56 protein-coding genes and 4 tRNA genes (1 of these 60 running past the window's edge) are annotated in these 57,005 nt (G+C 57.6%); 42 read left to right on the forward strand and 18 right to left on the reverse strand.

The genetic code is table 11. The features are described 5' to 3' along the window. Positions 1–49 precede the first annotated feature (49 nt). The 8 genes from ACZM22_RS06570 (at position 50) to ACZM22_RS06605 (ending at position 13,341) form a co-directional block, all read left to right on the forward strand. Positions 50–5,914 carry a hypothetical protein gene (locus ACZM22_RS06570; protein ID WP_489543495.1) on the forward strand — a complete coding sequence of 1,955 codons (5,865 nt, stop codon included), beginning with the start codon at positions 50–52 and terminating at the stop codon, positions 5,912–5,914. A gap of 132 nt (positions 5,915–6,046) precedes the next feature. Further along, positions 6,047–6,373: a hypothetical protein gene (locus ACZM22_RS06575; RefSeq protein ID WP_489543496.1), complete on the forward strand. Its 327-nt coding sequence runs from the start codon at positions 6,047–6,049 to the stop codon at positions 6,371–6,373. Between the two features lie 305 nt (positions 6,374–6,678). Next, entirely contained in the window at positions 6,679–7,254 is a 576-nt protein-coding gene (locus ACZM22_RS06580) for an RNA polymerase sigma factor (RefSeq protein WP_417306885.1), read from the forward strand. Next, a complete protein-coding gene (locus tag ACZM22_RS06585; protein WP_489543497.1) occupies positions 7,251–8,462 on the forward strand; it encodes an anti-sigma-I factor RsgI family protein in 1,212 nt (403 codons plus the stop codon). Before ACZM22_RS06580 ends, ACZM22_RS06585 begins: the two co-directional genes overlap by 4 nt. Before the next feature lie 679 nt (positions 8,463–9,141). After that, positions 9,142–9,804, forward strand: a complete 663-nt coding sequence (locus ACZM22_RS06590) for a TetR/AcrR family transcriptional regulator (RefSeq protein WP_484438234.1) — start codon at positions 9,142–9,144, stop codon at positions 9,802–9,804. Beyond that, positions 9,801–12,518, forward strand: coding sequence for an InlB B-repeat-containing protein (locus tag ACZM22_RS06595; protein WP_489543498.1), 2,718 nt, complete (start codon positions 9,801–9,803; stop codon positions 12,516–12,518). Before ACZM22_RS06590 ends, ACZM22_RS06595 begins: the two co-directional genes overlap by 4 nt. Positions 12,519–12,673: 155 nt before the next feature. Next, positions 12,674–13,111, forward strand: a complete 438-nt coding sequence (locus ACZM22_RS06600) for a helix-turn-helix domain-containing protein (RefSeq protein WP_483267960.1) — start codon at positions 12,674–12,676, stop codon at positions 13,109–13,111. A 14-nt stretch (positions 13,112–13,125) separates the two neighbouring features. Then, complete coding sequence (locus ACZM22_RS06605; RefSeq protein ID WP_483267959.1) at positions 13,126–13,341, forward strand: PF20097 family protein; 216 nt, start codon at positions 13,126–13,128, stop codon at positions 13,339–13,341. A gap of 108 nt (positions 13,342–13,449) precedes the next feature. Here ACZM22_RS06605 and ACZM22_RS06610 read toward each other — a convergent pair whose 3' ends face one another. Further along, a complete protein-coding gene (locus ACZM22_RS06610) occupies positions 13,450–13,989 on the reverse strand; it encodes a flavodoxin family protein (protein WP_489543499.1) in 540 nt (179 codons plus the stop codon). 400 nt (positions 13,990–14,389) lie between these two features. Here ACZM22_RS06610 and ACZM22_RS06615 point away from each other — a divergent pair, with 400 nt between their 5' ends. After that, positions 14,390–15,415: a magnesium transporter gene (locus ACZM22_RS06615; protein ID WP_484437190.1), complete on the forward strand. Its 1,026-nt coding sequence runs from the start codon at positions 14,390–14,392 to the stop codon at positions 15,413–15,415. A 45-nt stretch (positions 15,416–15,460) separates the two neighbouring features. Here ACZM22_RS06615 and ACZM22_RS06620 read toward each other — a convergent pair whose 3' ends face one another. Beyond that, positions 15,461–16,360 (reverse strand): DMT family transporter, encoded by a 900-nt coding sequence (locus tag ACZM22_RS06620; RefSeq protein WP_489543500.1) that lies wholly within the window; start codon positions 16,358–16,360, stop codon positions 15,461–15,463. 117 nt (positions 16,361–16,477) lie between these two features. On the opposite strand from ACZM22_RS06620, the gene ACZM22_RS06625 reads away from it, so the two are divergent. After that, positions 16,478–17,344 carry a LysR family transcriptional regulator gene (locus ACZM22_RS06625; protein ID WP_489543501.1) on the forward strand — a complete coding sequence of 289 codons (867 nt, stop codon included), beginning with the start codon at positions 16,478–16,480 and terminating at the stop codon, positions 17,342–17,344. A gap of 152 nt (positions 17,345–17,496) precedes the next feature. Here ACZM22_RS06625 and ACZM22_RS06630 read toward each other — a convergent pair whose 3' ends face one another. Continuing rightward, positions 17,497–18,030, reverse strand: coding sequence for a methylated-DNA--[protein]-cysteine S-methyltransferase (locus tag ACZM22_RS06630; RefSeq protein WP_489543502.1), 534 nt, complete (start codon positions 18,028–18,030; stop codon positions 17,497–17,499). After that, positions 18,027–18,680 carry a DNA-3-methyladenine glycosylase family protein gene (locus ACZM22_RS06635; RefSeq protein WP_489543503.1) on the reverse strand — a complete coding sequence of 218 codons (654 nt, stop codon included), beginning with the start codon at positions 18,678–18,680 and terminating at the stop codon, positions 18,027–18,029. Before ACZM22_RS06635 ends, ACZM22_RS06630 begins: the two co-directional genes overlap by 4 nt. Before the next feature lie 212 nt (positions 18,681–18,892). Between ACZM22_RS06635 and ACZM22_RS06640 the strand changes: the two genes are divergently transcribed. Both ACZM22_RS06640 and pyrG read left to right on the forward strand, forming a co-directional pair. Next, the gene (locus ACZM22_RS06640) at positions 18,893–19,108 is read left to right on the forward strand and encodes a hypothetical protein (RefSeq protein ID WP_489543504.1); all 216 of its coding nucleotides are present in this window, start codon (positions 18,893–18,895) and stop codon (positions 19,106–19,108) included. Between the two features lie 168 nt (positions 19,109–19,276). Further along, on the forward strand, positions 19,277–20,875 hold the full coding sequence (gene pyrG / locus ACZM22_RS06645) for a CTP synthase (RefSeq protein ID WP_489543505.1): 1,599 nt from the start codon (positions 19,277–19,279) through the stop codon (positions 20,873–20,875). A gap of 34 nt (positions 20,876–20,909) precedes the next feature. On the opposite strand, the gene ACZM22_RS06650 is transcribed toward pyrG, so the two are convergent. From ACZM22_RS06650 to rpe, 7 genes are read right to left on the reverse strand one after another with little or no spacing between them, the layout of a single operon-like run. Continuing rightward, positions 20,910–21,830 (reverse strand): carbon-nitrogen hydrolase family protein, encoded by a 921-nt coding sequence (locus tag ACZM22_RS06650; RefSeq protein ID WP_489543506.1) that lies wholly within the window; start codon positions 21,828–21,830, stop codon positions 20,910–20,912. A 28-nt stretch (positions 21,831–21,858) separates the two neighbouring features. Beyond that, positions 21,859–22,950: an AAA family ATPase gene (locus ACZM22_RS06655; RefSeq protein ID WP_489543507.1), complete on the reverse strand. Its 1,092-nt coding sequence runs from the start codon at positions 22,948–22,950 to the stop codon at positions 21,859–21,861. Between the two features lie 13 nt (positions 22,951–22,963). Beyond that, the gene (locus ACZM22_RS06660) at positions 22,964–23,476 is read right to left on the reverse strand and encodes a Gx transporter family protein (protein ID WP_489543508.1); all 513 of its coding nucleotides are present in this window, start codon (positions 23,474–23,476) and stop codon (positions 22,964–22,966) included. A 10-nt stretch (positions 23,477–23,486) separates the two neighbouring features. After that, complete coding sequence (locus ACZM22_RS06665) at positions 23,487–23,894, reverse strand: NusG domain II-containing protein (protein WP_489543509.1); 408 nt, start codon at positions 23,892–23,894, stop codon at positions 23,487–23,489. Next, complete coding sequence (locus tag ACZM22_RS06670; protein WP_489543510.1) at positions 23,857–24,879, reverse strand: FAD:protein FMN transferase; 1,023 nt, start codon at positions 24,877–24,879, stop codon at positions 23,857–23,859. Before ACZM22_RS06670 ends, ACZM22_RS06665 begins: the two co-directional genes overlap by 38 nt. Beyond that, a complete protein-coding gene (gene recR / locus ACZM22_RS06675; protein ID WP_483268889.1) occupies positions 24,876–25,475 on the reverse strand; it encodes a recombination mediator RecR in 600 nt (199 codons plus the stop codon). The genes ACZM22_RS06670 and recR overlap by 4 nt, the downstream gene beginning before the upstream one ends. Before the next feature lie 4 nt (positions 25,476–25,479). Next, on the reverse strand, positions 25,480–26,124 hold the full coding sequence (rpe, locus tag ACZM22_RS06680) for a ribulose-phosphate 3-epimerase (RefSeq protein WP_484437179.1): 645 nt from the start codon (positions 26,122–26,124) through the stop codon (positions 25,480–25,482). A gap of 343 nt (positions 26,125–26,467) precedes the next feature. Here rpe and ACZM22_RS06685 point away from each other — a divergent pair, with 343 nt between their 5' ends. After that, positions 26,468–26,893, forward strand: a complete 426-nt coding sequence (locus tag ACZM22_RS06685) for a ribonuclease P Rpr2/Rpp21/SNM1 subunit family protein (RefSeq protein ID WP_489543511.1) — start codon at positions 26,468–26,470, stop codon at positions 26,891–26,893. A 56-nt stretch (positions 26,894–26,949) separates the two neighbouring features. Here ACZM22_RS06685 and ACZM22_RS06690 read toward each other — a convergent pair whose 3' ends face one another. From ACZM22_RS06690 to ACZM22_RS06705, 4 genes are all read right to left on the reverse strand, one after another. Beyond that, entirely contained in the window at positions 26,950–27,678 is a 729-nt protein-coding gene (locus tag ACZM22_RS06690; protein WP_489543545.1) for an amino acid ABC transporter ATP-binding protein, read from the reverse strand. A gap of 4 nt (positions 27,679–27,682) precedes the next feature. After that, entirely contained in the window at positions 27,683–28,414 is a 732-nt protein-coding gene (locus tag ACZM22_RS06695) for an amino acid ABC transporter permease (RefSeq protein WP_484424163.1), read from the reverse strand. 95 nt (positions 28,415–28,509) lie between these two features. After that, positions 28,510–29,361: a transporter substrate-binding domain-containing protein gene (locus ACZM22_RS06700; RefSeq protein ID WP_489543512.1), complete on the reverse strand. Its 852-nt coding sequence runs from the start codon at positions 29,359–29,361 to the stop codon at positions 28,510–28,512. A 324-nt stretch (positions 29,362–29,685) separates the two neighbouring features. Beyond that, positions 29,686–30,612, reverse strand: coding sequence for a C40 family peptidase (locus ACZM22_RS06705; RefSeq protein ID WP_489543513.1), 927 nt, complete (start codon positions 30,610–30,612; stop codon positions 29,686–29,688). A 203-nt stretch (positions 30,613–30,815) separates the two neighbouring features. Between ACZM22_RS06705 and ACZM22_RS06710 the strand changes: the two genes are divergently transcribed. The 13 genes from ACZM22_RS06710 to ACZM22_RS06770 all read left to right on the forward strand — a co-directional run bounded on the left by ACZM22_RS06710 (position 30,816) and on the right by ACZM22_RS06770 (position 38,816). Continuing rightward, positions 30,816–31,694, forward strand: a complete 879-nt coding sequence (locus ACZM22_RS06710) for a helix-turn-helix domain-containing protein (protein WP_489543514.1) — start codon at positions 30,816–30,818, stop codon at positions 31,692–31,694. 61 nt (positions 31,695–31,755) lie between these two features. Continuing rightward, positions 31,756–32,997 carry a dicarboxylate/amino acid:cation symporter gene (locus tag ACZM22_RS06715; protein ID WP_484424160.1) on the forward strand — a complete coding sequence of 414 codons (1,242 nt, stop codon included), beginning with the start codon at positions 31,756–31,758 and terminating at the stop codon, positions 32,995–32,997. A 168-nt stretch (positions 32,998–33,165) separates the two neighbouring features. Beyond that, a complete protein-coding gene (locus ACZM22_RS06720) occupies positions 33,166–33,480 on the forward strand; it encodes a YerC/YecD family TrpR-related protein (protein ID WP_483269113.1) in 315 nt (104 codons plus the stop codon). Continuing rightward, on the forward strand, positions 33,477–34,217 hold the full coding sequence (locus tag ACZM22_RS06725) for a class I SAM-dependent DNA methyltransferase (protein WP_483269112.1): 741 nt from the start codon (positions 33,477–33,479) through the stop codon (positions 34,215–34,217). Before ACZM22_RS06720 ends, ACZM22_RS06725 begins: the two co-directional genes overlap by 4 nt. A 20-nt stretch (positions 34,218–34,237) precedes the next feature. Next, positions 34,238–35,128 (forward strand): Hsp33 family molecular chaperone HslO, encoded by an 891-nt coding sequence (gene hslO / locus ACZM22_RS06730; RefSeq protein ID WP_489543515.1) that lies wholly within the window; start codon positions 34,238–34,240, stop codon positions 35,126–35,128. Between the two features lie 79 nt (positions 35,129–35,207). Then, positions 35,208–35,284 (forward strand) — tRNA-Val (locus tag ACZM22_RS06735). Positions 35,285–35,291: 7 nt separating this feature from the next. Further along, positions 35,292–35,368, forward strand: a tRNA-Asp gene (locus ACZM22_RS06740). A gap of 3 nt (positions 35,369–35,371) precedes the next feature. Beyond that, positions 35,372–35,447 (forward strand) — tRNA-Phe (locus ACZM22_RS06745). A gap of 25 nt (positions 35,448–35,472) precedes the next feature. Continuing rightward, a tRNA-Gly gene (locus tag ACZM22_RS06750) sits at positions 35,473–35,548 on the forward strand. Between the two features lie 206 nt (positions 35,549–35,754). Continuing rightward, complete coding sequence (locus tag ACZM22_RS06755) at positions 35,755–35,982, forward strand: hypothetical protein (protein WP_489543516.1); 228 nt, start codon at positions 35,755–35,757, stop codon at positions 35,980–35,982. A 101-nt stretch (positions 35,983–36,083) separates the two neighbouring features. Then, positions 36,084–36,290: a hypothetical protein gene (locus ACZM22_RS06760; RefSeq protein WP_489543517.1), complete on the forward strand. Its 207-nt coding sequence runs from the start codon at positions 36,084–36,086 to the stop codon at positions 36,288–36,290. Positions 36,291–36,560: 270 nt separating this feature from the next. Further along, positions 36,561–37,775, forward strand: a complete 1,215-nt coding sequence (locus ACZM22_RS06765) for a MalY/PatB family protein (RefSeq protein WP_489543518.1) — start codon at positions 36,561–36,563, stop codon at positions 37,773–37,775. Between the two features lie 12 nt (positions 37,776–37,787). Next, positions 37,788–38,816 carry a YeiH family protein gene (locus tag ACZM22_RS06770; protein WP_489543519.1) on the forward strand — a complete coding sequence of 343 codons (1,029 nt, stop codon included), beginning with the start codon at positions 37,788–37,790 and terminating at the stop codon, positions 38,814–38,816. A gap of 88 nt (positions 38,817–38,904) precedes the next feature. Here the strand turns inward: ACZM22_RS06770 and ACZM22_RS06775 are convergent, their stop codons facing one another. Then, positions 38,905–39,543: a LysR family transcriptional regulator gene (locus ACZM22_RS06775; RefSeq protein WP_489543520.1), complete on the reverse strand. Its 639-nt coding sequence runs from the start codon at positions 39,541–39,543 to the stop codon at positions 38,905–38,907. Between the two features lie 361 nt (positions 39,544–39,904). Here ACZM22_RS06775 and ACZM22_RS06780 point away from each other — a divergent pair, with 361 nt between their 5' ends. The 13 genes from ACZM22_RS06780 (at position 39,905) to ACZM22_RS06840 (ending at position 53,125) form a co-directional block, all read left to right on the forward strand. Next, entirely contained in the window at positions 39,905–41,026 is a 1,122-nt protein-coding gene (locus ACZM22_RS06780; RefSeq protein ID WP_484424293.1) for a DegT/DnrJ/EryC1/StrS family aminotransferase, read from the forward strand. Further along, positions 41,026–41,673 carry a sugar transferase gene (locus ACZM22_RS06785; protein ID WP_489543521.1) on the forward strand — a complete coding sequence of 216 codons (648 nt, stop codon included), beginning with the start codon at positions 41,026–41,028 and terminating at the stop codon, positions 41,671–41,673. The genes ACZM22_RS06780 and ACZM22_RS06785 overlap by 1 nt, the downstream gene beginning before the upstream one ends. Positions 41,674–41,679: 6 nt before the next feature. Further along, entirely contained in the window at positions 41,680–42,654 is a 975-nt protein-coding gene (locus ACZM22_RS06790) for an ATP-grasp domain-containing protein (RefSeq protein WP_489543522.1), read from the forward strand. Next, complete coding sequence (locus tag ACZM22_RS06795; RefSeq protein WP_489543523.1) at positions 42,651–43,739, forward strand: glycosyltransferase family 4 protein; 1,089 nt, start codon at positions 42,651–42,653, stop codon at positions 43,737–43,739. The genes ACZM22_RS06790 and ACZM22_RS06795 overlap by 4 nt, the downstream gene beginning before the upstream one ends. 1 nt (position 43,740) lies before the next feature. Then, positions 43,741–44,850, forward strand: coding sequence for an EpsG family protein (locus tag ACZM22_RS06800; protein ID WP_489543524.1), 1,110 nt, complete (start codon positions 43,741–43,743; stop codon positions 44,848–44,850). Between the two features lie 6 nt (positions 44,851–44,856). After that, complete coding sequence (locus ACZM22_RS06805; protein WP_489543525.1) at positions 44,857–45,912, forward strand: glycosyltransferase family 2 protein; 1,056 nt, start codon at positions 44,857–44,859, stop codon at positions 45,910–45,912. 74 nt (positions 45,913–45,986) lie between these two features. Continuing rightward, a complete protein-coding gene (locus ACZM22_RS06810; RefSeq protein WP_489543526.1) occupies positions 45,987–46,814 on the forward strand; it encodes a glycosyltransferase family 2 protein in 828 nt (275 codons plus the stop codon). Further along, positions 46,811–48,007 (forward strand): glycosyltransferase, encoded by a 1,197-nt coding sequence (locus ACZM22_RS06815; protein ID WP_489543527.1) that lies wholly within the window; start codon positions 46,811–46,813, stop codon positions 48,005–48,007. Before ACZM22_RS06810 ends, ACZM22_RS06815 begins: the two co-directional genes overlap by 4 nt. Before the next feature lie 3 nt (positions 48,008–48,010). Beyond that, positions 48,011–48,706 carry a glycosyltransferase family 32 protein gene (locus ACZM22_RS06820; RefSeq protein ID WP_489543528.1) on the forward strand — a complete coding sequence of 232 codons (696 nt, stop codon included), beginning with the start codon at positions 48,011–48,013 and terminating at the stop codon, positions 48,704–48,706. Beyond that, positions 48,703–49,800, forward strand: a complete 1,098-nt coding sequence (locus ACZM22_RS06825) for a polysaccharide pyruvyl transferase family protein (RefSeq protein ID WP_489543529.1) — start codon at positions 48,703–48,705, stop codon at positions 49,798–49,800. Before ACZM22_RS06820 ends, ACZM22_RS06825 begins: the two co-directional genes overlap by 4 nt. Further along, positions 49,797–50,972 carry a Coenzyme F420 hydrogenase/dehydrogenase, beta subunit C-terminal domain gene (locus ACZM22_RS06830; protein ID WP_489543530.1) on the forward strand — a complete coding sequence of 392 codons (1,176 nt, stop codon included), beginning with the start codon at positions 49,797–49,799 and terminating at the stop codon, positions 50,970–50,972. Before ACZM22_RS06825 ends, ACZM22_RS06830 begins: the two co-directional genes overlap by 4 nt. A gap of 13 nt (positions 50,973–50,985) precedes the next feature. Continuing rightward, positions 50,986–51,585, forward strand: coding sequence for an acyltransferase (locus tag ACZM22_RS06835; protein WP_489543531.1), 600 nt, complete (start codon positions 50,986–50,988; stop codon positions 51,583–51,585). Next, the gene (locus tag ACZM22_RS06840) at positions 51,575–53,125 is read left to right on the forward strand and encodes a lipopolysaccharide biosynthesis protein (RefSeq protein WP_489543532.1); all 1,551 of its coding nucleotides are present in this window, start codon (positions 51,575–51,577) and stop codon (positions 53,123–53,125) included. Before ACZM22_RS06835 ends, ACZM22_RS06840 begins: the two co-directional genes overlap by 11 nt. Before the next feature lie 301 nt (positions 53,126–53,426). Here ACZM22_RS06840 and ACZM22_RS06845 read toward each other — a convergent pair whose 3' ends face one another. Then, positions 53,427–53,723 carry an ATP-binding cassette domain-containing protein gene (locus tag ACZM22_RS06845; protein WP_489543533.1) on the reverse strand — a complete coding sequence of 99 codons (297 nt, stop codon included), beginning with the start codon at positions 53,721–53,723 and terminating at the stop codon, positions 53,427–53,429. Between the two features lie 500 nt (positions 53,724–54,223). Then, entirely contained in the window at positions 54,224–54,646 is a 423-nt protein-coding gene (locus ACZM22_RS06850) for a flavodoxin (RefSeq protein ID WP_483267409.1), read from the reverse strand. A 495-nt stretch (positions 54,647–55,141) separates the two neighbouring features. On the opposite strand from ACZM22_RS06850, the gene ACZM22_RS06855 reads away from it, so the two are divergent. The 3 genes in view from ACZM22_RS06855 to ACZM22_RS06865 are tightly spaced (at most 21 nt apart) and all read left to right on the forward strand, a layout consistent with a single transcriptional unit that may run on beyond the window. Beyond that, on the forward strand, positions 55,142–55,909 hold the full coding sequence (locus tag ACZM22_RS06855) for an ABC transporter permease (protein ID WP_489543534.1): 768 nt from the start codon (positions 55,142–55,144) through the stop codon (positions 55,907–55,909). Positions 55,910–55,919: 10 nt separating this feature from the next. After that, positions 55,920–56,666 carry an ABC transporter ATP-binding protein gene (locus ACZM22_RS06860; protein WP_489543535.1) on the forward strand — a complete coding sequence of 249 codons (747 nt, stop codon included), beginning with the start codon at positions 55,920–55,922 and terminating at the stop codon, positions 56,664–56,666. A 21-nt stretch (positions 56,667–56,687) separates the two neighbouring features. Further along, positions 56,688–57,005: the 5' end (the start) of a glycosyltransferase gene (locus ACZM22_RS06865; protein ID WP_489543536.1), read on the forward strand. The gene runs 792 nt beyond the window's last position; the window shows 318 of its 1,110 coding nt (coding positions 1–318); it begins with the start codon at positions 56,688–56,690; its stop codon lies off the right edge, out of view.

Genomic DNA, 57,005 nt, shown 5'->3' on the forward strand with positions numbered 1-57,005 from the left:
CAACCTGACTGTTACAGGCGAGGGCGCTTACGGCAGAATTTCAAATCTCATGTTCATGGCCGGCGCACTGGACATCCGGAGCGGCGAGATCGGCGGTTCAGGATGCGCGGGACTTTTCTGCGACGCGAACAGTGGCTCTGTGACCGTCAGCAACGGCACGGTGTATGGCCTCACCGTATTTGAGGGTGCTTCCGTCACCGTCAATGGCGGCTCCAAACACGCGGGTGAATGGGTTGTCGCTTCCGGCGCTGCGCTGAACATTACGGACGGCACGTTTGGCGATGTGCAGTTCACGCGCAACGGAACCATCGCCATCAGCGGCGGCACGTTCAAAAGCATTAAGAGCTACATCGCAGAAGAGCTGCAGCCGCTCATGTCCCTGTTGGATACGCAGAAGGTGCACGCTTTCTACAAGGGCGATGACGTGCAGGACGGCAATGCAACGGAGCTGGCCGACGTAACCGTCAAGGAGCACACCCACACCATGGTGGACAGCAAGTGCGCCTGCGGCTTTTCCTGCACCCACAAGGATACAGACGGCACAAGCACCATCGACAAAGACGGCAAATGCGCGGTCTGCGGGACGCAGTTTGCGGCTGGCATCGGCGAAACCTATTATACCGATGTGCCGTCCGCGCTGGATGCGGCAGCTGACGGTCAGACCATCACCCTGCTGGCAAACGGGACGCTGCCTTACGGCATATATGCCAGCAAGACCCTCACGCTGGATCTGAACGGACATAGCCTGAGTGGGCACAGCTTGAATGTCGGCGGCTCTACGGCCACGGGTCAGGCTCTCACTGGTAATCTGACGGTCATTGACAGCAGCGGCGGCAACGGCGCGGTGGGAGTGACCGTGCGGGACGGCGGTACACTGGTATTTGATCCGGAGAATGACAGCACCACCCTGCTCCAGCTGGAGGTTTGGGGCGGCAAAGTCGAGCTGCACCGCGGAAAGATTTTGAGAAAAGATCTGCGGCTGAATAACAGCATCACATTGGGCGATCTGCTTCCCAGAAACGCGGGACTTGCTTACTACCGTGGTGACACACAGCTCACGCTGGAGGAAGCCGCTTCCCAGACCTGCGATCTGGTGATAAAGCCGTGCGGCCACGGCGGCAGGAACGGCTTTGACGGCACCAACTGTCCCTACTGCAACGCGCCCGCGGTGGCTGAAACAGCCTTGAACAATGGCGAGGGCAGCAGACTGCTGCGGAGATTTGCCAATTTGCAGACAGCCCTTGACGCAGACAGAGACGGCGGCGCGACCCTTCAGCTGCTGGCCGACGTGACCGGCAATTACACCATCGACGGCACGCGGGACACGGGACTTGACCTGAACGGCCACTGCATCAAGGGCACGGTGACGGTCAAGGCGGCTACGGGCAGCAACACCACCACCTTGAGCAACACAAAAAACACGACCACAGCCAGCATTGATAAGGTCGTTGCCTACAAGGGTGCAAAACTCGCCGGGTCGAAATATCCCGCCGTGATCGGCGAATTGACGTTGGCCGATACCACGAAGTGGAAGGATATCCTGCAGCAGCCTACCCGCCTTGGCTTCAAGGTCATGAACGCGGACGGCACTCACCAGTGGTACGCCCCGAATGATGTCAATGGCTCGCAGTTGAACAACGTTATTATCAATAGCCTGCCCATCACCTCCAAGACCCTGAATCTGAAGGTCGATGGTAAGAACCTGACCGGCAACTCGCCGAAGGTGGAGCGGGGCACGACCGTCCAGCTCTGCGCCAGCTGCAATGCGAAGGACGTGACGGTGGAATTCTCCATCCTGAAGAAGGGCGAAACAACGCCCATCACCTTGACGAAGCCGAGCTATGCCGATAGGAAGTATACAAAAGATTACTCCTTCGATACGATCGGAGAATACACCATCTATTTCACCGCCACCAAGGACGGCTATTCGGTGACGAGCAGTCACAAACAGCTGACCGTCACCAAGGCCGCCATCCCGGCCAGCGCGATCACCGCGCCCGCGGCGAACGCGCTGACCTACAACGGCAATGAGCAGCTACTCGTCACGAAGGGCAGCGTGGACGCGAAGTACGGCGAGATGCAGTACCGTCTGGGCACGAGCGGCGGCTTCAGCACTGCCACTCCCACCGCCGCCGATGCCGGAACGTACACGGTCTATTACAAAGTCGTAGGAGCTGAGGGCTACAATGACACCGCTGCTAAGTCCATAAAAGTAACCATCGGCCCGGTGAAGATCAAAGACATCGGCAACGTCGATTCCGTCTCCAAGACCTACGACGGCAGCGCAAGCGTTACGCTTCCCAAGGCCAATCTGGCGTTCCTCGACGCTGCGGGCAACATGATTTCCCTCCCCGAGAGCGCTTATACGATCACGGACGCCCGCTTTACCACGCGGCAGGATGACTTTACCTATGAGGATTCGCCGGACGCCGGCACGAAAGAGACCATTTCCTTCACTCTGACGCTCACAGATTCCAACTACGTGTTCGAGGGCGAGGCGGCGAACGTCAGATCGGACAACTTCAATTTCACCTCCAATGATGACCGCTTCAAGATCGATCAGGCCACTGTGACCCCGGCTGAGATCACGCTGTTTGTTTACAACGACGTGGCAAAGACCTATACGCTCGATCTGGCCACGCTCCTGCCGGAGCTGACTTCGGGCTGTGACTACGGCAAAATCAAGTATCGGGGGTGCGATTACCATTTTACGGATAGCACCTACCTCGACAGTAACAACGGTACGTTCGTGTCAAACGAGGGCGTTTTGACTCTGCCCATCGTGGCCGCGCACTCCGCAGATGTGAACAAGCAAATCGGCACGATAACCGCCCCGGTTGTAACCGCGAACTATCAGCAGTTTGAGCTGACCATCAAGGTCGTTATTGGCGAGAAGATCACGCCCGTAAAGTCAGATGACTTCAAAATCAGCGCGACGGGCATCACCTACCGCCAGACATTGGAAAACAGCACGCTCACAGTCAAGGGCACGATGAAGGACCCCACCACAGGAAAAGAGGTCCCGGGTACCTTCGCGTGGCTGAATAAATACGACAGACCCATTAACACCGGCGATGTGTACTTCGATTGGACATTCACCCCGGCGGAAGGCTACGAGGAATACGCAGCCGTAACCGACATCGTGAAAGTCCCCGTCGCCCCCAAGTCCATCAACGGTGCAGCCATCACGCTGGAAGCTACCAGCCTCGAGTACAACGCGGCGGAGCAATCGCCGAAGATCACCGGCGTGACGCTGGAGGACTGGGATGAAACAAGAATCACCTACATTATCAAAAGCGGCGGCTCGGCCACCGATGTCAGCGACAGCATCACCCTGACCATCGAAGGTACCGGCAACTACACCGGCACGGCCACGGTCGAGTGGAAGATCACGCCAAAAACCGTGACGCCCACGATGAAAGTCGCATCCTGCACCTACACCGGCGATGCGCTGGGGCCGGCCGTGACCCTCGAGGACGGAGATGCGGTCATTCCGGAGGGAGAATACACGGTAGAGTATTCCAACAACACCAACGCCGGTACCGGCCGGGTGACCATCAAGGACGTTGAAGGCGGCAACTACGTTATTCAGGGAAGCACCCAGGACTTCCCCATCAACAAGGCCGACGCGCCCACGAATATCCAAAACGGCACACTGAATGTGATCAACGGCACATATCTGACGTACACCTATGACTTCCAGCAGCTACTGCCCGCCGCGCCCCATGGAGATTACGGCACCGTGCGCTACGATTTGGGGAATCGGCAGACTGCTATCAACTTCACCGCTCATGGATATTATATCGACCCGGAGATAGCGGAATTTGAGGGGAGCAAGCTGACTTTGGTAGGTCTCTATGCGAAAGATGGAACAGCGACCGGCCAGATCGGCACCGCCACGGTGAAGGTCACCACCACCAACTACAAGGACTTTAGACTGACGCTCGTCCTCAACGCGGTGAACCGGATCACGCCCGTGGCGGATGGCAGCATCACCGCAAGCAAAATCACCTACGGTCAGACGTTGAGCGAGAGCCGGATTTCGGGCACGATGAAGGATCCCACCACCGACGCAGCCGTTGAAGGCACCTTCGCGTGGCAGCTGCCGGACGATACGATCCTGGATGCGAGTACGCTTGGCCATGATATCGGATGGAAGTTCACCCCGAAGGATGGAAATGCCTATACGGAAGCGACCGGCACCGCAACGGTCAAGGTCGACAAGGCCCAACAGTACGGCAAGGTCAGCATGAAATTCTACATTTACGGCGAGACGCCCAGCACGCCCAGCCTGACAGACCGGACGGGTGACGGAAGCGTGACCTACTACTATAACACCACCAATTCCAACAGCGGCGGCACAGAGTGGAAGAACATTCAGCCGGACACGCTGAGCGCCGGAACCTGCTACTATATGTACGCAGAGCTTGGCGAGACGGAGAACTACGAGTCGTTCACCACGGATTGTGTGAAGTTTTGGGTAATGAAGGCGATACCGACCTGCACGAAACCCACCGGCCTGACAGCCAAATACGGCCAGAAACTCAACCAGATCGCTCTGCCCAATCCGGAGGGAAATACACCCGGCACATGGCGCTGGCAAGAACCGGAGACGGTGCTGGATCAACTGGGCGCCCGAATCTTCTATGCTGATTTCAAGCCCGACAATGAGACCTATAGCGAAGTGCTCAACGTCGCCATTGACGTGACCGTCGGACCGGCGGATGGCGGCAGCCTCAAAACGGTCGAGCTGGCGCAGAAGTACACGGACACCTCGGAGCACACCTACAAACCAGACTGGTCAGGGCTTCCCGGCGGACAAACGTGGCGCTATAACAGCGAATACAGCGTCAGCACCGGCTCGAATGTCACACTTACCAAGCAAGATTTCGCAGCGGACGGCAGTTTGCTGACCTACGCGATTTCCGGCGGCAAGGCCGGTGACAAGATCACCATCACCCTCAAGGCGTCCTGTGACAATTATGGGGACTACACCATCACACTGACTATCACCCTGACAGAAAAGGACGATCAGAAGCCGTTGACCATCACCGGCAACACTTCCGTAATCTATGGTGAAAAGCTGACGCTGACCACCAGCGGCGGCAACGGCACAGGCGCTGTGACCTACCGCATTGACACTGCGCACAGCACCGGCGAAGCGGCCATTGATCCCAACACCGGCGTTCTGACTCCGGTCAAGGTCGGCTCTGTCAGTGTCATCGCTGCCAAGGCGGGCGACAACGACTACAACGACGTCACCAGCGCCCCCTTCGTGCTCATGATCAAACCGGCCACTCCCACCGGCGAGCCGAACTACACCAAGATCACCACCGGCGGCAAGACGCTGAAGGACGCGGCGCTGACCATCGAGGGCAGCACGCTGAAACCCAATGACGGCAAGCTGGAATGGGTGGATGACAAGGACAATGTCCTGCCTGATAATACCAGGGTCAAAGCCAACACGACCTACAAGTGGCGCTTTACGCCCACGGACACCAACTACACGACCCTGACCGGCGAGATCGAGCTGCTGTATCACAAGTCCAACGGTGGTGGCAGCAGCGGCTACAGCTACTACACCATCGAGGCAACCGCCGGGGCTGGCGGCTCTATCTCTCCCTCCGGCAGCGTCAGCGTCCGTGAGGGCGGAGATCAGACCTTCACCATCACCCCGGATAAGGGCTATGCTGTCTCCAATGTCAAGATCGACGGCAAGAGCATCGGCGCGGTAAAGTCCTACACCTTTGAGAATGTCAGCAGAACCCATACCATCGAGGTCATCTTCGTCAAGGGCACTGCCAGCGCCAGCACCGGAGACAGCAGCGATCTTCCGCTGTGGAGCGCCCTTCTGCTGGCAAGTACCCTTACGCTGGCCGGCGCTGTCCACTACAAGAGAAAACGCGCACGATAATCGCCTTATCATGCCTTAAAGGCCAACAAACAGCTCAGCTTCCGGGTATTTGGCTGGAAGCTGAGCTGTTCCTTTTTCGCTGCAAGAAGCAATCAATGGCATTTTATGGTAGACGGTTGCAACGGCTTCATCATGCTGGACAAGAACGACAGTCCGAAGGTCGCTTTGCACATCGAGAATGAAATGCGCTGGGCAAAGAAGTATCAAAAGCTGCATCCGGACAAGCATCTGCCGCACATCACGCCTTATGTGCTCCGGCATACCTGCTGCACGAACATGAATTTTATCCTTTTGGGAATTGCGGAATTCATGTTGGCGGGTATATTGGCCGCGGGAACATTTGCCCTGGCGTTGGGGTCAAAAGACACAGAAGAGTTTGTTGATAAGACAATCTCCAATCGTCATGAGAAACATGTAAATTCGATTTATCGGACGGACGGGATGCAGGAAACGGAATAAGAATAATGTGAAAGGAGTTGGCCTTATAACGAGGCTGCCTGTTTTCTTTTGTGCCTGCCGCAGCCAGTTCCATGTGGGGTTCAGTGGTGTGAGACGGAGAATTTGAAGCGGGAGACGGGGCAGCGCACAACGGCGCAGAGAACATGGTGGGAGGCGCGGGCGCTGGCAGATCGGTTTATTTGTGAAACGGCGGCACTTGTCCGCGTTTATGAGGTGCTCAGCGGACCCCAACCAAATTTTTTTAATTCCAAATGCAATAAAACGCCCTTTCCGTGCATTACACGGATGACAGGAGAAAAAAGCCCATGCTCAGTATGCTGATGACAACCGAATATGCGCCGGCGGAGGATCGACACGAGCTGCAGCAGTTGTTGCTCCACATTGCCGGCGGGGAGCGTGACGCGCTGGCGGCGCTGTATCAGCGCACGCGGACGGCGGTGTACGGCTTAGCGCTGTCCTACCTCAAAAACGCGCAGGATGCGCAGGATCTCACACAGGACGTCTATGTGCAGGTGTGGGACTGCGCGGCGCAGTACCGTCCCATCGGCTCGCCCATGGGTTGGCTGCTGACTGTGTGCCGCAGCCTGTGCCTGATGCGCCTGCGGCGGGAGGAACGTCATGCCGCCCTCAGCGAGGAGGAATGGGACGCCATTCCCGCGCGGGAGTGCGGACTGGACGCCGATGAGCGCGCACTGCTGCAAGGTGCGTTGGCTGTGCTTGGCGAGGAGGAGCGACGCATTGTGCTGCTCCACGCGGTCACGGGCATGAAGCACCGGGAGATCGCGGCGCTGCTGGAGCTGCCGCTTCCCACCGTCCTGTCGAAATATCACAGAGCATTGAAAAAGATGCGCAGCTGTCTGGAAGGAGATGACGCCCGATGACCAATAAAAAAATGGAGCAGAGGCTGGCTGCGGCGCTTGAAAAGACTACGCCGGACGATATGAGCGGCGTTCTCTCCCGCTGTGAAGCGCGGAAAGGAACGGTAATTCCCATGACAACAAAGAAAACGGTAAATCGAAAATGGACAACGCTTGTGGCTGCCTGCCTTGCGGTGATGCTGCTGTGCGGCGGAGGCGTGTTCTATCAGCAGGCGCATGCGGTGGCGTCCGTGGTGTCGCTGGATGTGAACCCCAGCATTGAACTGAAGGTCAGCAGGAACGAAAAGGTACTGGCCTGCGTGCCGCTCAACGAGGATGCAAAAGCCATCCTGGCGGATATGAGTAATGGGGCTGACCTCAAGGGCGCGAAGCTGGATGTGGCGGTGAACGCCATCGTGGGCAGCCTCGTGCGAAACGGCTATCTCGACAGTATTTCCTCCGCCATCATGATCTCGGTGGAGGACAAGGATGCAGCCCGTGCGGAAAAGCTCCAGCGTGAGTTGACCAGCGCCGTGGACGGCGTGCTGCAGACCAGCGAAGCGAAGGCCGCCGTCCTGACGCAGACGCTGACGCAGGACGCGACGCGGGAGCAGCAGGCTCGGGAAAACAACATTTCCACCGGCAAGGCGGCGCTGGTGAACCGCGTCCTCGCCATCAACCCGTCGCTGAAGTTTGATGCGCTGGCGAAGCTCTCGGTGGAGGAGCTGAAGGACCTTGCGGAAGCGGGCGCGCCCGCCATGCCCATCGGCAGGGATGCCGCCGCTTACGCTGCGGAGCAGTATGCCGGGACGACGGCGTCAGACTCCGTCACGGCGGAGGTCGATTCCGAACTGGACGAATCCCCCGCGCACTACGAGGTGGAGCTGCATACGGCATGGGGTGAGTTTGAGTACCTGGTGGACGCCTACACGGGGAAAGTGCTCAGCGGGCAGAAGGACTTGCTGGCCACAGCTCCCGCAGGGGATGAGGCGGCAAAGCCCACTGCACCGTCCGGCGGCGCGGATATCGGCCATGCCAAGGCGAAGTCCATCGCCCTGAACCACGCAGGTGTGAGCGAGAACAAGGCGTATGACATGGAGATCGAGCTGGACGATGAGGACGGCACGCTCGTCTATGAGGTCGAGTTCAAATCCAGCGGCATGGAGTACAGCTACGAGATCAACGCCGCTACCGGCGCCATTCTCGAGCACGAGACAGAGATAGATGATTGACGCGAAAGCTGAAGGTATGCGGTGCAGGCGTACTTGCAGGGCAGAGTAATATTTAGAAGCGCAGAAAATACCATCAGTTAACAAGGGCAGACCCGCCTGTCACCGCGCCTTTTCGGCGATTTTTGCCCTTTTCGCCTTGGCGGGCACGCGCCCGCCTGCGTCTCAAAAACCAAAAATCCCTGGAAAATCCATCGCTGACAGGTGCGGAGCAGTTTTGCCGGAGCAGAAATGTGTCCAGACAAGAAAAGACCCGCAGGGAATACTTGCCGTATTGCCAAGGGGCTTGACGCAGTATGGGCGCATTTCTGCCCGTCAAAACCGTGTCTGCCCTTGTCAACTGATGGTAATCTGACCATAACATGACCTGCGCTTGGTGAACATGTAAACATATGGAACATATGGCAAGATGGCTTTTGCGTTTGCGGAAGCCATCTTGCCATATCATACATCGGCGCAGAAGCAAAAAGGCTCCCGGCATATGCAAGAGGTCATACGCTTTGCGGGTAATAGAAACAGCCGGCGTTTGCGGGAGCATCACAATTTGCGGTGGTGAGCTTCAAATACCGCTTGCCTTTTTGTGCATGATATAATATACTATTGGTATGTGTACTAAAACATTTGGGAAGAGGTGCTATTTTTGCGGAGAGACAGCAGTGAAACAAAAAGGAAAATACTGACCGTGTGCGTCCGTCTTTTTCTGGAGCAGGGGTATAAAAGCACCTCTGTCAGTCAGATCGTTGACGAAGCAGGCGTGGCAAGAGGAAGCTATTTGAATCTGTTTCCGACCAAGGACAGAATTTTGCTGGAGCTGACCGAAACGATGTTCGGCGGACAGTTCGGCGTGGCGAGAAGCATTGCGGACAGCAAGCTGCCGCCGGTTTACGCCTATGCGGTGGAAACGGCGATACAGCTCACTCTTACCGAGCTGAACGAGAATCTGCGGGAGATCTACATCGAAGCCTACTCCCTGCCTGAAACATCGGAGTATATCTACCTGCATACCACGGCGGAGCTGAAGCAGATCTTCGGCGGGAATTTCCCGGATTACAGCGACAGCGATTTTTATGAGATGGAAATCGGCACGGCGGGACTGATGCGCAATTATATGGCACGGAAATGCGACATCCATTTCCCGCTGGAACGCAAGCTCAGCCGCTTTTTGACGGCGACCATGCGGGTGTATCAGGTGCCGGAGGAGGAACAGGCCAAGGTGCTGGCCTTTATCCGATCACTGGATATCAGGGCAATCGCCACCAAGGTCATGTATAAGCTATTCGCCATGCTGGAGATGAAATACGATTTTAAGCTGTCGAGCGGCAGCGAAACGGAGGTAACAACATGAAGAAACGAATACTTAGTATCCTGCTCATGTGCTGCATGGTGTTGACGCTGCTGCCGGTGACGGCACTGGCGGAGGACTCGGCCTACACCGTGGGCGAGGATACCGGCGTATCAGCGCGGGCGCTTGCCGGAACCGCCGGAACAAAGCTGAAAGCGGACAACATCGCCACCTATATCGCTAACGGCTTGGGCGGCGGCGTGTATACGCTGGCGGAGGACGTGACCATCTCCGGCACACTGCGGGTCACGGGCGAGGCCACGGTGGACCTGAACGGCCACATCCTGCGCTATGCCGAAGAAGCGGAGCCGGACAGCATCTTCCGCGTCACCAGCGGCAGCACCCTGACCCTGACCGACAGCCGCCCTGAGGCGGAGCATGAGGATAAGACCCTGCCCGCGGGCGGCCTCATCACCGGCGGCAGGGGCTACCGGCATGACAATGGCGCGGGACAGGCCTACATTTACTATGGCGGCGGCGTGTATGTGGAGACAGGCGCATCCTTCATGCTGGCGGGCGGCACCATCTATGCCTGCGGCGTCCAGAGCGGAGCGAATCAAGCGTTCGGCGGCGGCATCTATGCCGACGGCGGCTCCGTCACCATGTCCGGCGGCGCGATCCGGAACTGCGCTGTCTCAGGCGATTACGGTGCCAGCGGCGGCGCGATCTATGCCAAGGCCGGCTCCGTCACCATGTCCGGCGGCGTCATCAGCGGCTGCTCTGCCATGTCCGGCGGCGGCATCTTGACATCCGGGTGTACCGTCCGGATCACCGGCGGCCGCATCGAGAACTGCAAGGCAAGCAAACGCGGCGGCGGCCTGTCTGTCAGCGGCCACACAAACGGCCCGGTGTCTGTTCTGGACACTGTGATCTCCGGCTGCGAGGCGAAACGCGGCGGCGGCGTGGCCCTGATCAGCTTTGCTGAGCTGGAGCTGGGGGAGAACGCCCGCATCACGGGCTGCACGGCCACCGAAAAGGACGATACCGAGGCAGGCGCCATCGAATACGGCGCTGCAATCTATATGGATCTTAACAACCCCCTTATCGTCAACTATCCCGGCTGCTTCCTCTATGCCAACGGCGGCCGGGTGGAGGGCACGGTGTATGTGGGAACGAACAAGATTGGCACAAAAAATAACTACTTAGACTCCGTAAAGGCCACCAACGCCATCGACCACACGGACGGGAAGCCTACCACGGTCTTCACCGGCGATGTCTACTGCGAGGGCGACATCCGGGGCGGTATTTTCCATGGCAGCGTCACCGTGCTGGATCCTCGTGACGACATGGCCGACGTATCCAAGTATAACTATTGGAAATTCTGCAGCAACCTCTCCGGCGGCAGCTTTTACAAACCCGTCCGCACGGAGTGCCATGTCTCCGGCGGCACATTCTACGGCGGTCTGACTCTGGAAAAGAACGCCAAGCTCAGCGGCAAGCCCATGAACACCGGCAGCGAGCTTACTGACAAGACCAACATCCCCAACCCCAACGGCAAGCCCGTCACCGTGACCTATGCTTACGGGGCTTTGGGCGGGATCTATGCCAAGCAGATCGTCCAGGCGGGCGAGACGGCCAAGACCCCCGCCGAACCGACAAGAGAGGGTTATACTTTCATCGGTTGGGATAAGGCGATTCCCGCAACCATGCCTGCGGAAAACATCACAATCACCGCACGGTGGAAAGACATCGAAAAGCCGACGGGCGAAATTATCATAGGCACAGATAAATGGCAGGAATTCTTAAACGAGCTCACCTCCGGCCTGTTCTTTAAGGATACGCAGGAGGTAACGATAAACGCCGCCGATAACAGCGGGATCGTGTTTGCTTCCTATTTGGTAACAGATCAGGATCTCTCCGAAGAGGAGCTGGAATCTCTTGTGTACCGTGGGTACGATGAGCCGTTCCGCATAGAACCCAACGGAGAGTATATTGTTTATGTAATGCTTGTTGACGCGAGCCTGAACATAACCTATCTTCGTTCCGACCGCCTGACGCTTGATAATGTGCAGCCTGTCATCAGCGGCGTAGAAAACGGCAAGACCTATTGTGGAGCACGGACGGTTGCAATTACCGAGAAGTATATAGATACCGTTACCGTAAACGGCACGACGGTCGAGCTTGACGAAAGCGACAGCTTCCGCCTTGCTCCGGCAAACGGCGGACAGAAGATCATAGTTGCCGACAAGGCCGGCAATACCACAGAAATGACCGTGACGGTCAACGCCGGGCACACTTACGGTGAATGGGCATCCAACGGCGACGGTACGCACACCCGAAAATGCACGGTAGACGGCTGCGCTGGCTCCGAAACCAAAGACTGCTCCGGCGGGAAAGCGACCTGTAGGGACAAGGCCAAGTGCGCGGTCTGCGGAAAGACCTACGGCGAGCTTGATGCGAAGAACCACGCCGACTTAAAGCACATCCCGGCAAAGGCGGCGACCTGGGTCGCCGAGGGCAATATCGAGTATTGGTACTGCGAAGGCTGCGGCAGGTATTTCAGCGACAGGGACGGTACAAAGGAGATCAGAAAAGCCGACACCGTAACGGCGAAGCGGAAGAGCAGTTCCGCAGCGGCGAAGCCGGAGGACGATCCCAAATCGCCGGGTACCGGCGACACAAGCAACCTTGCGCTGTGGATCGCTCTGCTGTTTGCCAGCGGCGGCGCAGCCATCGGTACAACGGTTGTCAGCAGAAGGAAAAAGTACAACAGATAATCGACTCGTGGGGAGAGAGGCTGAGAAGGCAGCTTCTAAACGGCATGATCGCGCAGGCAAAACGAACACAAAAAGCACTTTTCTGACAAGTTTGTATGGTGGAAGCTTTCCTTTGTGTGCTGTATAATGATGGCACAGACAAGGAGGTGGTCAATATGCTGGCAGAGAATCTGGCGCTCCTGCGAAACCTCCGCGGCATGACGCAGGAGGAGGTGGCGGAGGTCATCGGCATCTCGCGCCAGTCCTACGCCAAGTGGGAGCAGGGCGAAACGATCCCCGACATTGAAAAATGCGACCGGCTGGCAAAATTCTACGGGGTCGCTATCGATGCCCTCGTCCATCAGGATGAGGAGATCGGCAGGACGCGTGTGGCGCCTGCCCCGGTGGGCAAGCACCTGTGGGGAACGGTGGCGATGGGCACCAAGGGGCAGATCGTCATCCCCAAGGCAGCGCGGGATACCTTCCATCTGAGCGAAGGCGACCGCCTGGTCGTCCTCGGGGACGAGGAGCAGGGCATCGCGCTCATCAAGGCGGAGGTCTTTGAGGAGCGGATGCAGGAGGCCCTGCGTGCAGGTCAGAAATCCAACGAATAAAAGAAGGTGCGATCATGAAATGTCCCGAATGTGGAAAGGAAATGCGGGAGGGATACCTCTTTTGCAGCAAGGACGGCGCGTTCAGCTTTGCAAACGAGGTGCCGGGTGTATTTGAGAACGCGAAGAATGCCGATGGCTTTGTGAAGATCACAGACCTCAAGGCCAGCCACCGGACGAGAGTTCCGGCGTCCATCTGCGAGGAATGCAGGACGGTCATGCTCAAGTATTGAGCGAAGCTGCCGTTTCCGACCGAAAAAGTCCCCAAGCCGTTGCGTCAAAACGGCTTGGGGACTTGCTATATTTGCGCGGTTGAGGGAAGTGCTTCAGATGTTGTCTTATCAGACTTCTTTGCCCATCTGATAGGCCTGCTCCAGCGCGGGATGCCCGGCGATCTCGCCCACGCCGTTCACGCCGCCTGCGAACACCGTGCCTGCCAGTGTGCAGCGGGGGAAGCAGTCCACCCAGCCCTGCACGGCCTTCTCCGTGCCATCGAAGGTCTCCGGCGCGTCCTCCGCCGCCGTCGCCAGCAGATAGGCTTTCGTAAAGGCATAGTCGCTGTCGTACAGCGGGTTGGCGCGATCCAGCAGGGTCTTGAGCTGACCGCTGACGCAGTAATAGTAGACGGGCGTTGCGAATACCAGCACATCGGCGTCGTGCATTTTGGCGATGATCGCCGCGGCGTCGTCCCGGAGGACACAGTGTCCCAGCTCGTGACAGGCGAAGCAGCCCTTGCAGTAGCCGATCTGCTTTTCCCGCAGATACACGGTTTCCACCTGATGCCCTGCCGCCTGTGCGCCTTCGGCAAACGCCGCTGCCAGTGTCTCGGAATTGCCGCCCCTGCGGGGACTGGAGGAAATGATCCGTACCTTTTTATTCATCGTAAACCACTCCTTGCGTTTCAAGTTTCCCTGTTGTATTTTCATAATAGTACCTGCACCTGGCTTTCTGTCAAGATGCATTTGAAAATTTTTGCGCGGGAGAGGGCCGCGAAAAAAGGTTGACATTTCCCGACGACACTGCTACCATGGAGCGGTACGCCGAAAAGGCGAATTTTGAACGGAGGTGAAGGTTCATGGATAGCTGCGGAAGTACAGGACGAAGCCGGATGTGCGGCGCGTGGGAATATGGGCTTCGGATGCGGTCATTCATGGACTTGAACTGACCACATTCCATTTTGTCGTGTTCTTCTGCACCGCATCTCAGGCGTCTTGCTGCGGCATCTATCGCTGAGGCGGTGCATTTTTGCGCCTATTTTCAGAGCCAAAGGAGGACACGACTATGATGAACAATATGGTAAAGAAGGATCTGACCCAGGATATCGGCAGCCGGATGAGCGGCAACTTTGTGTGCATCCGCGACACGCTGACCATCCGCGAGGCCATGAGCGAGCTGGTGCGGCAGGCGGGAGTCCACGACAACATCGCCACGCTGTATGTGGTGGATGCAGGCGGTGTGTACGCCGGCGCCATCGACCTGAAGGATCTCATCATTGCACGGGAAAACGATCGATTGGCGGACATCATCCGCCGCGGCTATCCCTACGTTTTCGCCAATGAGCGGACGGCGGACTGCGCGGAGCGCATCGCGGACTACGAGGAGGACTCCTTGCCGGTGTTGACGGAGGACCGCCATATCGCGGGCGTCCTGACGGTGCAGGAGCTGGTGGAACTGGTGGACGACGCCATGGGCGACGACTACGCCAAACTGGGCGGCCTGACCTCGGAGGAGGACCTGCGGGAGCCGGTGCTGGTCAGCATGAAGAAGCGGCTGCCGTGGCTCATCGCCCTGCTTTTTCTGGGTATGGGCGTATCGTCCGTGGTGGGTGTTTTCGAGTCGGTGGTGGCGGTGCTGCCTGTCGTCATCTGCTTCCAGTCGCTGGTGCTGGACATGGCGGGCAACGTGGGCACCCAGTCGCTGGCCGTCACCATCCGCGTGCTGATGGACGAGAAGCTGACGTGGCGGGAAGAACTGGCCCTGCTGGGCAAGGAGATGCGGGTGGGCCTGCTGAACGGCGGGTGCCTGGGCGTAATGGCTCTGGCGTTCCTGGGCGTCTACGTCCGCGTGTGCAAGGGCTACGCGTGGCTGTCCGCATTCCTCATCTCCGGCTGCGTGGGGGTGTCGCTGGTGGTGGCCATGGTCATCTCCAGTCTGGTGGGAACTCTTATTCCTATGCTGTTCCACAGGATCCGCATCGACCCCGCCGTGGCCTCCGGCCCGCTGATCACCACCGTCAACGATCTGGTGGCCGTGGTGACCTACTATGGGCTGGCGCTGGTGTTCCTGGTGAATATGTTTCATATCTAAGGGAAAACGGGAAAGCTCTCCTGAGCTTTCCCGTTTTTATGCGAATTACTGCTGCTTCGTGACCTGACGGATGCCTACCAGGATCAGCACCGAACCCAGCAGCAGGGCGGGCGTCAGCGGCTCATGCAGGAGAACTACGCCTGCAAACATGGAACACAGGGTGGTCAGAGATCCCAGGGACGACAGCTTCACCACGGACATCTTCCCCGCCGCGTAGTTGACCATGTTGTTGCAGAGGATGGAGCAGAACAGGCTCAGCACCACCACGCAGATCAGGAACTTCGGATCCGACAACGGCCGCACGTAGGCGGCGAGGTCGCCCTTGATGGTACGGAGGGCCGATAGGGTGAACGCCGCCGCGCAGGCCAGCATCACGACATATGTCCGCTCGAAAGCGGTGAACTCCTGAGCCGTCCGGCGATTCACCGTTTTATACGCGCCGGAGGTCAGGCAGGCGCCCATCAGGAACACCACGCCCAGAGGGCGAATGATGCCCATGGAGCTGCCGGAGACCGTCATCAGCATGACGCCCGCCACCGGCAGCAGACAGAACACGGCCTGGCGGCGGGTGGGGTACTCCTTCAGGAACAGCACGGACAGCAGAATGGCCACCACCGGCGCCACCGCCAGCACCACACCTGCGAACGTGGCGTTGGTATACAGGATGCCGTAGCTCTCGAAGTAGAAGTACATAGGCTCCGTGACGGCCAGCAGAAGCAGCGGCTTCAGATTTTTTCCGCGGAGGGATAGCTTCGCCTTGCCAAACAGGATCATCAGCGTCATCAGCAGCGCCGACAGCAGAAAACGGATGGACAGCAGCACGTCCGGCTGGGCCACCTCCATGGCTACCTTGGAAAACAGGACGCTGAAGCCCCAGATGATATGCCCCAGGGCGGCCATGGCCAGCGGCATCCAAGGACGGCCTTTCAATGGTGTATGCTCCATGGGTCAATATCCCTCCTCAAATTGCGTCCTTATTATAATGAGAGATAGAGGGGTTGTAAAATACAATTTATCATGCTATCCTATTGAGCAGATTCAATAGAAGTGAGGCTTTACCATATGACAAACGCGGGAATCGAGGCTTTTCTCATCGTCTGCAAGCAGCACAGCATCTCCAAGGCGGCGGCGGAGCTGTTCATCAGCCAGTCATCCCTGAGCATCCGTCTGCGGACGCTGGAAAAGGAGGTGGGGTGCCCCCTGTTCTTCCGGCACAAGGGCAGCCGCGAGATGGTCCTGACTGAGGAGGGCAAGCGGTTTTACCAGTTGTCCCTGCAATATCAGGACATCGTGCGCAGTATGCTGGCCATTGGGAACCGGAAAAGCAGTCTGCGGCTGTCCGCTCTCAACAGCGTGTCCACGTATCTGCTGCCGCCGGTGTATGAGCAGTTCATGCGGGACCACCCCGACATCCACCTGGAGATACAGGACATGACCGTGGAGGCGGCCTGCCAGAGCCTGCTGCGGGGCGAGACAGACCTGGCGTTTACCTCGGACGCGCCCCGCACCGACGCCATACGGGCGGAGCTGGTGATGACGGAACCTATGGACCTCATCTGCGCGGCAGGCTCCTGCTATTCCGACGGCATCGGGCCGGACGAGCTGCCCGTCCGGCAGGAGGTGTACGTGGGGTGGACCGACGAGTTTGCCCGCTGGCATCAGGAGCTATGGGGTGTGGACGCGGTGCCCCGGATCCAGCTGGAGATCATGAGCCAGCTGCAGATGTTCATGACCAAGCGGGACAGCTGGGCCGTGGTGCCCCGCAGCGTGGCCGATGGGCTGTGCGCCGCAGGCGGGAGGCGGCTGGCGGCGGCGTTCCCCTTGCCGGAGCGCCGCATCCACGCGCTGCAGAAAAAGGCGGTAAGCCTGGAGGCTGCGCAGCTGTTTCTGGGCATCACCCGCCGGCTGTGGGCCGCAGCGGAGGCATGAGCGCGAAGCCGCGCCAACGGGGCTGAGGGAAAGAAAACCGAAAAAAGACTCCGGCGAGAGGAACTCGCGGAGCGACTCGACGCGGGAAATATGTGGAAAATACAGGGAGGGATCGGTTTTCGCCGACCCCTCCCTGCTGCTATTGCGGCGGTTCAAGGAGCGGTGCTCTTTTTCGGCACGAAAAAGCCGGACGTATCGGCATGCTCCAGCGTCAGCAGCTGCACCTTTCTGTCGATGCCGCCGGCGTAGCCCGTCAGATTGCCGCCGGCGCCCACCACGCGGTGGCAGGGGATAATGATGGAGATCGCGTTGTGGCCTACCGCACCGCCCACCGCCTGAGCGGACATATGGGAAAGGCTCTGCTGCGCCGCCAGCTGCTGCGCCAGCTGGCCATAGGTGACGGTCTGGCCGTAGGGAACGCGGAGAAGCAGATCCCACACGCGGCGGCGGAACGCGGAGCCAATAGGGTGCAGCGCAGGCGGAAAATCCGGCTCCCTGCCGGTGAAGTACACATCCAGCCAGCGCTTGGCTTCCGAAAGAACGGGGGTGTCCTGCTCCGTGTGCTGGGCGGGCAGGCCACGAGCGAAGTGTTTCTGCCCGTCGAACCATAGGCCGGTGAGCCCCATCTCATCCGCTGTCAGCAGGATACTGCCCAGCGGGGAATCGTAATGCTGCGTAAACGTCATGGTGTGCGCCTCCCCTGTTTTGGCGGCTGATAGTCCTTCATCTCCGGAATAGCCCCGCCGGCGACCGCCCACAAATACAGGCTGGCCACGCTGCCGTAGGGACTGAAGCGGCGGCGGTATTTTTCGAACAGCCTGCGGTCGATGCTGCGGTGGTGGTAGACCATCCGCAAGCCCCGCAGGATGGCCAGATCGTCATAGCTGAGGATGTCGGGGCGCTGCAGGCAGAACAGCAGGATCATCTCCGCTGTCCAGACGCCGATGCCCTTCAGACCGCTCAGGGCGCGGATGGCCTCTGCGTCGGGCATGTGCGCCACGGCGTCCAGATCAAAGGCGCCGGTGTGGACCTTTTCGGCGAAGTCCGTGATGTATTCCGCCTTGCGGAAAGTCATGCCCAGTGCTTGCAGCCGGGGGACACCTGCGGCCAGGACGTTCTCGGCGTTCACCCTGCCCAGCGCGTCCTGCATCCGCTGCCAGATGGTGGCCTGGGCCTTGGTGGAGATCTGCTGGCCCACGATATGGTGGACCACGGCGGAAAACAGATCCGTGTCTACCGCGCGGCGGATAGGGCCCACGCGGTCGATGACCTCACCGAGCCGCTTGTCCTTCTGCCGCAGGTAGGAGAGCTCTGTCTCCCCGTAGGTGAAATACATATCCGCCGCCTCCCTGCACGCATGTTACGGTATCCATTATAAATCAGGCGATGGAGTCCGTCAAGAATAGTCGAACAGATTTTCTATGTTTTGATTCTTTCAGAAAAAGTCGGATTTTCTCTGTACCGCAGGGCGGTATTCACGGTAAGCTGCGACATAGAAAGACGTGCGGGACACGGGCCCGCCGCTGAAAAGAGAAAGGAGCCACCCTCATGACGTACAGCTTTGACGAGATCATCGACCGCCGCCATACCAACGCCTGGAACACCGACGGCTTTTGGGGCAGCTTTGTCTACGCGGCGGAATACGCCGGAAATGCCCCCGCGCATTGTCTGCGTGACCAGAGAAGAACAAGCGAAAAGCCGCCCGTTGGGCGGCTTTTTCCTGCATACTCACCGGCGGCAGGGGTGAGACTATTTCTACTTTAGCACGATGGAGCGGCCAATGCAAGAGAAAAATGAGGTTTTGCAACTATTTCTCCGCGATTCCACATTTTGACGGTGAAATCGGGAAAAATATTGACGAATCGAACCATTGACATCACTTTTCGCGGAGCGTAGGATAGGAGCATATTTTTGAAAATGGGAGATGGCGGGATGAAGTACATTTTTGTGACCGGCGGCGTGGTGTCCGGTCTGGGCAAGGGCATCTGCGCGGCGTCGCTGGGACGGCTGCTGAAGCAGTGCGGCCTGCGGGTGCGCAACCAGAAGTTCGACCCCTATTTCAACGTGGACCCGGGCACCATGAGCCCCTATCAGCACGGCGAGGTGTTCGTCACCGACGACGGCGCCGAGACGGATCTGGATCTGGGACACTATGAGCGGTTTGTGGACGAGGCGCTGGACGGCAACGCCTCCGTGTCCTCCGGCAAGGTGTTCTGGGCGGTGCTGAACCGCGAGCGGCAGGGCGGCTATCTGGGGGGCACGGTGCAGATCATCCCCCACATCACCGACGAGATCAAGCGCCGCGTCTACGCCATGGACAACGGAGAGACCGATGTGGTCATCACGGAGATCGGCGGCACGGTGGGCGACATCGAGAGCCAGCCGTTTCTGGAGGCTATCCGGCAGGTGGCGGCGGAAAAGGGACGGGACAATGTGCTGTATATCCACGTGCCGCTGATCGTGACCATCCCGGGCAGCGGAGAGCTGAAGAGCAAGCCTACCCAGCACTCCGTCAAGGAGCTTCTCAGCGTGGGCATCCAGCCGGACGTGCTGGTGTGCCGCACCGATGGACCCATCACCGAGGACGTGCGGCGGAAGATCGCCCTGTTCTGCAACGTGGAGGAGGACTGCGTCATCCCCAACGTCACGGCGTCCACGCTGTACGAAGCGCCGCTGCTGCTGGAGAAGGCGGGGCTGTGCCGCGTGGTGTGCCGCAAGCTGGGACTGGGCAGCGGCGTGCCGGATATGGCCCACTGGCAGGCTATGGTAGACAGGATCCACGGTGTCCGCAAGCGGGTGCAGATCGCGCTGGTGGGCAAGTACACGGAGCTGCACGACGCCTATCTCAGCGTGGTGGAGTCTCTGTTTCACGCCGGCACTGCCTGCGACAGCCACGTGGACATCAAATGGGTGGATTCCCAGACCCTGACGCCGGAGAACATCGGCGAGGTGCTGGGGGATTGCAGCGGTATTCTGGTGCCGGGCGGCTTCGGCGACCGCGGCATCGAAGGCATGATCCTGGCGGCGCAGTATGCTCGGGAGAACGGCGTACCCTATTTCGGCATCTGCCTGGGTATGCAGATCGCGGTCATCGAGTTCGCACGCCACGCCGCAGGCTGGGCCGACGCCCACAGCGCCGAGTTTTCCAGAACCACTGCCCATCCTGTCATCGACCTGATGCCCGATCAGGTGGGCGTCACCGACAAGGGCGGCACCATGCGGCTGGGAAAGTACCCCTGCGTGCTGGCGGAAGGCTCCCGCGCCAGAGAAGCCTACGGCACGGCGGAGATCTGGGAGCGGCACCGCCACCGGTATGAGTGCAGCAACGCGTTCCGACCGGAGCTGGAAGCGGCGGGCCTGCGCATGGCCGGTACGTCGCCGGATGGGCATCTGGTGGAGATCGTGGAGCTGCCGGAGCACCCGTGGTACGTGGGGTGCCAGTTCCATCCGGAGTTTAAGAGCCGTCCCGACCGGCCCCATCCTCTGTTCCAGGGGTTCGTGGCCGCGGCACTGGAACATCAGGAGAAGTAAAAAAGACGGACGCTGCGAAGGCGTCCGTCTTTTTTTACTTCTCGTTGACCCGCAGCTCCAGAACATCGGGGCGGGCGTAGTGGCCCACGCAGTCCAGCTCCATGCGGCTGGCGGGGACCTTCTGCATGTCCAGATCGGCGTAGATGATGGCCTCGCGGTCCCACACCGTCTCCGACGCCTCGTGGCCGAAGGGATCGATGAAGCAGCTGCCGCCGCGGCAGGCGATGTCCGGCAGGGCGGCGATCTCCGCTTCGGCACCGGCGGTCCGGGGGTAGTCGCTGCGGCGGAAGATCAGGTCGGCGTTGAGGAAGTAGCAGTGGCCCTCGATGGCGATGTGGCGGATGGTGTTCTGCCACTCGGGATTGTCGTTGGTGTTAGGGGAGATATAGAGGCTGATGCCCTTCTGGTACAGGGCCACACGGGCCAGCGGCATGTAGCTCTCCCAGCAGATCAGGTTGGCCATGGGGCCCCAGGGGGTGTCCATGACGGGGAAATAGTCCCGCTCCGCATCGCCCCAGACCACCCGTTCGCTGCCGGTGGGCTTCAGCTTCCGGTGATTCATGGCGCGGCCATCCGGCGCGATCATCATGTTGGCATTGTACAGCGTGCCGGTGACGGCGTCACGCTCGGAATAGCCCATACTCAGGTAGACGCCCAGCGCGCGGGCCTTGTCCATGAGCTGCCGCAGCTCCGGCCCATCGGCCAGCAGGGAGTTGTCGTAATACTGCTTCCAGTCCTGACGGCCTGCGGCCTTGCGGCTGCCCACGGTGAAGCCGAAGGTCATGCCGAGGGGATAGCCGGGGAGGAACAGCTCGGGGAACACGATAAGCTCCGCCCCGTTCCGGGCGGCCTCGTCGATAAGCGTCAGCGCCTTTTCCAGAGAGCGGGTCTTGTCGAACATGACGGGAGTGGCCTGCACAATGGCGGCGCGGCAGGTATTTTTCAGTTCACGCATGGGGAGACCTCCTTTTATCGCGGCGGGCTCAGGACTTTTCCGGCTCGTCCACCATGCCTCGGGCGTGGAGCACATCATCGGCGGTGAGGGTCATCAGGTCATCGCGGGTGACGCTGTCCAGCTTGGCAAGGCGGTTGTTCTGGGCCACCAGAATATGCTCGAAGATATTCCGGACGCCGCGGGCGTTGCCGAAGCTGTCTCCGGCGGCGCTCTCCTCGGCGATGTAGTCCCGTACCAGCGGTTCCGCTTCCGGCGACAGGACGTAGCCCTTGCCGCAGCGCATCTTGAAGATGGCCATCAGCTCGTCCAGCGAGTAGTCCTCAAACAGCAGGAAACGGTTGAAGCGGGACTCCAGACCGGGGTTGGAGTGGATGAACTTATCCATCAGGTCGGTGTAGCCCGCCACGATGACCACCAGATCGTCCCGGTGGTCCTCCATGGCCTTCAGCAGGGTGTCGATGGCCTCCTGACCGAAGTCGTTTTCACTGCGGCCGTTGAGGGCGTAGGCCTCGTCCACAAACAGCACGCCGCCCATGGCCTTCTCAATGACCTTCTGGGTCTTGAGGGCCGTCTGACCCACGTAGCCGGCCACCAGGCCGCTGCGGTCCACCTCCACCAGCTGGCCCTTGGACAGAATGCCCAGACTCCGGTAGATGCGGGCCATCATGCGGGCCATCATGGTCTTGCCAGTGCCGGGATTGCCGGTGAACACCATGTGCAAAGACATATCGGTGGTGGGCAGATCGTGCTGCTGGCGCAGCTTGTAGACCTGCACCATGTTGATGAGGTTGTGTACCTCCTCCTTCACCACACCCAGTCCGATGTAGCTGTCCAGCTCCGCCAGCAGATCCTCGATCTTCTCCGGCGGCGGCAGCTCCTCCTCGGCGGGCTTTTCGTCGCCGGGCTTGGCGGTGGCGGTAAGGGGCGCCTTTTTCTCCGGCGCAGGGGCGCTGCCGCCATTGGAACTGCTGCCGGTGGGGGCGGGGGACTTGGGCGCACTGCCGGTGACATTTTCGAAGGGCGTGCCCCAGAAGTCGCTGTTCATGCGCTTCATGCTGTTCTCCGTCATGGAGCGGATCACGTCCAGCTGCTGGAGAATGATCTTGTCTTTCTTGTCCATAGAGTAGACCTCCTCAGTGGGATAGGTGGATATTGCGCATGGCGCGGAACAACAGACCGGCCACGAAGCCGGTGAGCGTGCCTGTCAGCAGGGATACTGCCAGCAGGAACGGCAGGTAGCCCAGCACCATGGTATTGCCCAGTGTGATGCAGGCGGCGGCCATCTGGCCGAGGTTGTGGGCCGCCGCGCCGCCGATGGACACGCCGTAGATGGACAGTCCCTTGCAGTGCTTGAGGGCGATCATCACCAGCATGGCGGTGAAGCCCCCCAGCAGACTGAACAGCAGCGCCGACAGGTTTCCGGCGAACAGACCGCCCAGCAGACAGCGGGCCGCCAGAATGGTCAGCGCGGGGACGGCGCCCAGCTCATAGAGGGCGAACACGGTGACAATGTTGGCAAGACCCAGCTTTACGCCGGGCAGCGGCACGATAAGCGTCACGGGGAACAGGTTTTCCAGTGTGCTCAGCCCCAGTGCCAATGCCGTCAGCACGGCGCACAGGGCGATGGAGCGTGCGTTCAGCTTCATGGCGCACCTCCTAACCCAGCACCGCGTCCACGTCGGACGCGGCGCCCACCAGCGAGATGACCACCTGCGCCGGCAGGCACACGATGGACTGTCCCGCCCGGGAGATAGCCCCGGTGTGGACGCAGTCCTGCCCCGGACAGTCGGAGTCGGCGACATACACGCCAGTGCCGTCCACATGGACGGTGAGGTGATAATTGCCGTCGTCCAGCGGGATGACCAGCTCCTTATCAAGGCTCGTGAGGGGCACGGTGCGGACAGTTTGCCCGTGCTGGGTGATGACGGCGGTAAGCTGTCCTGCGCCGGTCTTGGGCGCGTAGAACAGCAGTGCCGTGACCACGGTCAGGGCGATGACGGCGGCGGCCACCAATGCGTCCAGCGGCTTAGGCCGCAGGCTGGGCGATGATGGGTTGGAAGTCATAGGCGCAGCCCTCCGGTGCGGTAATGGTATCCGCCAACTCCGGCGTGTACAGCAGCCGGCCGTCGGCGGTGATGAGGATCAGCTCAAAGCCGCCGTGGGCGCGCCAGAAGGACACGGCCTCCTGCTCACCCATGACGTACAGGGCGGTGGAATAGGCGTCCGCCGCCGTGCCGTCGTCGGAGATAACGGTGACGGACAGCAGATCGCTGTCGGCGGGACGGCCGGTGCGGGGGTCAATGATGTGCTGGTACACAGTGCCGTCCTCCGCCACGTAGTAGCGCTGGTAGCCGCCTGAGGTGACGGCAAAGCAGTCGGTAAGAGCCACGGTGGCGGCATAGCCGCTGGAGGTGGGGTCCTGAATGCCCACGTTCCACGCGGAGCCGTCGGGCTTGGCACCGCAGACATAGACGTTGCCGCCCAGTGACACCACGGCGGAGGTGACGCCGTGGGCCTGCAGGATGTCCGCCACCTGCTGAGAGGCGTAGCCCTTGGCGATGCCGCCCAGATCCACGGCGCAGCCCGCATCCAGCGAGACGATGCTGCCGTCCATATGGACGTGCTCGCTGCCCACCAGCGGCAGCAGGGCGTCGATCTCCTCCTGGGAGGGGACATGGGGCGCGTCGGAGGTGATGCCCCACAGGGATACCAGCGGCGCTACAGTCATATCGAAGGCGCCGCCGGTCTCATCGGACAGGGCCAGTGCTCGCGCCAGAAGCTCCCGCGTCTCCTTCTGCACCGTCACGGCCTCACCGGCGTTGAGGCGGCTGACATCGCTGGCGGCGATGGTGCGGGAGAGGGTGGACTCCAGCCGGTTGATCTCGCGGGACGCGGCGGCCAGCGCCTCCTCCGCGCTGTCGCCGTAGGCGGAGAGGGTCATGTAGGTGTCCATGGCGAACAGGGACACCTCTTGGGCCTTCGGTGCGCCGCAGGCGGTGAGGGACAGCGCCGTCAGACAGGCCAGCAGCAGGCAGGCAAGACGCTTCACAGCTCCCGCCGCCCTTCCAGTGCCCGCATCAGCGTGGCGTCGTCAGCGAATTCCAGATGGCCGCCCACGGGGATGCCGTAGGCCAGCCGCGTGACCTTCACGCCGAAGGGCTTCAGCAGCCGGGCGATGTACAGCGCCGTGGCCTCACCCTCGGTGTCGGGGTTGGTGGCCATGATGACCTCGGTGATGCCGCCCTGGGCCACGCGGTCCAGCAGGGAGCGGATGTGCAGATCGTCGGGGCCCACATGGTTCATGGGGGACAGCACGCCGTGGAGCACGTGGTAGCGGCCGCGGTACTCGCGGCTGCGCTCGATGGCGATGACGTCACGGGGATCGGCTACCACGCAGATGGTGGCGTCGTCCCGTTTGGCGTCGGCACAGATGGGGCACAGCCCGCCGGCGGTGAGGTTCTGGCAGGTGGGACAAAGGGTGACGCTGCGCTTGGCATCGGTGATGGCATCGGCGAAGGCCTGGGCCTCCTCGGCGGGCAGGCTCAGGACGTGGAAGGCCAGACGCTGGGCGGATTTGTAGCCCACGCCGGGCAGCTTGGCAAACTGTTCCACCAGCTTTTCCAGCGGTGCGGGGAAGTATTCCATGGTATCAACCTCTCAATGCGGCGATGGTAGCGGGGATGTCGGCGGACTTATACACGGAGGAACCGGCCACCAGCACGTTGGCGCCGGCGGCGATGCAGAGCTTGCAGGTCTGGGCGTCCACGCCGCCGTCCACCTCCAGCTCGCAGGCGGGGTTCAGAGCGTCGATATAGCCCCGGACGGTCTGGACCTTGGGCATCATGTCGGCCATGAACTTCTGGCCGCCGAAGCCCGGCTCCACCGTCATCACCAGGATCAGCTCCACCTTGTCGATGAAGGGCAGCACGGCGCTTGCAGGGGTTCTGGGCTTGATGACCACGCCGGCCTTTTTGCCCTTGGCGTGGATCTTGTCGATGGCAGCGTGGATGTTCTCCTCGGTGTCCGCCTCCACATGACAGGTGATGAGGTCGCCGCCGGCATCGCAGAACTGCTCCACATAGCGCACGGGGCGGTCGATCATCAGGTGGACGTCCAGCGGCAGGGTGGTGGTGGGGCGAATGGACTTCACCACGGGAATGCCGATGGAGATGTTGGGCACGAACAGACCGTCCATCACGTCCACGTGGACGTAATCGGCAGTGGAGATGGCCTCAATATCGCGGCCCAGATGGGCAAAATCGGCGGAGAGAATAGACGGAGCAACTTTTATCATACGGAGACTCCTTTCGGTGGCACCGGCAGAGCCGGCGCGGCATAGTATAAGTCGTGCAGAGCGCCGCGGCGCAGCCTGAAAGCGCAGCCGGTTCCGCCCGCGGACGGGGCGCTCTGCCGTTTCCTCCGGCGGGGGACCGATCCGGCGGGACCGGCCCTCCCGAGGAGGGCGATATAAACTCACGCTATTATACCACGGCGGGCGGGGAGTTGGCAAGAACGCGATGGCCGCGGCGGAAATTTGTCCATTCTGTGAATTTTACATAAAAGCCCTTTACCTTTGCGGAGTTTTCCTGTAAAATAACGCTTTGAAATGACACAAGAGCAGGGGGACGGACTTCCGTATGAATTTTCTGCAGAGAATCGGCAACGCGCTGTCACGCTTTATGTATGGCCGCAACGGCGCAGATCAGCTGGGCCTGACCACCATCTGGGCGGCCCTGCTGCTGGATGTGGCCAACATGTTCATCAAACAGCAGACAGTGCATCTGGTCATCAGCTTTTTGTCCACGGTGCTGCTGGTCATCGCCGTGTACCGCATGTTTTCCCGCAGCCTGCAGAAGCGGCGGGCAGAGAACGCCCGCTTTCTGGAGAAGGTATGGTGGCCCATCAAGCGCCGCGCCGCCGGAAATAAGCAGCAGCGGATGGACAAGGAGCACAAGTACTTCACCTGCCCCAAGTGCGGCACGGTGTGCCGCGTGCCCAAGGGCAAGGGCAAGATCGTCATCACGTGTCCCAAGTGCGGCGGCGAGATCCACGGGAAAAGCTGAACAAACAACGAAAGACCGCCCCTCCGGCCATGCCGGAGGGGCGGTTTTCCGTTGTCTCACAATACCTTGCTGAGGAAGTCCTGCAGGCGGGGGTCCTTGGGGCGGTCGAAAAGCTCTGCGGGGGTGCCCTCCTCCAGAATTTTGCCGTCAGCCATGAACACCACGCGGTCGGCCACCTCCCGGGCGAAGCCCATCTCGTGGGTGACGACGGCCATGGTCATGCCCTCCTTGGCAAGGTCCCGCATCAGATCCAGCACCTCGCCCACCATCTCGGGGTCCAGGGCGGAGGTGGGCTCGTCGAACAGCATGACCTCAGGATCCATGGCCAGAGCGCGGACGATCGCGATCCGCTGCTTCTGACCGCCGGAGAGCATATTGGGGAACTCGTCGGCCTTGTCGGCAAGGCCAATGCGCTCCAGCAGGGCCATGGCCTGCTCCTTGGCTGCGGCCGCAGTCTTTTTCTTCAGGGTCACGGGGGCCATGGTGATGTTCTGCAGCACCGTCTTGTGGGGGAACAGGTTGAAGTGCTGGAACACCATGCCCATCTTCTGACGGTGCAGGTCGATGTTCACAGACTTGCCCGCCAGATCCGCGCCGTCGAAGAAGATGGCACCGGAGGTAGGCTCCTCCAGCAGATTCAGACTCCGCAGCAGCGTGGATTTGCCGGAGCCGGAGGGGCCGATGATGGCCACCACCTCGCCCTTGTGGATGTCCAGATTGCAGTCGTTCAGGGCGTGGACAGCGCCGTGATTGTACTCCTTTACCAGATGCTGGACGGAGATCAGGACCTTACTGCTTGTCGCCACGGCGCATCCTCCTTTCGATGGCCTCAATGCCCTTGGAGGCCGGATAATTGATGCAGAAATACACCAGCGCCGCCAGGGTGTAGGGCGCCAGAGAGATGCCGGTGGAGCCGGCGATGGTCTTGGCGGCGAACATGATCTCCGCCATGCCCAGCATGGAGCAGATGGAGCTCTCCTTCACCATGGTCACCAGCTCGTTGGCCAGTGCGGGCAGCACGTTTTTGATGGCCTGAGGCAGCACCACCAGGCGCATGGCCTGCCAGCTGCTGAGACCCAGAGAGCGGGCGGCCTCGGTCTGTCCCTTGTCCACCGCCAGGATGCCGGCGCGGAAGATCTCCGCCACGTAAGCAGAGCTGTTCAGGGCCAGCGCCACCACGCCGGGGACGAACCGGCTGATATCTACAAAGCCGAACAGGCTGAGGCGGGGCAGGGAGATGGCATAGAACAGGCCAAAGTAGATGATGGACAGCTGCACCAGCATGGGGGTGGAGCGGAATACGGCGATATACGCACCGGACAGCCATTTCACGGGCTTGACCTTACTCAGGCGCATCAGAGCCAGCAGCAGGGCGGGGATCACCGCCAGCAGCACGGATACCACCGCCAGCAGCAGTGTGTACTCGATGCCGCGGACGAAGGCCACGCCGTACTTGGGCAGGAAGGAGAAATTGAAGAAGTCGGAGGGGCGCATATCCGTGAACAGGCTGCTCCACCACATACGCGGTCAGTCCTTTCTGTAAGTAATTGGTCGGAGACGCGCGAAAGTGCAAAGTCGCGGACGGCTTTGCACTACGCGCACAATTTTGGAAGGAGTTAATCGGCAGAGACTTCCACGGCCACACTGGCCAGAGCGTCAGCATCGGCGATGAAGGTCTCGATCTTGTTCTCAGAGGCCATCTTGGCCAGCGCGGCGTTGATGCCGTCCAGCAGGCCCTTGGGGTCGCCCTTGGCCACGGCAATGCAGTAAGGCTCGGCGGTGGGCAGCTCGGAGGAGGCGCTGCAGATGACCAGGTCGGGGTTGGCGTCAGCGTACTGCTGGGCCACGCCGCCGTCCACCAGAATGGCGTCCACCTTGTCATACACCAGCTCGTTCACCAGATCCAGCACGGATTCCAGAGAGACGGCGTTGACGCCCTCGATGTCGTTGACCATGTCCAGCTTGGTGGTGGCGGCCTGCGCGCCCATGGCCTTGCCGTTGAAGTCGGCCAGCGTCTTGTACTGGTCAGCCTTGTCGGCCTTCACCAGAATGGCGGGAGGGGTATCGCTGTAATAGCCGGTGGAGAAGTCGGCGTTCTCCAGACGGTCGGGAGTGGCCTCCATGGCGGACAGGACCATGTCGAAGTCGCCCTTGTCCAGAGAGGTCAGCAGGTTGTTGAAGCTCATGTTCTCCACCTGCAGGGTCAGACCCAGCTCGTCGGCCACGTACTGGGCCACGGAGATGTCGATGCCGCCGTAGACCATGTTGCCGTTCTCGTCGGGATACATGAACTCGAAGGGGGCATAGTCGGCGGAGACGCCCACCACCAGGGTGGTCTTGGCCGCAGGCTGGTCGTCGCCGGTATTGGCGTCGTTGTTGTCGTTGGTATTGCTGTCGTTCTGCTTGCCGCAGGCCATCAGGCTCATGGCCATGACCAGCGCCAGCAGCATGGCGATCATCTTTTTCATGGGATGTACTTCCTTTCTTCTTTCTTATGGCTCCGGTATGCCGGAATATTGATGATGCAGCAGGAGGTGTTCCTCCTGACAGTGGCTATCATACGCCTGTGGTGTATAAATGTCAAGCGCTAAATGAATAAAATTTCAATTGAACGTGCGGTTTTGTAAAAAATGTGCATATATTAAGAAAAATGAAAGTGGATTCGTGACGGGATGACGGAAAAATGACGTGTATAATTGGATAAATATGCAAATATACCGCATATAGGGAAAGGACAGACCGGCGCGGGCCGGTCTGTCCTTTCGGAGAAACATGAAGAAGGTTCGATATGATCAGCCGCTGATGATGCGGCCGGCGTACAGATACGTATTGGCGTAGTAGCTCTCGTACAGGGAGCTGATGACGACGCCGCGGCTGGTGCTGGCGTGGATGAACTGCCCGCCGCCCAGATAGATACCCACGTGGCCGATGCCGCGTCCGCTGGTGTTGAAGAACACCAGGTCGCCGGGGGCCCGCTCCGCCGTGGTAACGGGGGTACACAGGGCGTACTGGTCGCTGGCGCCGTGGGGCAGGGAGATGCCGAACTGGGCAAACACCTTCATGGTGAAGCCGGAACAGTCGATGCCGCTGTAGCTGGTGCCGCCGTAGCGGTACGGCGTGCCCAGATAGGTGTAGCTGAAGGCGATGATGTCCTCCACCAGCGTGCTGGTGGCGTAGGTGCCTTCGTAATCGGCGTAGTGTACCGGCTCGCAGTACTGGGCCATGACGTAGCCGGTGGAGCTGCCGTAGCTCACCTTGTACCAGTCGTCGTTCTCCACATCGATGAGGTGGGCCACCTTGCCGGTCCAGATGGTCCGCAGGGCGGCGGCGTCCTGATCGGGCTCAGCCCGCAGGGTGATGTAGTTCTCACAGGTGGTCAGCACGCCGTCGTACTCCGCCAGGAAGTTCTGCTTCTGCAGCTCCTCCGTCTCGCGGATCAGGGCCTGAGCGGCCAGCTCCGTCAGGGACAGGGAGCTTTCGCTATCCTCCAGCGCGCCGGACTCCTGGGCCAGACGCAGCCCGTCGGCAGCCTGAAGGGCAGTGGCACTGCCGGCGGCCACACCGCTGGCGGCCAGAGTCTCCACGGCTGCGCTGTATTCATAAGGTGTGACCAGAGTGGTCTCACTGTCGTTCTTCGTCTCCGCACCGGATGCCACGACGCCGCCGGACAGCATCATGACGGCGGACATGCCGAACGCGGCCAATTGTTTCAGATACATGGGTATTACCTGCCGTTCGTGTCATAGATTTCCATGGGGGCTATCCCCCAACGCATCCTATCATACCACACCGCTTTCAAAAAAGCTACACAAAAATTACAAAATGGCAACAAAATTTTCAGAATGGTAATAATCTGGAGAAAACTTGCACGAAGCGCATAGCTGGTGATATAATGTGTGCAAAAAATGCGGAGGTGGCGCGTATGGAACCGTTGCAGTACGAGGTGAGGGGCTATCTGCGGGAGCCGTTCCGGCTGTTTCATCTGGCGGACGGACGGCGGGAGCACATCGAATACCACTATCATACGTTTCATAAGATCATCATTTTGCTGGCAGGGAAGGCGGGCTACGCTATCGAGGGCGAGCGGTACGATCTGAGCCCCGGGGACTTCGTGCTGGTAGGACGCGGCAGCATTCACCGGCCGGAGGTGGCGGAGGACGCCTTCTACGAGCGAATGATCCTGTATATCGCGCCGCAGTATCTGGCATCGCTGGGCACGGAGGACTGCGATCTGGAGGAGTGCTTCCGGCAGGCCCAGGACTCCTTCCGCTACGTGTACCGCGACGAGGGAGGCAGCCGCGTGCGTCAGCTATTCGAGACGCTGGCCCGGACGGTGCGGCAGGGGGGGTACGGCGCGGCCCTGCTGGAGCGGGCTCAGTTTCTGGAGCTGATGGTGGAGGTGAACCGCGTGTGCCGCGGCGGTCATCAGGTGCAGGCGGCCTCCGGCGACAGCAAGGTGGTGGCGCTGCTGCAATACCTGAACCTGCACCTGACGGAGGAGCTGACCATCGACCAGCTGTCGGAGCGGTTCTACGTCAGCAAGTACCACATGATGCGGCGGTTTCGGCGGGAGACGGGCTATTCCATCCACGGCTATGTGACGGAGAAGCGGCTGCTGCTGGCCCAGCGGCTGCTGGCCCAGGGGGCCTCGCCATCGGAGGTGGGGGCACAGGTAGGGTATCAGGACTACTCCACATTCTCCCGCGCCTACAAGAAGCAGTTCGGCCGCGGCCCATCGGCGGATGTGGTTCGCGAGAGCACGATTTGCATGGAACTGGGCAAGAATTGCGATTTACAATGAGAAAAATGCCCGTATAATAAGTGCAGTAACATCCTGTTTGGAGTATCTTAGGAGGAGAGCTATGAAGAAATTCCTGAAAAATTACTGGTTTATCCTGTGCATGCTGACGGGCATCGTGGGAGGCTGCCTGGTGGGCGCCTTCGCGCCGGCTTTCGGCGGCAAGATCAAGTTTCTGGGTACGCTGTTCATCAACATGATGTTCTGCGTGGTGGTGCCCATGGTGTTCTGCTCCATTGCCTCCGCCATCGCCAATATGAAAAGCGTCAAGCGCGCCGGCAAGATCATGGGCGTCACCGTTGCCACGTTTCTGGTGACAGCCGCCATCGCCGGTGTCCTGATGTACATCGTGTGCCGCATCTTCCCGCTGGTGGACGGTCAGTACACCATCGTGGAGGGCGAGGTCGGCGAGGCCTTGGGCTTCGGCGACATGATCGTGAACTTCTTTACCAAGCCGGATTTCATGGAGCTGCTGAGCCGTAAGGCCATCCTGCCGCTGATCGTGGCGGCGGTGCTGTTCGGCTTCGGCGTCCAGATGAACGGCGGGCCCGAGACCAGAACCGCTCAATTTCTGGAGGATGTCACGGGCTGCATCATGAAGACCGTGAAGCTCATCACCTACTACGCGCCCATCGGCTTCTTCGGCTTCTTCGCCGACCTGGTGGCCACCTATGGACCCGAGCTGATGAAGGATTACAGCCGTACCCTCATCATTTACTACGTCATGAGCTTCGCCTACATGTTCATCTTCTTCCCCATCTACGCCCGCTTCGGCGGCGGCAAGGGCGGCGCAAAGATCATGTTCTCCAAGCTTTTCCGCCCGGCGGCGGTGTCCTTCGGCACCTGCTCGTCTGTGGCCTGCATCCCCACCAACATGGAGGTGGCGGAGGAGACCGGCATCAGCAAGGATGTCAGCGAGATCGTACTGCCCATGGGCGCCACCATGCACATGGACGGCTCGGCCATGTCCGCCATCATCAAGGTGGCATTCCTGTTCGGCGTGTTCGGCCTGGATTTCTCCACGGATAAGGCCATCTTGGCCATCATCGTGGCGGTGTTCTCCTCTGTGGCCATGAGCGGCATTCCTGGCGGCGGCGGCACCGGCGAGCTGGTGGTCTGCACCATCTTCTTCCCTGACCAGCTGGCTGTCGCCTATCCCATCGCACTGGCCATCGGCAATCTGGTGGACCCTCCCGCCACCATGGTCAACGCCGCCGGCGACTATGTGGTGTCCTTCATCGTCTCCCGCTACGTGGACGGCAAGGACTGGCTGCAGAAGAAGCTGCACGGCAAGACCGAGAACTGATCCTATATACGGCGCCGCTGTCGGCGGAGCGTCCATTTGGACGCTCCGCCTTCTGTTTTGCCGAGAAAAAAATAATTGTGGGCAGAGGTTTACTTTCACGAATTAAAATGGTACAATGTGAAACAACGAACAGGCCCGTGGGCCCGAGGAAAAGAGGAGAAGCAAGACATGGTAAGAGCAGCCAAGTCCAAGATCGCAAAAAAGGAGAAGAGCGACCGGCTCTATCAGGCGATCCTGACGCTGGAAACGGAGGAGGAGTGCTACAACTTCTTCCAGGACCTGTGTACGATCTCGGAGCTGCGCAGCATGGAGCAGCGCTACGAGGTGGCGTCCCTGCTGAACGACGGCATGATCTATAACGACATTCTGGAAAAGACCGGTGCGTCCAGCGCCACCATCAGCCGCGTCAACCGCTCGCTGATCTACGGAAACGGCGGGTACGAGAGCGTGCTGGAGAAGATGAAGGAGAAAGAGGGAAAATGAGCTGCTACGAGGCATTGGCCTCCTCCTACGATGCGCTGACGGAGGATGTGGGCTACGAAAAGCGGGCGGACTTTCTGGAAAAGCTGTTCCGCCGCAGCCGCATCCCCGTGAAGGTGGTGCTGGATCTGGCCTGCGGCACCGGCACCATGACGTGGCTGCTGACGGGGCGCGGGTATGAGCTTATCGGTGTGGACGGCTCCGAGGAGATGCTGGCTGCGGCCATGAGCAAGGGCGGCACCGTACAGGGCGTGCCGCCCATTTTCCTGCATCAGTCCATGCCGCAGCTGGATCTGTACGGCACCGTGGATGCCGCCATCTGCTGTCTGGACAGCCTGAACTATCTCACTGACCCCGCCGACGTGCGCCGCACGTTCCGGCGGCTGCACCTGTTCGTGGCTCCGGGAGGCGTGCTGGTGTTCGACGTGAATACCGTAGCCAAGCTGGCGGCACTGGACGGACAGGTGTTCCTGGACGAGACGGAGGATACCTACTGCGTGTGGCGCGCCGAGTATCACAAGGGACTCTGTACCTATTACATGGATCTGTTCCGGCGTCGCGGCGACAAGGCCTGGGATCGGCGGGAGGAGCTGCACCGCGAGCGGGCCTACACTGTGGAGGAGCTGACGGCGTGGCTCACCGAGGCAGGCTTCGGCGACATCCGTGTCTATGGCGACGCCAAGCTGCGCCATCCGCGGGAGGACGAGCAGCGGGTGTACTTCTGCTGCATACGAAACTGAATGAGAGAGGTTGACATAATATGGAAGACAAGATCGTGCGGGCCATCTCCGGCGATGGCATGGTGCAGGCGGCGGCCATTTACAGCCGGAACCTGACGGAGCGGGCACGGCAGATCCATAAGACGCTGCCGGTGGCCACGGCGGCACTGGGCCGCACGCTGGCAGCCGCGTCCATGATGGGCGACGCCCTGAAGGGGCAAGGAGCCAGCCTGACGCTTCAGCTCAAGGGCGGCGGCCCGCTGGGGACCGTGCTGGCCGTCAGCGACCACGAGGGGAATGTCCGCGGCTACGTGACGAACCCCCAGGTGGACCTGCCTCTGCGGCCGGACGGCAAGCTGGACGTGGGCGGCGCCGTGGGCCATGAGGGCACGCTGACCGTCATCAAGGACCTGCACATGAAGGAGCCCTACGTGGGCACCATCGACCTGCTGGGCGGCGAGATCGCCGAGGACGTGGCGGGTTACTTCGTGGAGTCGGAGCAGATCCCCACCGCCTGCGGTCTGGGCGTGCTGGTGGACCGCGACCAGAGCGTGAAGTCCGCCGGAGGCTACCTTATCCAGCTGATGCCCGGGGCCACAGAGGACACCATTGTCAAGGTGGAGGGCGGCATCATGGCCGCCGGCCCGGTGTCGGCGCTGCTGGAGCAGGACCCCGATCCCGAGCACCTGCTGCGGGCAGTGATGAGCGACTTCGATTTGAAAATTCTGGAGACGCAGCCGGTGAGCTACAAGTGCTACTGCAGCCGTGAGAGGGTGGAACGGGCGCTGATCTCTCTGGGCCGTCAGGAGCTGGAGGACATGATCCGCCAGCAGGGCGGCTGCCAGCTGAGCTGCCAGTTCTGCGACACGGTGTACGATTTCTCCAAGGAGGAGCTGGAGCAGCTGCTGGCGTCCCTGCAAGAAAAAAAGTAAGTTTTTGCGAAAATGTTATTGACAGATGCGGATGGTTTTAGTATAATAGCCCATGTCGTTCGGCGAGAGCGGCAGGTACGGGAGCATAGCTCAGCTGGTTAGAGCACCTGCCTTACAAGCAGGGGGTCACTGGTTCGAGTCCAGTTGTTCCCACCATCCACATGGCCAAGTAGTTCAGTTGGTTAGAACGCCAGCCTGTCACGCTGGAGGTCGAGGGTTCGAGCCCCTTCTTGGTCGCCATATGCCTCTGTAGCTCAGTTGGTAGAGCAGCGGACTGAAAATCCGCGTGTCGTTGGTTCGACTCCGACCGGAGGCACCAAGGTGCCGCAGCAGCGGCGCCGTTTGCGGGCGTAGCTCATCTGGTAGAGCGCGACCTTGCCAAGGTCGAGGTAGCGAGTTCGAGCCTCGTCGCCCGCTCCAAAAAGAAACACCATCCGTCAGGATGGTGTTTTCTTTTTGGAATGTACCGCAGCACCGGAGAACTCGCTGCCTCGACCTGCGCGAAGCGCGTTAAATTAAGAGGCCCGGCAGGGTTCCCACAAATGGCCCTGCCATTCGTGGACCGCCGGTTTGCTGGTTTTGCAGAACCATCGAACCGGCGCTTTTTTGCGTTTAGGAGGAGCCAAATGAATATCAGCGCAGAGGAAAAGAATCATTATCTCAGGGAAGCGGAGGTCGTTCTCGCCGGAGAGGGCTTCCTGACGGACGGGACACACGCTGGTGGTCTGCGTGTCCCGCTCGACGGTGCGCCGCTGTGCGAGGTACCTGAGAGCGGCGGCGTTACCTGCCGAATGGAAGACGTCAGTACGCCGGAGCGGCTCGCTTTAGCCGCACAGCACTCACAAATTTCATAGCTGCTCATAAACCGACCCATATCTTTTCGTATCCCTGTATCGCGCCTATAATAAGCACAACGAATGGGCCGCACGGCTCAAAAAGCAAGGAGGACGCTGTTATGCTGAATGAAAATGTGGCGAAGCTGCTGAAGGCCGGGATGTGGGATCTGGCGACCTGCGCCAATGGCGCACCCAATGTGGTGCCTGTGGCGTTCAAGGACGTGACGGCCGAAGGCAAGCTGGTTGTCGGCGATGTGTTTCTGGGCATTACGCCGGAGAAGGTCATCGTCGCCACCCCCGGCGCGGACAACAAGAAGGAGCTTTGAGACCATAAGCGGGTAGACCATAAGCGGGTGTAAAAACACCCGCTTATAAATTTCATAGTGACTTGAAAGTGCCTGCATATCCCACTATAATAAAGAAGACACAGGAGGTGTGGATATGTACCAGAGAAAGCTGGAAAAGGGCGCTTCCGTGGTGCTGATCCTGCAGAGCATCTGCCAGTAGGCGGGTGTGTTTTATAAAGACGCGGGTGAAACATCCATGATACAGTGTCAGAAATGCGACCATCACTGAAAAAGAAAGGAGCAACCACAATGACCTACAACTTTGACGAGATCATCGACCGCCGCCACACCAATGCACTGAATACCGACGGCTTCCGGGGCTATATCTTCCATGCCGGCCCGGAGAAGGTGTTCCCCTACAAGGATGAGGAGTTCGTCCGCATGTGGGTGGCCGACATGGAGTTCGGCGTGGCCCCGGAGATTCTGGACGCTCTCCGCGGCCGTATCGACCGCCGCATCTTCGGCTATACCGGCCTGTATAACGACGAATATTACAAAGCTTTCTCCAAATGGTGCAGAAACCACTACGATTGGAGCTTCCCTGAAGAGCAGCTGTGCGTGACGCCGGGCATTATTCCCGCCCTGTACCAGCTGACGGAGACACTGTGTACCAAGGATGAAAAGGTGCTGGTGAACACCCCGGCCTACGGCTACTTTGTCCACGCGGCGGAGTACGCCGGTGTGGGTGTGCTGACCTCCCCACTCCATAAAAAGGCCGACGGCACCTTTGAGATGGACTTCGAGGACTTTGAGAAGAAGTGCGCCGATCCCGCCTGCAAGCTGGTATTCTGGTGCAATCCCCAGAACCCCACCGGCCGCATGTGGACGGAGGAGGAGCTGCGCCGGGCCGGTGAGATCATGCGGAAGTATAACCTCTGGGTGGTGTCCGACGAGATCCACTGCGACCTGATCCGCTGCGGCCGCCGCCATATCCCTATGGCCAGGGTGATGGAGGACTACCCCAAGCTCATCACCTGTATGGCTCCCAGCAAGACCTTCAATCTGGCGGGCCTGGCCTTCTCCAATATCATCATCCGCGACGCGGCGCTGCGGGCGCGGTTCAAGGAGCGGGACAAGCTGTTCGGCGCGGTGAACCCCATGTCCCTGACGGCGGCCAAGGCGGCCTATGAGCTGGGCGGCGCGTGGCACGAGGCGCTGAAGGAATATCTGGACGGGAACTTCGCCTTTGTGAAGGAGTTCCTGACCCGTGAGCTGCCGGAGGCGGTGATGTATATCCCGGAGGCTACCTATCTGGCATGGGTCGACCTGAGCAAATGCCTGCCGGAGACCACGGACCTGCCGGACTTCTTCGCCAACAAGGCAGGCGTGCTGCTGGAGGGCGGCAACGGCCTGTTCGTGGGCAACGCCGCCGGTTACGTGCGGCTGAATCTGGCCATGCCCCGCAGCATCATCGAGACCGGACTGACCCGCATGGTGGAGGCCATCCGCAAGGAACGGAAGTAAATCAGAAATCGTATGCAAACCATCAGAAAATATCTCCCCGGCATGGCGGTGTGCCTTGCCATCGCCATGCCCTCGTGGCTGCTGGGCAAGCTGGTGCCGGTCATCGGCGGTCCGGTGTTCTCCATCGTCATCGGCATGGTCATCGCCCTGTTCTGGACGCCCGGCGCAGCCTGCAAGCCGGGCGTGGGCTTCACCTCAAAGAAAATTCTCCAGACCGCCGTGGTGCTGCTGGGCTTCGGCCTGAATCTGAACGTGGTGCTGCAAACCGGAAAGCAGTCCCTGCCCATCATCATCTGCACCATCGCCACGTCGCTGCTGGTGGCCTTTGCCCTTCACAAGCTGCTGCATATCGACGGCAATATCAGCACCCTCATCGGCGTAGGCTCCTCCATCTGCGGCGGCAGCGCCATCGCCGCCACCGCGCCGGTGATCCACGCCGACGACGAGGAGGTGGCGCAGGCCATCTCGGTCATCTTCTTTTTCAATGTACTGGCGGCGCTGCTGTTCCCGCTGCTGGGACAGGCCATCGGGTTTGATACTGCCTCCGGCGAGTCCTTCGGCATCTTCGCCGGTACGGCGGTGAACGATACCTCCTCCGTCACGGCGGCGGCCTCCACGTGGGACAGCATGTGGGAACTGGGCAGCCAGACGCTGGACAAGGCGGTGACCGTCAAGCTGACCCGCACGCTGGCCATCATCCCCATCACACTGGTGCTGTCGCTGATGCAGGCGAAGAAGGCGGGAACGGGGCAGGGCGGCTTCCGGCTGAAGAACGCGTTCCCCCTATTCATCCTGTGGTTCGTCTGCGCGTCGGTAGTCACCACCATCTGCACGTCCTTGGGCGTACCTTCAGCGGTGTTTCAGCCGCTGAAGGAGCTGAGCAAGTTCTTCATCATCATGGCTATGGCGGCCATCGGACTGAACAGCAACGTGGTCAAGCTGGTAAAGAGCGGGGGAAAACCTCTGCTGTTGGGAGCCTGCTGCTGGGCGGGCATCACCGCCGTCAGTCTGCTGATGCAGCGTGTGATGGGGCTGTGGTAATGAAATGAACTCCGTTTTTCGAGCATTCTTGCCGAAAAGCGGAGTTCTTCTTATCTGCAAAGCCTTGATATGGCAAGGCTTTTTTCTTTTACTGCTTGTGAGTATGCACAGCAGTGAGGTTCGGCCCTCGCCGCGATGCACCAACAGAATCTGGCGGGCAGGGCTGGGTTCTGTATCGAGTGCGAAAAAGCCCTCCTGCGCCAGAAGGCTCTGTGCGAACAGAGATGGCAGAATGCCGTCCGGCCAGCGATTTGAATCTGGGCCCGGCCACAAACACGTCACGAAAAGAGGCAAGCTCAGTCACGGACAAGTCCTCCACATCTGTCAGCGGAGAAACTGCCAGCACTACGTCCGCCTGCTCTGCGCGGAGCATCTGGATCGTCTCATGTGTGGAGCTGCCCTGCACCTGAAGCGTCACATTGGGATGCATCTCCCGGAACTGTCCCAGCTTCGGCAGCAGAAAATGGTACAGCGGCGTCTCCGCAGCGCCGATGATCAGCGTACCTGCTTCAAAAGCGGCCAGCCGCTTCAGCTCGCGTTCGCCGTTGGACAGAGATTTGAAAGCGCTGTCCACATGGGAAAAAAGCGCCGCGCCTTCCACGGTGAGCCGCACGCCGCGGGAAACGCGGGTAAACAACTTGCAGCCAAGAGACTCCTCCAGCCGGTGGATGGAGCGGGTTACGGCGGGCTGGGACAGGCACAGCAGCCTCGGCGGCCTTTGTGACATTGCCGGTCTGTGCCACCGTATAAAAGGCGCGGTAATATTCCAGATTGAAGGATTCCATGGGCAACTCCCTTGTGAAAGGAAGGAGAATATGCTGACTCGTGACCACGCCCTGCTTTTTCATCTGTTGTTAGGTATTGCACTTTTTGCCTATATGCAGTATAATTGAGCGATAAAAATGGCTTAATTCAAACGTTTTTTCGGGTGGGAAGCAGCAATATGCCAGATCGATGAACTTGCATATTGCTGCATGCCATAGCGGCAGAAAGACATGGCGCGGATTCACTATACTTTTGAACACAACCAACATGCCCGACAGAAGCATACTTTGGCATCCGTTGGACAAAAAACACAGGAGCGGAAGATGGATAAACGACTTTTGCTGGCCAGCCCGCATATGTCGGGTGAGGGCTATGAACTGGAGTACATTAACGACGCATTTCGGAAGAACTGGATCGCGCCGCTGGGCGAGAATGTTAACGAATTTGAAAAAGCGATGGGTACCTACATGGGCAAGGGCTATCCTGTCGCTCTGTCTGCCGGCACGGCGGCGCTGCATCTGGCGATGATCCTCGCGGGCGTGAAGCGCGGCGATGCGGTGTTCTGCCAGAGCCTGACCTTCTCCGCTTCGGCCAACCCTGTCGTCTACTGCGGCGCGAAGCCGGTGTTCATCGACTCCGAGCGGGAGACGTGGAACATGGATCCCGCTGCTCTTCGCCATGCCTTTGAACTATACGGTGTGCCCAAGGCGGTGGTCGCGGTGCATCTGTATGGCAACCCAGCCAAGCTGGATGAAATCATCGCCATCTGCCATGAGCACAACGTTCCCCTGATTGAGGATGCCGCCGAGGCGCTGGGTTCTACATACAACGGCCAGAAGTGCGGCACCTTTGGCGAGTTCGGCGGTCTGTCCTTCAATGGCAACAAGATCATCACCACCTCCGGCGGCGGGATGCTGCTGTGCCAGACGGAAGAGGAAGCCAAGCATGCCCTGAAGCTGGCAACGCAGGCCCGCGAAAACGCGCCGTGGTACCAGCACGAGGAGATCGGCTACAACTACCGCATGAGCAACATCTCCGCCGGTATAGGCCGCGGCCAGATGAAGGTGCTGCCGCTGCGCGTGGAGCAGAAGCGGGCTATCTTTGCACGCTACTGCGAAAACCTGAAAGGCCTGCCGCTGACCATGCAGCCGAAGCTGGACTGCGCGGAATCGAACCGCTGGCTGTCTGTTGCCCTGCTGGACGAGGGCTGCGGCGTGACGCCCGGCGAAATGCTGGCAAAGCTGAACGAGGCTGGCATTGAGGGGCGCTACCTCTGGAAGCCCATGCATTTGCAGCCGGTCTTTGCGGATTACCCCTTTGTCCGCGTCAGCGAAAAGACGGTGTGCGACGATCTGTTTGCCCGCGGCGTGTGCCTGCCCAGCGACACGAAAATGAGCATGGACGACGTTGACCGCGTATGCGAGGTCATCCGGGGGATGTTCTGATGCGGCACAAGGCGGGGTTTTATGAAAAATACATCAAGCGCCTGCTGGACATCGTGCTGTCCGGGTGCGCGCTGATCGTCCTGTCGCCGCTGCTGCTGGTGACGGCGATATTGGTGCGCGTGAAGCTGGGCAGTCCTGTGATCTTCTGCCAGGAGCGTCCGGGAAAAGATGAAAAGATTTTTAAACTCCATAAGTTCCGCAGTATGAGCGATGCACGGGATGAAAACGGCAACCTGCTGCCAGACGAAATCCGGTTAGGGAAGTTTGGCCGCAATTTGAGAGCAACAAGCCTGGATGAGCTGCCGGAGCTGTGGGATATTTTCCGCGGCAAGATGAGCATCGTGGGGCCGAGACCGCTGCTGGTTGAATACTTGCTCTATTACACAGCGGATGAGCGCCATAGGCACGATGTGCGACCGGGACTCACAGGTCTGGCTCAAATAAACGGAAGAAACACGCTGACGTGGGAGCAGAAATTTGCATATGACTTGGAGTATGTGCAGCATATCAGTTTTATTACGGATTTACGCATTCTACTGGGGACAGTTGGCAAGGTGCTCAACAGGTCGGGAGTGCAGGTCAACACCCAAAGTAGTGAGGGAAATCTCGCACGGATTAGAAGTTGTGTTGGAGAAAAAATGGAGTGATTTATCATGAACATTCTAATTCTTAGCTGCGGAACGAGAAATAAAGTTGTTCAATATTTCAAAGATGCGGTCGGCCCTTCTGGCAAAGTTTTTGTGACCGATTGCAGCCCGTATGCACCTGCGCTTTATGATGCAGATTCTTTCCGCATCGTCCCTCGAATGACCGCACCTGGTTATGTCGATGAGATATTAACGATTTGTAAAAGTGAGCACATCGATGGTGTTTTATCTCTGATTGATCCGGAACTGTCGCTTTTGGCTCAACACAAAGAAGCGTTTGAAGCTATTGGCACAACGGTTGTAGGTTCCTCCTACGAGTTGTGTGAAATGGCCCTTGACAAATGGGCAATGTATAACTGGCTGACAGAGCATGGCTACCGCTGCGCAAAAACCTATGTACAATTCTCGGCGTTTGAACAGGCGTTGGCTGATGGCGAGGTCGCATTTCCGGTTTTTGTAAAGCCACGCTTTGGCAGCGCGAGTCTGCACATCTCCAAGGCGGAGGATATGGAAACGGCAGTCTTCCTCTTTCAGCACCAGCCAGACATGATCATTCAGGAGTTTCTGAATGGGCAGGAAATCGGCGCGGATGTTTACACGGATATGCTTTCCGGGCATGTTGTTGCCGCCTTTACGAAGAACAAATTGGTGATGCGGGCCGGAGAGACGGATAAGGCGATCTCCTTTAAGGACGAACAGCTGTTTGCGCTGATTTCGCGTTTTGTTGAAGAAAGCGGGTATCGTGCGCAGATCGATATGGATATCTTCAAAATCGGGGATGCGTATTATATTTCCGAGGTCAATCCGCGCTTTGGAGGCGGTTATCCGCACGCCTATGAATGCGGCGTAAAAACGCCGCAGATGATCGTGAATAACCTGAGCGGGCAGCAAAATGTCCCCTCCGTGGGGAAATATAGAAGCGATGTTGTTATGATGAAGTACAACGAGCTAAAAACACTTGCGTTGGACGAGAGACGATGAAAAAGCGAATTGCAATACTGGCCAATCACAGCGGCGGCCTGTACGATTTCCGCAAGGACTTGATCTCAGAACTGAAAAAACACGCGAATGTTACGGTTGCTGTCCCACATAACGACCGCTGGGAGGAACTTCATAAGTTGGTGGACGAGGTGATTGAGCTTCCCGTTGACCGCCGAGGAATGAACCCCATCCATGACAGCAAACTCTTCCGGCAGTACAGGGCCATGCTGAAAGAGGTCAAGCCGGATTTGGTTCTGACATACACCATCAAGCCCAACATCTACGGTGGCTTAGCCTGCCGGATGGCGCACATCCCCTATGCCGTGAACATCACGGGACTTGGCAGCGCCATCGAAAACGGCGGCTGGCTCAAGAAGTTTGTGCTGGCGCTCTACAAACCGGCGTTGAAGGGTGCGAGGGTCGTTTTTTTTGAGAATGCCGGGAATCGGGACACCCTCGCTGCCACCGGCGTTGTGCCGCAGGGGCGCGACGTGGTGCTCAACGGCGCGGGCGTCAATTTAGAAGATTATCCCTATCAGCCCTACCCGCAGGAGGGGCCGGTACGGTTTCTTTTTGTGGGTCGCGTCATGCGCGAAAAGGGTGTGGACGAGCTGTTTGCCGCCGCAAAGCGAATGAAGCAGGAATACGGCGACGGCGTGGAGTTTCATATCGTCGGCTCATTTGAAGAGGAATATAAGCCCCTCATGGATAAATTGGAGCAGGCTGGCGTGGTCAAGTATCACGGCTATCAGTCGGATATGAAGCGCTTTTACGCCATGGCGAGCTGCGTCGTGCTGCCATCGTACCATGAGGGCATGTCCAATGTTCTATTGGAGGGTGCCGCCACTGGCCGTGCCCTCATCACCAGCGATATCCCCGGCTGCCGCGAGGCGGTGGAGGACGGTGTCAGCGGATATCTGTGCCCGACAAAGGATGCAGACGCGCTTTGCGACGCGATGCGGCGTTTTGCAGAGCTGCCGGAGGATCGGCAGGCTGAAATGGGTCGCCGCGGTCGGACGCGGATGGAGCAAAAATTCAGTAAAACCGCCGTTGTGGCGGAGACGATCAAACACTTGGAGATCTGAAATGCGAGAGTTAGTCATCCTCATGCTCATAACGGCTGCACTGGCGTGGTGTGCGGATCATGTTACGATGGGACCGATGAACCATGCCCAACGGCACAGACTGGTTTTCTGCACCCTGCTGATCATCATCCTGCTGGCAGGCTTTGCGGGACTGCGGACACAGTGCAATGACACGGAGGCGTATCGCCACGCTTATGAGCTGATCACAGAAGGTTCGTGGAAAATGACAGACAAGAGTGTAGGCGCGAACCCTCTCTTCAACTGGATCAACTACCAGCTGAAAATATGCGGTGTATCCACGCAGAATTTTCTGATGTTCTGGGCTTTCCTGACGGTTGGCTGCTACTTTATTTTTGCGCACAGATATTCTGTAGATTATCCGCTGACGGTTTTCCTGCTGTTTACCACCGGCTGTTATACGTTTGTTTTCGCGGGTATCAAGCAGGCCGCCGCCGTCGGTATTGCAGTCATTGCAGTAACGTTTGCGCTTAAAAGGAAGTGGGTTTTCTTTATAGCGGGCGTCCTGATCGCGTCGCTGATCCACCCTTATTCGCTGATGTATCTGCTGGTGCCGTTCATGGAGTTTCGTCCGTGGACAAAGAGGACCTACTGGATGCTGGCATTTTTCCTTGCGGCGGGATTTTTCCTCCGCCCGCTGCTTGGCATGATCGTCAATATCACAACACGATTGGGAGAGGAATACACGATTTCTGCGTTTACAGGCGAGGGCGTTAATATTTTCCGTGTACTTGTCTGCAATGTGCCGCTGGTGCTGTCATGTATTTACCGCAAGAAGCTGTTCGCAGACAGCTCTGAAACGGAGAACCTCATGGTGAACCTGACCATGCTCAATGGCGCCATTATGTTTGTGGGCCTGTTCGGTACGGCAAATTATTTTGCGCGGCTGGCAAACTATTTCCTGATTTTTCAGTCGCTGTCGCTCCCGTGGATGTTGAAAAAAATCGGCGGCAGGGACGGGAGGATGCTGACCATCCTGATGGTACTGGGCTTTGCTGCGTATTTCTATTATGCCAATGCGATCAATCAGCCATTTGACCGGGATTTTGCACGACTGAGCGCAGCGGAGTACATGAAATTAGCAGGAGGATAACTTGATATGAAGCCTACGCCAAAGGTAAGCATCATCGTGCCCGTCTATAATGTCGCGCCCTATCTCCGGCAATGTATGGACAGCCTGATCAACCAGACATACCGGAATATCGAGATCATCTGTGTCAACGATGGGGCAACAGATGAGAGTGGTGAGATATTAGATGAGTATGTGGCAAAAGGCAGCACGATTAAGGTGATTTCCCAGAAAAATGCTGGACTTTCTGCGGCACGCAATGTTGGTTTTTCTTTTGCCACCGGCGACTATGTTATGTATGTAGACAGCGATGACTGGATTGATTTAGAAACCTGTGAAACCGCTGTTGCCATGGCTGTAAAGCATGAGGCGGACATTGTCTTCTGGCCGTATATCAGAGAATTCCAGAATGCGCAACGGCCAAAGACGCTCTTTTATGATGACTACATTGTTTTTGACGAAGAAGAGTTTTTTACACAAGTTTATGAAACCATAGTTGGTTTGCATGGGGCGTTTTTAAAACATCCGGAAAATGCAGACACGCTTGTAACTGCATGGGGAAAGTTGTATAGAAGAGTGCTCCTCATCGAAAACAATGCAGAGTTCGTTGATACGAAGAAAGTTGGAACGGAAGATGCATTGTTCAATATGCAAGCTTTAAAATCAGCAAGGTGTGGAGTATATATCCGAAGATATTTTAGCCATTACAGAAAGAACAACACAATATCTCTGACGAGTACATATAAGCCTAAACTCAATGCGCAGTGGAAGCGCCTATTCGAGTGCATGTATAATACCGTCGTACTTGCAAGTGGTGAGCGAAAGGAAGAGCTTTTAATTGCGCTCAATAATCGCATCAGCCTGAGTATCATCGGCTTAGGGCTAAATGCGCTGGCACTTCCAAACCGTGAAGCCTTGAGGGAAATCAGAGGTATCCTGTCGGAGAAAGAATATCGTGCGGCAATCAAAACGCTGCCCATGCGATATTTTCCTCCGCATTGGTGGGCGTTTTTCGCCTGCTGTAAGCTGAATTTTGCGGTGGGAGTATTTTCCCTTTTGAAGTGTATGGAGAGAATAAAGGGTTAAGCGCCGCTGCATGCCACTATAGGCTATAAGCCATGTGAGCAGTTTCTTAAATAGATCTGCAAAGGAGAATGGATATGCCAAAAGTTTCTATCATTATGGGCATCTATAACTGTGCCGAGACGCTGCCGGAAGCCATTGATTCCGTCCTCACGCAGACATTTTCAGATTGGCAACTCATTTTATGTGATGATGGCTCAAAGGATAATACCTATGGCATTGCAAAAGAGTATCAGGGGAGGTTTCCTGAGAAAATTTTACTGCTCCAGAACGAGCGGAATATGGGCTTGAACCATACGCTGAATCGCTGCTTGCAGGTGGTCTCCGGCGAATATGTGGCCCGGATGGATGGCGATGACATTTCGCTTCCTACACGGATAGAAAAAGAAGCTGCTTTCCTAGACGCGCACCCTGAATACGCCATTGTCAGCACGCCGATGATCTTCTTTGACGAGCATGGTGACTGGGGGCGAAGCTATGCGATCGAAGAGCCTACCAAGCGCGACTTTATCAAGCACAGTCCAGTCCATTGCCACGCTCCTTGTATGATCCGCAGAGAGGCGTATCTGGCAGTGGGAGGCTATACGGAAGATAGGCGGATGCTTCGCTTTGAAGATGTTAACCTTTGGTACAAACTTTACGCCAAGGGGTACGCTGGATATAATTTGGACGAGCCGCTCTATAAAATGCGCGATGACCACGCCGCCGCTAGTCGCAGAAGCTTGAAGTCACGCATGAATGCTGCACATGTGATGAGAGATGGCTTTTCTCTTTTTCATTTTCCAAGATATCTATATGGATATATTTATATTGATTTAGCAAAGCATTTTGTCAAAAGTATTATGCCAGAAAAACTCTATGTGCTTTTGCACAAACGGTCGATGGAGAGAAAAGAGCAGAGATGAAACCATCCGTTCTCATCTTCTCCCAGGCCATGGAGCTTGGGGGCGTGGAGCGCAGCCTTCTGGGGCTGCTGGATTCCATCGACTATGACCGCTATGACGTTGACCTCTTTCTGATGCGGCACAGCGGCGAGCTGATGCCATATCTGAATCCCAAGGCAAATCTTCTGCCGGAGATTCCGCAGTATGCGTCGCTGGCCGTGCCGATGGCGTCGCTTATCAAAAGCGGTCAATTCGGCGTACTTTGTGGGCGGCTGCAAGGAAAGCTTGCGGCGCGGCGTTTTGACAAGCAGCATCCCGGCGAGAAGCCCTCCGTTGCAGCGCTGACGTATAGCCACAAGTACACGCTGCGCTCTATGCCGCAGATTTCCGACAAAACCTATGATCTTGCCATCAGTTTTCTGACGCCGCACTACTTTGCACGGGAACGGGTGAGGGCGAAGAAATACGCAGCGTGGATTCACACGGACTACACGGCGCTGACCTTCGACCGCTCGACGGAGCTTGCCATGTGGAACAGATTTGACACAATTTGCGGCGTGTCGGAGCAAGTGACTGCTGCATTCGATACAGAGTTTCCTGAACTCTCGCATTTGACAGCAACAGTGGAGAATATTCTTCCCCAAAATCTGATCGAACGCCAATCCAATAATCCGCAGGGCGAAATGCAAAAAGAAAAACCGTTTAAATTATTGTCTGTTGGCCGCTTTTCAGAACAGAAAAACTTCGACAATGTGCCGGATATCTGCCGCCGCTTGATAGCGGACGGCCTTGACGTAACGTGGTATCTCATCGGCTATGGCGGTGACGAGATGCTGATTCGCCAGAAAATTGCCGAAGCCGGTATGCAGGATCGCGTCATCATCCTCGGCAAGAAAGACAACCCCTACCCCTATATGCGCGCCTGCGACCTGTATGTGCAGCCCTCTCGCTATGAGGGCAAGGCCGTCACCGTGCGGGAGGCGCAGCTTCTCGGAAAGCCTGTCGTCATCACGGACTACGCTACCTCCGGCAGCCAGCTGGAGGACGGTGTGGATGGCCTGATCGTCCCCATGGACAATGCGGGCTGCGCCGCCGGAATTGCCGCGCTGCTGCGCGACCCTGCCCGGATGCAGCGGCTGTCGGAGAACTGCGCAAAGCGAGACTATACGAACAGCGCGGAGGTCGAGAAGATCTATGCGCTGATGGAGGGGTGACCCATGATCCCGAAAATCATCCATTACTGCTGGTTTGGCCACGGTGAAAAGCCGGAGCTTGCCAAAAAGTGCATCGCCAGCTGGAAGAAGTTCTGCCCGGATTTTGAGATCCGCGAGTGGAACGAGGACAACTGCGATTACCTCGCCATGCCCTTCATGGCGGAGGCGTATGCCGCGAAAAAATACGCCTTCGTGTCCGACGTCATGCGCCTGATCGTGCTGGAGCAGTACGGCGGCGTGTATTTCGACACCGATGTGGAGGTTGTGCGGGACATTTCGCCATTGCTGAATGACGAGGGATTTATTGGATTTGAAAATAACCGGTTTGTCAACAGCGGGCAGGTTATGGCGGCCGTGCCGCATCAGCCCATTGTGCAGGCCATGATCGATGAATACAAAAAGCTGCACTATATGCAGCCAGATAGCAGCGTTATGCCGGTAGGGTGTCCACGCCTGAACAGCGATGTGTTGGAACGCTTTGGACTTATCCGTAATGGGCAGGAACAGATCGTCGCAGGTATCCATGTCTATCCGGATGATTACTTCAACCCTATGGACAGTACAACTGGGAAACTGGCGAAAACAGAGAATACATATTCGATCCACTGGTACTCCATGAGTTGGCTTCCGAAACGCACGCAGATGAAGGCAAAGCTGGGTCGGATTGTGAGAAGGATTATGGAAAAAGGCAAGCCATGAAAATTTGTACAATTACTTGCCACGACGTATACAATGTCGGTGCATCCTTACAGGCTTACGCCCTGCAAACCTATTTGAAGTTGCTGGGGCATGATGTGAAGATCATCGACTATAAACCGGATTATCTATCGAAGCATTACCGGCTGGATATCGTCGGAAACCCCAAATACGACAAGCCTTTTCTGAAACAGGCGTACCTGCTGGCGAAGCTTCCGGGCAGATTACATATGCTGCCGCGCAAAAAGGCGTTTGACAGCTTTACGGCCAAGTACCTTGATCTCACAAAACGATACACCTCCAACGAGGAACTGAAAAAGGAGCCGCCGGAGGCGGATGCGTTTTTCGCTGGGAGCGACCAGATCTGGAATCCGCTGTTTCCCAACGGGAAAGATCCGGCCTTCTATCTGGATTTTGCGCTGCATGGCATTCGCGCATCCTACGCGGCCAGCTTTGCGGTGGATGAGTTTCCGCAGGAGCTGCGGGAGGTGACGGCGCAGTATCTCAAACGTTTTGACCATATTGCTGTGCGCGAAAAGTCCGGCCTTTCTGTGTTGAAGACGCTGGGGATCACGAACGCTGTAACCGTCCTTGATCCGGTATTCCTGCTTGACCGGGCACAGTGGGAGGCGATGGCTGAGAGACCGGAGGGGTGCGAGGCTCCCTACCTGTTGGTATATGACTTTGATAATAGCCCTGCTGTCCGCAAGTTGGCGGGGAGAATTGCGGCGGAACGAGGCTTGCATATCTACTCGGTCTTCAAGATTCCGTATGCCGAGCGCTGCTTCTCACTCTGCGGACCGGAGAATTTCCTTGGATTGGTACAGGGCGCAGACTTTGTCCTGTCCAACTCCTTCCATGCAACGGCATTTTCGGTGATATTCGAGAGGGAATTCGCCGTTGTGGAGCGCACGGAGAAAATCAATACGCGGATGCGCGACTTTACCACCATGCTGGGGCTATCTGACCACATGGTAACAACGGAGACGGAGATCCCGGCTGGCACGGACTGGACAGCCGTGCGCCGCTGCCTGAAAGATGAGATCGACCACGCAAAAGCATATATAGACGAAGTGCTGAGGGATGTGGAGAGATGATTGATAAGGTTTCGGTTCAAGAATGTGCGATCTGCGGCGCTTGCATAAATGCTTGCCCGGTAGATGCGATCAGCTTGGACAAGGTTCATCTGGATTTTAGATATCCTCAGATCAATGAAGACATTTGCATTCATTGCAACCGATGTGAAAAGGCTTGTCCAATTCTGGGGAACAAAGGAAAACCTGATGAGGGGTATCCCGTAGCCTTTGCAGCCAAAAGCGAGAATGACCCTATGCGGATGCGCAGCAGCTCGGGCGGCGTTTTTTATGAGCTTGCCGATCAAATGCTCCGCGATGGCGGATACGTATGCGGCGCAGTGTTTGATGAGGAGTTTCATGTCAAGCACATCCTTTCCAATGCCAAGGAAGATATGCTGCGGATGATGGGCTCCAAGTATGCCCAAAGCGATGTGGGGTATTGCTATCGGGAAGTCAAAGACGTGCTGGAAAAGGGGTGTAAGGTTTTGTTCAGCGGGTGCCCCTGCCAGGTCGCGGGACTGCGCACATTTCTTGGGAAAGAGTATCCGAATCTGGTTCTTGTGGAGTTGATCTGCCATGGGATTCCCAGCGACCATATGCTGCAAACGTATATTGGTATGCAGGAAAGGAAATATGGCGCAAGGCTTACAAGGATGGAGTTTCGTAACAAGAAGAAGGGTTGGCATAATAGCTCTGTGAGAATGGAGTTTGGTCATCACCGAACCTACAGCAAGCCAGAAGCCGCAGATGCGTATATGAACGGCTTCTTAGGAAGCGTTACATTAAAGCCAACGTGTTATCAGTGTCACTTTCGTAATTTTACGGCAGGCAGTGATATCATTTTGGGGGATTTCTGGGGTGCTGAAGTGGAGCTGCCGGTAGATGATAACAAAGGAATATCGGCAATTCTCGTGAATTCGGGAAAAGGGATGGATGTACTTGACCGCTGCAACTTGACGCTTACTCCGGCCAATGTAGAGACAGTGATCAAATATAACCGGAATCTGCTTTGTTCGGCAGCACCAAGTCCACAAAGGAGTTCATTCTATGCCAGCGCAGATACGAACGGACTTGAGGAAGCAATACGGAGATATCTGGAAGAAAGCACTATTCAAAAGCTGAAACGGCAAAGCAGATATGCACTCCGTTGCATCTGGCACATAATACGAGGAAAAGGAAAGCCGCTTTATTAGGAGATACTGCTGCATGACACTTCGGAACAGATTTAACATATGGCTTACAGGCTGGATTGAGCGCCAAAAATTGAAGCGCTTTTTTGCCTGCATGGCCTCTGTAGGGAGAAACGTATATTTAAGTAGGGGATACAGCATAAGCTCGCCGAGCAAATTGAGCATCGGCAGCAACACGTGGATCGGCGAAGGCTTCTTTGCTAAATGTGAAGGCGGCGTAAATATAGGCAGTGGTGTAATCATTTCACGCGGAGCTGAGATTTGGACGGCAAACCACAATTACGACAGCGACGATCTCCAATCACTTCCCTACGACCGTCGGTTTGTTTTGAAACCTGTCAACATAGGAAATAACGTATGGATTGGCAGTCGCGTTACGATCATTCCCGGAGTTTCCATCGGCGAGGGTGCCGTTATTGGTGCGGGTGCAGTTGTTGCACATGATATTCCTCCTCTTGCGGTGGTGGGAGGGAATCCTGCTAAAGTTATAAAATACCGCAATAGAGAAGTTTATGAAAAGCTAAAGACCAACGGAAAAATATATCTGGACATGGAATATGATTATGATATATCGACCTTGCGAAAAAGCGAGTATTTGAAGAAGCATGGAAAATAGTCGTCTTAAAAATTCAGCATTAAATTTTGCCAGCGGTTTCTTGGGACGCGCGCTCACGATCTTGCTGAACTTTGCCGTCCGCACAATTTTCATTTACTGCTTGAATGAAGCGTACCTCAGCGTAAATGGATTGTATAGCAATATCCTGACGGTGCTGTCTCTTGCAGAGTTGGGATTTGGCTCCGCCATGGTTTATCGTATGTACGCACCCGTGGCGGTAAAGGACTATCAAAAGGCAGCTGCGCTGCTCCAATTTTACAAGAAGATATATATAATTATTGGAGTGGTAATTTTTCTCTTGGGCCTCTGTGTAATCCCTTTTATGGATTACATCATCAAGGATAAGCCGGACATTTCCGGGCTCACACTGTACTATATCCTTTTTCTGGTCAACACATCGATTTCATATTGGTTTTCGTCGTATAAAGCGTCGGTTTTGTATGCCGACCAGAAAGAATACATCAAGACAAATGTGCAGAACACGATGGCCATTTTGCAATCTGGACTGCAAATTGTTTTGTTGCTCTTGTTCAGAAAATATCTTTTGTATCTTCTGATTCAGCTTGCCGGCAACATTTTTTTGAATTTGTACGTTGCACATTTGGTTGATAAAAGATATCCCGAGATACAGACCTATCAAGGTGATAGCCTTAGCGCGGAAGAACGTGTGCAGATTAGAAAAGATACCGAAGCGCTGGTCTTGTCCCGGTTTGGTCATGTTGCGCTGAATGGAACGGATAACATTATCATTTCTGCCGTTGTCGGCGTTTTATGGGTCGGGCGACTGTCAAACTATACGCTCATATGCGATTCCGTAACCAGTGTGCTTTGCCAGATCACAGCAGCCATTACGGGAAGCCTCGGAAATTTCTTCGCAACGGAAGATAAACATGCGGGCTATGCACTATTCAAGAAAGTTGAATTCCTGAATTTTTGGTTGTATGGGTTCAGCTTTATTGCGCTGGTTACATTATTAGATCCGTTTGTACAGATATGGGCTGGCGAGCGCTTTGTACTGGGGCTTCCCATATCGATTGCCATTGCGATCAATTTCTTCGTGGCAGGTTACATGAATACGCTTTGGGTGTTCCGCTCGACCATAGGGTTATTTAAGCAAGGAAAGTTTCGGCCGATTTTGGTGGCGATTCTAAATATTATTCTTTCAATCTTTCTCGGAAAGCTATGGGGAGTCTTTGGCGTTCTGTTCGCCACATTTTTATCGCGAGCAGCGATCAGCCTGTGGTATGATCCGCTTATTCTCCATAGGTATGGGTTTGAAGTCTCATGTAAGCCTTTCTTTGCCCGTTATTTCAGGAGAGTTCTCCTGCTCACAACTATTTTGATTGTCATGCTGACGATCCGATATGTAGTTCTATCTTCTGCAACAACGGTTTTGCGTTTTGCAGTCATGACAATGTTCACGGCGATTGTACCGAATGCCATATTTTGGCTGGCATATCACCGTTGTGAAGAATATGCCTACTTCCGCAGCATTGTAAAAGACCGCGTAATTGCACCAATCCGAGGAAAATTGCATTGATGCTTCACTACATCTATAGTCGTTCATTTATCAACGTTATCACCTTTATGGTGCTGGCTCTTGCTGCTTGGGGCGCGATGCCTGCCTTCGTGGGAGCGAGACGCTGACGGTGGGGAAACCTTGCGCGGATGCTCCTGATGACCGCCGCCATCCTCTATGCAACATTACTGCCATGCCGTTAACACATCGAAACACGTGACAGAAATGGTAGAAGGAGTCTCCGAACCGTGGTCCCGCGCAATGGACATGGTGAAAGACTCCTTTTTGAATGGAATATGGCTGAACGTCGCAGAGACGGCGATCACGGGATAAGACCGACGGCGATCGATGCTGCCAGCAGGATCTCTTTTAACTGCTGCGTGGCGGTGAAGTCGAGATTTGCCGTTGGCTCGTCAAGGAGAAAAATATCTGTGTCCATGGCCCGTGCCGAGAGAATGGAGATGCGCTGTCCCTCGCCGCTGGACAGCGCATAAACGCTGCGGTCCTTCAGCCGTTCCAGATGGCCATAAGAAACGGACGGATGGACCGTCCGAGTCAACTTTTCGGATTTATTGCAAGGTATCGCATAACTGCCGCCAACCGGCGTTGGTAAAATCAAGGACCGCCTGTAAGCAGGTAAGCATTCTGCTTTCCTTCATATGCTGATCCAGCAGCTGACGGAAATACCAGAACTGAGAGCCCATCAAAAGGCGGATCGCATCGGCATTTGGCGCTTTCCCATAGATATGCGAAAAGAATTCCACCGTTTGTTCCGCCTTACGATCCCTCAGTTCGTGCAGCGCTGCCTCGATCGAACTGCCATCACTGCTTGAATTCCCCGGAAGAATGCGCCAAGATGAGTAACGCTGCGAATCCCTATGGCGATGGTTTCGCCTGCAAGAGAATTGCCGATATTCTGACCGGGTGAACGCATTATGACGCGGCATGTTTACGCAATACTTACCGACAAAAGCTCCGGTTCCTGGCGCGGATGGGCGACGGTATGATGCGCATGCGGATCGTGCGGCTGACGTTTCCCTCCCGGCATCGGAGATACGCAGAAAAGGACGCCCTCCGAGATCTCGGAGGGCGTCCTTTTTCTGTCTGGAACAGGGAGCCTTAGCCCGCCAGCGCCTTTCCCATCTCACGGCAGGCGGCCAGAGCGGTGTCGTCCGGCGTCTCGCAGCAGGTGACGCTCTCGCAGGTCAGGGAGATACCGGCATTGCTGCAGTCACTCTCCCAGTCGCGCATCCACTGGCCGTCGCCCCAGCCGAAGGAGCCGAACAGCGCCACGCGCTTGCCGCTGAGCATGTTCTTGCAGGCGTCGAACATGGGCTGGAAGTCCATCTCCTCCAGCACCTCGGAGCCCATGGCGGGGCAGCCGAAGGCGATGGCGCCGTAGCCGCCCAGCTCGCCGGCCTGTACCTGATCGGGCGTCAGCATGGTGACCTCCGCGCCGGCCTCCTTCATGCCCTCTGCCACAGCGTTTGCCATGGCCTCCGTATTGCCGGTGCCGCTCCAGTAAATAACAGCAGTCTTCATAGTATCAGATTCCTTTCTTCTATTTGGCTCCGACCGTCACCGCAGACGGCATGTTCCCGCGCCGCCTGCCGCGGTGGACGTCAGACCTGTGATATGTGGGTGTTCTATGTCCACAGAAAAGTTAGACTACTCTAACCGCCATGGGAGAAAAAACCGCTCACGTGGCGGTTAAAGTAATCTAACTGCATGGTAGCATAGTTCCGCCGCATTGTCAATAGGAAAGTCTGCGCCTTTTTCCTCGACTTCCGCACCGCCCCGCAGACCGGCCCCGCACCGCAGGACTATGCATCTCGCATAGGCCTGCGGCGCCGCTATTTTTCGTGTCAGAAGCGGGGGAGAGGAGGATAAAAACGTTTTCAGGTAGAACACTACAAATTAGCGGATTACCGCACATCTCTTGACTTTCTTGGTGAAAAGTGATACGATAACCTCGACTTTTTGCGGGCTGCGGAGGCAGTCTGCAACGCCAAAATTTCTATGACCAACGGAGTACACATGCTGAAAAAATATACACGCTACCGCTTCCTGTTCGAGGAGCTGGTGAAGCGGGACTTTAAGAAAAAATACAAGCGGACGGTGCTGGGCATGCTGTGGAGCGTGCTGTCGCCCCTTTTGATGCTGCTGGTGATGCGCCTGGTGTTCACCCACTTCTTCGGCCGTCACATCGAGCACTACACCACGTTCCTGTTCTGCGGCAACCTGGTGTACACCTACTTCAACGAATCCACGTCCCAGGGCATGATGTCCCTGATGGGCAACGCATCCATCTTCACCAAGGTCAACGTGCCCAAGTACCTGTTCCTGTTCTCCAAGAACGTGCAGACGCTGATCAACTTCGGCATCACGCTGTGCGTGTTTTTTGTGTTCTGCATCATCGACAACATCGCGTTCACCTGGAAGCTGATATTGCTGGTGTACCCCATCGTACTGCTGCTGCTGTTCAACATCGGCGTGGGGCTGATCTTATCGGCGCTGTTTGTGTTCTTCCGCGACATCCAGTACCTGTGGACCGTGTTCCTGCAGCTGCTGATGTATATGTCCGCCATCTTCTACTCCATCGACACCTACGAGCCTATGATCCGGAACCTGTTCCTGCTGAACCCCATGTACCTCTTTATCCGCTATTTCCGGAAGATCGTCATCGAGGCCACCATCCCCAGCGTGTGGTTCCACCTGCTGATGCTGGCGGACGTGGCCATCGTGCTGGGACTGGGCTGCCTGATCTATAAAAAGAACAATACCAAATTTTTATACTACGTGTAACGGGGGCAATATGAGCATTCTGGAAGTAAATCATGTGTCGATCCGCTACATGACCGGCGATTTCAAGGACATCGGCCTGAAGGAGTACGTGGTGCGCAAGCTCAAGGGCAACTATCACGTCAACGAGTTCTGGGCCGACCGCGACATCACATTTTCCCTGGACAAGGGGGAGATGATGGGCATCATCGGCACCAACGGCGCGGGGAAATCCACCCTGCTGAAGGCCGTCTCCGGCATCATGGAGCCCACGGAGGGCTACATCCGCCGCAACGGCGAGGTGGCCGCCCTGCTGGAGCTGGCCAGCGGCTTCGACGGCGAGCTGACCGTGCGGGAGAACGCCTATCTCCGCGGCGCCATGCTGGGCTACAGCCGCAAATTCATGGACGAGACGTATGACAGCATTATCGAGTTCGCGGAGCTCAAGAGCTTCGAGGACCGGCCCTTCAGGCAGCTGTCCTCCGGCATGAAGTCCCGCCTGGCGTTTTCCATCGCCAGCCTGGTCCAGCCGGACATCCTGATTCTGGACGAGGTACTCTCCGTGGGCGACGGCGCGTTCCGCAAAAAGAGCGAGGCCAAGATGCGGGAGATCATCCACGGCGGCGCCGCCACCATTCTGGTCTCCCACTCCCTGTCCCAGGTGCGGGAGATGTGCAGCAAAGTGCTGTGGCTCCACAGGGGCCGCCAGATCGATTTCGGCGATACTGCCCCCATCTGCGACCGGTATCAGGCGTATCTGGAGGGCGAGCTGACCTTATAAACGGAAAGGGGAGAGCGGCGGGTGAAACGGATATGCTGCTTCTGCGAGAGCTGGGAGTCCGGCGGCATCGAGTCGTTTCTGGCCAGCGTCTATACCCACGCAGACCTGTCGGAGCTGGAGATCGACATTGTGACCTCCAAGCTGCTGGACAGCGTGTTTACCGCGCGGCTGGAGAAGCTGGGCATCCGGTTTTACCAGCTATCCGGCAGCCAGCGCCGCCTTCTGACGAACCATGCCATGTTCCGCCGCCTGCTGCGGGAGCGGCACTACGATGTGCTGCACATCAACGCGTTTCAGAGCCTTTCCCTATATTACGCCAAGCTGGCGATGCAGGCCGGT

The sequence above is a fragment of the Vescimonas sp. genome (assembly GCF_057856985.1).

Coding starts and splice junctions, on each gene's coding strand:
- pyrG (WP_489543505.1), top strand. CDS start 19,277: ATGAAGTACATTTTTGTGACCGGCGGCGTGGTGTCCGGTCTGGGCAAG.
- ACZM22_RS06820 (WP_489543528.1), top strand. CDS start 48,011: ATGATCCCGAAAATCATCCATTACTGCTGGTTTGGCCACGGTGAAAAG.
- ACZM22_RS06695 (WP_484424163.1), bottom strand. CDS start 28,414: ATGTGGTGGAGCAGCCTGTTCACGGATATGCGCCCCTCCGACTTCTTC.
- ACZM22_RS06575 (WP_489543496.1), top strand. CDS start 6,047: ATGCTGGACAAGAACGACAGTCCGAAGGTCGCTTTGCACATCGAGAAT.
- ACZM22_RS06570 (WP_489543495.1), top strand. CDS start 50: ATGTTCATGGCCGGCGCACTGGACATCCGGAGCGGCGAGATCGGCGGT.
- ACZM22_RS06600 (WP_483267960.1), top strand. CDS start 12,674: ATGCTGGCAGAGAATCTGGCGCTCCTGCGAAACCTCCGCGGCATGACG.
- ACZM22_RS06775 (WP_489543520.1), bottom strand. CDS start 39,543: ATGTCACAAAGGCCGCCGAGGCTGCTGTGCCTGTCCCAGCCCGCCGTA.
- ACZM22_RS06665 (WP_489543509.1), bottom strand. CDS start 23,894: ATGACTTCCAACCCATCATCGCCCAGCCTGCGGCCTAAGCCGCTGGAC.
- ACZM22_RS06625 (WP_489543501.1), top strand. CDS start 16,478: ATGACAAACGCGGGAATCGAGGCTTTTCTCATCGTCTGCAAGCAGCAC.
- ACZM22_RS06650 (WP_489543506.1), bottom strand. CDS start 21,830: ATGCGTGAACTGAAAAATACCTGCCGCGCCGCCATTGTGCAGGCCACT.
- ACZM22_RS06635 (WP_489543503.1), bottom strand. CDS start 18,680: ATGTATTTCACCTACGGGGAGACAGAGCTCTCCTACCTGCGGCAGAAG.
- ACZM22_RS06715 (WP_484424160.1), top strand. CDS start 31,756: ATGAAGAAATTCCTGAAAAATTACTGGTTTATCCTGTGCATGCTGACG.
- ACZM22_RS06610 (WP_489543499.1), bottom strand. CDS start 13,989: ATGAATAAAAAGGTACGGATCATTTCCTCCAGTCCCCGCAGGGGCGGC.
- ACZM22_RS06725 (WP_483269112.1), top strand. CDS start 33,477: ATGAGCTGCTACGAGGCATTGGCCTCCTCCTACGATGCGCTGACGGAG.
- ACZM22_RS06685 (WP_489543511.1), top strand. CDS start 26,468: ATGAATTTTCTGCAGAGAATCGGCAACGCGCTGTCACGCTTTATGTAT.
- ACZM22_RS06640 (WP_489543504.1), top strand. CDS start 18,893: ATGACGTACAGCTTTGACGAGATCATCGACCGCCGCCATACCAACGCC.
- ACZM22_RS06840 (WP_489543532.1), top strand. CDS start 51,575: ATGGAAAATAGTCGTCTTAAAAATTCAGCATTAAATTTTGCCAGCGGT.
- ACZM22_RS06850 (WP_483267409.1), bottom strand. CDS start 54,646: ATGAAGACTGCTGTTATTTACTGGAGCGGCACCGGCAATACGGAGGCC.
- ACZM22_RS06770 (WP_489543519.1), top strand. CDS start 37,788: ATGCAAACCATCAGAAAATATCTCCCCGGCATGGCGGTGTGCCTTGCC.
- ACZM22_RS06795 (WP_489543523.1), top strand. CDS start 42,651: ATGAAAAAGCGAATTGCAATACTGGCCAATCACAGCGGCGGCCTGTAC.
- recR (WP_483268889.1), bottom strand. CDS start 25,475: ATGGAATACTTCCCCGCACCGCTGGAAAAGCTGGTGGAACAGTTTGCC.
- ACZM22_RS06830 (WP_489543530.1), top strand. CDS start 49,797: ATGATTGATAAGGTTTCGGTTCAAGAATGTGCGATCTGCGGCGCTTGC.
- ACZM22_RS06760 (WP_489543517.1), top strand. CDS start 36,084: ATGCTGAATGAAAATGTGGCGAAGCTGCTGAAGGCCGGGATGTGGGAT.
- ACZM22_RS06720 (WP_483269113.1), top strand. CDS start 33,166: ATGGTAAGAGCAGCCAAGTCCAAGATCGCAAAAAAGGAGAAGAGCGAC.
- ACZM22_RS06615 (WP_484437190.1), top strand. CDS start 14,390: ATGATGAACAATATGGTAAAGAAGGATCTGACCCAGGATATCGGCAGC.
- ACZM22_RS06595 (WP_489543498.1), top strand. CDS start 9,801: ATGAAGAAACGAATACTTAGTATCCTGCTCATGTGCTGCATGGTGTTG.
- ACZM22_RS06630 (WP_489543502.1), bottom strand. CDS start 18,030: ATGACGTTTACGCAGCATTACGATTCCCCGCTGGGCAGTATCCTGCTG.
- ACZM22_RS06780 (WP_484424293.1), top strand. CDS start 39,905: ATGGATAAACGACTTTTGCTGGCCAGCCCGCATATGTCGGGTGAGGGC.
- ACZM22_RS06855 (WP_489543534.1), top strand. CDS start 55,142: ATGCTGAAAAAATATACACGCTACCGCTTCCTGTTCGAGGAGCTGGTG.
- ACZM22_RS06860 (WP_489543535.1), top strand. CDS start 55,920: ATGAGCATTCTGGAAGTAAATCATGTGTCGATCCGCTACATGACCGGC.
- ACZM22_RS06835 (WP_489543531.1), top strand. CDS start 50,986: ATGACACTTCGGAACAGATTTAACATATGGCTTACAGGCTGGATTGAG.
- ACZM22_RS06785 (WP_489543521.1), top strand. CDS start 41,026: ATGCGGCACAAGGCGGGGTTTTATGAAAAATACATCAAGCGCCTGCTG.
- ACZM22_RS06810 (WP_489543526.1), top strand. CDS start 45,987: ATGCCAAAAGTTTCTATCATTATGGGCATCTATAACTGTGCCGAGACG.
- ACZM22_RS06580 (WP_417306885.1), top strand. CDS start 6,679: ATGCTCAGTATGCTGATGACAACCGAATATGCGCCGGCGGAGGATCGA.
- ACZM22_RS06815 (WP_489543527.1), top strand. CDS start 46,811: ATGAAACCATCCGTTCTCATCTTCTCCCAGGCCATGGAGCTTGGGGGC.
- ACZM22_RS06585 (WP_489543497.1), top strand. CDS start 7,251: ATGACCAATAAAAAAATGGAGCAGAGGCTGGCTGCGGCGCTTGAAAAG.
- ACZM22_RS06620 (WP_489543500.1), bottom strand. CDS start 16,360: ATGGAGCATACACCATTGAAAGGCCGTCCTTGGATGCCGCTGGCCATG.
- ACZM22_RS06700 (WP_489543512.1), bottom strand. CDS start 29,361: ATGAAAAAGATGATCGCCATGCTGCTGGCGCTGGTCATGGCCATGAGC.
- ACZM22_RS06605 (WP_483267959.1), top strand. CDS start 13,126: ATGAAATGTCCCGAATGTGGAAAGGAAATGCGGGAGGGATACCTCTTT.
- ACZM22_RS06765 (WP_489543518.1), top strand. CDS start 36,561: ATGACCTACAACTTTGACGAGATCATCGACCGCCGCCACACCAATGCA.
- hslO (WP_489543515.1), top strand. CDS start 34,238: ATGGAAGACAAGATCGTGCGGGCCATCTCCGGCGATGGCATGGTGCAG.
- ACZM22_RS06790 (WP_489543522.1), top strand. CDS start 41,680: ATGAACATTCTAATTCTTAGCTGCGGAACGAGAAATAAAGTTGTTCAA.
- ACZM22_RS06660 (WP_489543508.1), bottom strand. CDS start 23,476: ATGAAGCTGAACGCACGCTCCATCGCCCTGTGCGCCGTGCTGACGGCA.
- ACZM22_RS06655 (WP_489543507.1), bottom strand. CDS start 22,950: ATGGACAAGAAAGACAAGATCATTCTCCAGCAGCTGGACGTGATCCGC.
- ACZM22_RS06805 (WP_489543525.1), top strand. CDS start 44,857: ATGAAGCCTACGCCAAAGGTAAGCATCATCGTGCCCGTCTATAATGTC.
- ACZM22_RS06800 (WP_489543524.1), top strand. CDS start 43,741: ATGCGAGAGTTAGTCATCCTCATGCTCATAACGGCTGCACTGGCGTGG.
- rpe (WP_484437179.1), bottom strand. CDS start 26,124: ATGATAAAAGTTGCTCCGTCTATTCTCTCCGCCGATTTTGCCCATCTG.
- ACZM22_RS06755 (WP_489543516.1), top strand. CDS start 35,755: ATGAATATCAGCGCAGAGGAAAAGAATCATTATCTCAGGGAAGCGGAG.
- ACZM22_RS06825 (WP_489543529.1), top strand. CDS start 48,703: ATGAAAATTTGTACAATTACTTGCCACGACGTATACAATGTCGGTGCA.
- ACZM22_RS06710 (WP_489543514.1), top strand. CDS start 30,816: ATGGAACCGTTGCAGTACGAGGTGAGGGGCTATCTGCGGGAGCCGTTC.
- ACZM22_RS06705 (WP_489543513.1), bottom strand. CDS start 30,612: ATGTATCTGAAACAATTGGCCGCGTTCGGCATGTCCGCCGTCATGATG.